We start from the raw sequence: 57671 nt of genomic DNA, 5'->3' as shown, positions 1-57671 counted from the left end.
TCACCGATCCACCAGAATCAGGGCCGTCGACTCGCGGCACCGCTGCAGGGCGCCTGCCAGTTCCGCAACGCCAGCCTGTGTGCGACGCCATCCGCCGCTCCTGGCACGGCAACGGGTGCCGGGTCGTCGTCCGGGTCCATCGTTCCCTCGATCCTGCCGACCTTCACTCGCCACAGGGTCGGCACGACCAACCGATGGGTCGTCGACCGCCACGGCGCCGAGCACTGGTGCACCATCAGCCAGGCGCCGAGATGTCTGCAACGATGCCGGCGGTGACGCCTCGTCGGCTAGGTCGGCGGCGCTCCACCGCGACAGCGACACCCCGCGGGTAGCGGGCAGTTCACAGGCGAGGGCTTTGACCTGGGCGGCTTGCACGGCGGTGAACCGGTGCGGCCGGCCCGACCGATCGGCGTCGGCCAGCGCCGCCAGGCGGCACCGCCAGAAACCGGACCCGCCACTTGCGTACCGTGTCCGCGTGCACGCGCTGCTGTTCGGCGATCTCTGCTGGTGGCACCATCGGCGGCAGCCGACACGATCCGCGCCCCCAGCACCATACGGGCCTGTGTGGTGGGTCGAGGCAACCTACGCGGCGTGTTCATCGTCGGCCAACTCGATCTGGTAGGGACTCGATGGGGGCACCGACATGTTCTGCCAGCACATCATCCAGGGCAGCGACGCGTCGGGGCGGATCAGGCACTATCGAAAGCTGTCCCCAGGCCACATGGGTCGGCCAAGACCAGCCTGCGGCAACGCCTGAGCCGCCACGCCTGAGCCGCCACGCCCAGCAGCGCTGGCCCGCCCTGGCTGCCGTCGAGGTGCGCTACCACGGCGTGCTCACACCTACATCGGCAGACAATGCACCGACGGCAGCATGCTGCCGCGCTATGCCGGCTACGCTACTGCGGCTCGGCCAACATCTGGGGCTTCGCGATCTACCTGGGCGGCCCCGACGCCTACAACGACGCCGTCCTGCCCAACGGACTACACGCCGGCAGCCCCGAAGACGCCCTTGACTGCGCCTGCGGCCTCTACCTCAACGACCCACAGCCTGGCTCCAACCCCCGACGAACTAACGACGAAGACCACTAAAGTGACCGCGTGGGTCTTCTCGTAGTCGGCGGCGGCCTTCTCGGCGTACGCCTGGACTGCGTCACCGCCGTGTCGGGGGCTGCCCACCTCACAGGCGGGTGTGGCCGCGGCGTTCGCGCCGACCAGCCGGCAGTTCGGCGCGGTACTCGGCATCGCGGTACTGGGCGCAGTCATCTCGCGGGCCTGTACGACCGGGCGATCGCGGAGAGGTTCACCGCGGCGAGCCGGCCGGCCTCGCGGATCGTCGTCGGGTGCGGCACCGCGGTGGCGCTCATCGGTACGCTCACGACCGGCCGGAAAGCCATGGAGCGCCGGAGCAAGGAACTCGGGACGGAACTGGTCGATGCCTGACACGCACACGGAGGCGGCAGCGCGAGCGTGGCGCGGGATGCGCGCCCTCGTGCTGGAGGAGCACGCCCGCAAGAAGAAGGAAGTCTGCGAGGCGCTCGACATGAGCTTTGTGCGGGTCCAGGCGCTGCGCCAGGTGGCCGAGGGACCGTTGACGATGCGCGAGCTGGCAGCCCGGCTGCAGACCGACGCGCCCTATACCACGCTGGTCGTGGACGACCTGGAGAAACGGGAGTTGGTGCGGCGCGAGCCGCACCCCGCCGACCGGCGCGCGAAGGTCGTCGTGGCGACGGCGGCGGGACGGGATGCATCGGCCCTGGCGGAGGGGATCCTGGACCAGCCGCCTCCGTCGCTACTGGCGCTCAGCTCGGAGGACCTGGCCACGTTGGCAGCCGTCATCGGTCGGCTGCGCCGCTGAGCTACGGCGCGAGCGCACGCTCGGGTCGCGAGCCCACTGGATGCGGTCAAGTGCTACCTCGGGGGAGTGCTGTCGATCGGCACGGGTGCCTTGACGCACCTGGTCAGGGAGCCGTTCGACGCCCTTTGCGCTGGTGATGCGCGGTCTTCATCGTCAACGGGCACGGCGGCAATGTCGATGTGCTCCGGCAGGTCTCGGACGTCTGCGAACACGAAGGCATGCCGATCTTCGTCCACCATCTGACGGTTCCGGGCGGAGCTGCCCATGCCGGCCCAACGGAGACCTCCCTCGTGCTTCCCTTCGATCCGGCCCGGGTGAGACGTCGATCGTCGACCTCATGCCGCGACTGGGTTCGGACGGCATTCGGGCCGTGAGCGGAAACGGTGTGCTCGGGAAACCCGGCTGGCGTGTCGGCCGAGCAGCGTGCCGAGCTGTTCGCCTATCTCGTCGCGCGGGTCGAGGCGGCCCTGACCGGCTTGCTGACCGCGGTCGGCGAGGGTTCGACTGGGTAGGCGGTCGTCTTATATTGCAAGATGTCATTCCGCATGCTTGACATGCCCTAGTGCCCTGGATAGCGTCCCATGGACGGCATTGCCGCACCAGTCCGGCCACTGAGTCAGGACGGTCCGGCGGCGTGGGATGTTCCCAAACCCCCTTGGGCTAGCGGCCGACAGCTACCCTCCCGCAAACGCGCCGGCCCGGTGCGGTTCGATGATCGGCTGTTACGAGGCGAGGACTGGAAGAGACATGCAGGTAGACACGCTGGTGACGGGCGGGCGAATCGTCAGCCCGAGCGGCATCGTCGACGCCGCGATCGCCATCGCGGACGGTCGCGTCGTGGCCATCGGTGACGAGCGGGCGCTGCCCGAGGCCGCCGAACGGATCGACTGCGACGGCAAGTACGTGATGCCAGGGATTGTCGATCCGCACGTTCATCTGGGCGGCGGCCGGCCGCTCGCCGAGATCTTTGCCTCGGAGACTGCCAGTGCGGCGCGCGGCGGCGTGACCACCGTGCTGCAGTACCGCCGTTCCGGCACGTCCTTCCTCGACACGTTCCCGCCCGAGCTGGAGCTGGCCCGGACTCGGATGCTCGTCGACACGCAGTTCCACTTCATCATCTCGACGATGGAGCAGGTGTACGAGATCCCGCGCTACGCCGAGCAGTTCGGCGTGACGAGCTTCAAGTTCTACATGGGCGGCTACGAGCCGGGGAACCCGATCGGGCTGGTCTCGGTCAACGACGCGGTGCTCTACGCGGCGATGGAGCGCATTCGCGAGCTCGGCCCGCATGCCTGGTGCATGGTCCACTGCGAGGACGACTCGCTGGTGTGCCACCTCACCGCCCAGGTGAAGGCCCGCGGTGGTAACGACCTGGCCGCCTACACCGAGACGCGCCCCGACTTCGTCGAGGAGCAGGATCTGCTCCGGGCGATCTGGCTGGCCGACCTCCAGGAGTGCCCGCTCTACGTGCCCCACACCACGGTGGGCATGGCCGTGGACGCCGCGGCCGAGTCGCGGCGCAAGGGCCGCACCGTCGTCCTCGAGACCTGCCCGCACTACCTCGCACTCACCGCCGACGATCCCCGGCTCTCCGCCCACGGCTCGGGGGTCGGCAAGGTGGCCCCGGCCCTGCGCAACGCGCAGCACCAGGCGGAACTCTGGCGCGGCCTGCGCGAGGGATGGATCGCCACCATCGGATCCGACCATGTACCGATCGCCAAGTCCGGCAAGGGATTCTGGGAGGAGGCCCCGGGTTTCGCGGGCCTGGCCACGATGCTTCCCGTCGTGCTGACCGAGGGCGTCCTCAAGGGCCGTATCACCTTGGAGAAGGTCGCCGAGACCATGGCGTACAACCCGGCTCGGTTGTTCGGCCTCTACCCGCGCAAGGGCACGCTACAGGTCGGCTCGGACGCCGACCTCGTCGTGGTCGACATGGACCACGAGGCCACGGTCGGGCCCGAGGTCACGCAGAGCGAGTTCCCCAGCGCGTTCGAAGGCGTGCCGTTGCGCGGCTGGCCGACGTTGACGATGCGCCGTGGCGAAGTCATCTTCCGCGACGGCAAGGTCCTGGCCGAACCCGGTAGCGGCCAGGTGATCACCAAACCCGAGCCGGACCTTGCGAAGGGAAGGAACTGGCATGCCGCTTAGTGTGAAGCTCGATCCGCGGGAGGTCGGGCTGCTGGTCGTCGATATGCAGAACGGCTTCTGCCACCCCGAGGGTTCGCGCGGGCAGGCGTTCGGCGCGAACGCCGTCCGCCGCCCGCGGGAGATCATTCCCAACGTGATCACGGCGATCGACCTGGCGCACCGCCTGGACATGCCGGTGTGGTTCACCCAGCAGGTGCACTACAACGACGACGTCACCCGCGCGCGCCGGCGGATCCCGTCACACCTGGAGCGGCGCGGCGTCAAGCTGGAGCTCTGCCGGCGCGGCACCTGGGACGCCGAGCTCCTGGACGAGATGAAGGCCGCCAGGCAGGAGCGCGACGAGATCGTCGTGAAGCACCGTTCGAGTGCGTTCTTCCAGACCACGCTCGAGTGCGAGCTGCGTATGCGCGCCGTTCAGGTGCTGATCGTGACCGGGACGACCACGAGCTTCTGTGTCGACTCGACGATCCGCGACGCGTACGCGCGGGACTTCGACGTCGTCGTTCCCGCCGAGTGTGTGGCCGACTCTGACGACGCAGCGCATGCCGCGACCCTGGCGAGCATCGAACGTTTCCACGGCGTCGTCACCGACCTGACCGGGTTGACGGAAGCGCTGGACAGCTGAGATGCCAACTCCCACCGGACTTCCGGGAGCGTCGGCGGGCGAGCCGGTACGAACGCTCACGGTCGACGGCGCGCGGGTGACGATCACGGGGCCGCCGCACGCGACCCTGCTGGACGAGCTGCGCGCCGCCGGCTTCACGGCGGCGAAGGCCTCCTGCCGGCGAGGCGAGTGCGGAGCCTGTACCGTTCTGGTCGGCGGCCGGGCGATCATGGCCTGCACGGCGTTGGCCGCGCTGGTGTCCGCGGATGTGACCACCGCTGCCGGGCTGGGAACGGCGTGCGACGACCTGCGCGCCGCGTTTGCCGATCACGCCGCGTTCCAGTGCGGATTCTGCACGCCGGGGCAGGTGGTGCGGGCCGAGGCCGTGCTTCGCGAGGACCCGCACCGAAGCCGGGACGAGATCACCCGCGCCATGGCGGGGAACGTCTGCCGGTGCACCGGGTACCGCCAGATCGTGGACGCCGTCTGCGCCGTGGCGCAGTCGCGCCGACTGGCCATGGAGGCCGGCGCATGACGGTCGTCGGTCGTTCCGTGCGTCCGATCGACTGGGACGAGAAGACGTCAGGCACGGCCCGGTACGCCGCGGACGCGCCACCCGCCGGTACGCTGGTGGCCCGGGTACTGCGTGCACCGACCCCGCACGCGCGGATCCGAAAGCTCGACGTCAGCGCCGCGCTGCGCGCGCCCGGGGTCCGTGCGATAGTCACCGCCGCCGACTTCGCGCCCGGGGTCATGTACGAGCACAGCGGCGAGCCGTACTCCGACCGCTCGCCGCTGGCCGTCGATCGCGTGCTCTACGTCGGGCACGAGGTCGCGGCGGTGGCCGCGGACACCGCCGAGGCCGCCGAGGAGGCAGTGCGACGGATCGTGGTCCGGTACCGCCGGCTGCCGGCCGTGCTGTCGGTGCCGGCCGCGCTCGATCGGCAGGCACCGCGCCTGCATGAGCGCCCGAGCGGAACGAATGTGGCCGTGGCAACGGCGGACCACTGGGGCGACCTGGAACTGGCCACCCGCAACGCCGTCACCTCGGTCGAGGGCACCTATCGGTATCCCCGGGTCAACCATGCCTGCATGGAGCCGAACACCACGATCGCCTGGTGGCACGACGAGCGGCTCGAACTGTGGACCTCGTCCCAGGCGCCGCACTTCGTCGTGCACGAGCTGGCGCGGGTGCTCGGGCTGCGGCTGGATCAGGTGGTCTGTCGCGACGTGTCGGTCGGTGGTGGCTTCGGATCGAAGTCGAAAGTCTCCGAGCACGAGGCGCTGGCCGCCGCGCTGTCGATGAAGTGCGGGCAGCCGGTACTGCTGGAGCTCTCGCGCGCCGAGGAGTTCGCGTTCACGAAGCCGCGGCACGCGTTCACCACGACGCTGACCGCGCACATCGACGCGGAGGACCGGATCTGCTTTCTGGACGCCACCGTCGACGTCGACAACGGGGCGTTCAACCACTACGGGCCCTCGGTGATGCGCGCCGGCATCAAGCAGTTCGGGTCGATGTACCGACCGGATGCGGTGCGCTGGGACGCTCGGCTGGTCGACACGAACCTGGTGCCCGGTGGGCAGTTTCGCGGGTACGGGCAACCCCAGACGGCGATCGCGCTCGAGTGCGCGGCCGACGAGCTCGCCGAGCGATGCGGCCGCGATCCGCTGGAGTTCCGTATCCACAATGCGAGCCGGCCCGACACTCAGGCCCTCGCCGGGGCGCTGATCGGGTCGAACCGGCTGGTCGAGTGCCTGCACAGCGTGCGTGAGCGGATCGGCTGGGACGAGAAGCGCCGCCCGGCGCGGCCCTGGCGCGGCGTGGGTGTCGCCGCCGGCATGCACGCGAGCGGCTCATACGCCTACCCGGGCGGGAACGTCAGCGCAGCCGGCGTCGAGGTGACCAGTACCGGTGACGTCGTGGTGCGTTTCGGCGGGGCGGACGCCGGCACGGGTCAGCGCACGATTCTGGGGCAGATCGCCGCTGAGGTGCTCGACGTTCCGTTCGAGCGGGTGCGGGTCATCATGGCCGACTGGGACGAGACCCCGCCGGAGATGGGAGCGTGGTCGTCACGCGGTACCCACATGGGCGGGCACGCGACACGCAAGACCGCCCAGGCACTCGCCGATCGCCTGCTGGAACTCGGCGCGGCCAAGCTGGGGACCTCGGAGGTGCGCCTGCGCGCGGGCCTGGTCGAGTCGGCCGACGCCGCCGTCGAGATCGGCGACCTGGTCGATCTGGCGCCGGAGTCGGCCAACGGCAGCCTGCGCATCGACCTGGAGTACCTCGAGGAACGGATGCAGCCCTACTGGACCGGCATCGCCCGCCCGAACATCTCGGCGAGCTACTCGTTCGCCGCGCACGCGGTCGAGGTTGAGGTCGACCCGGACACCGGGGTGATCACGGTCCTCGACTACGCCGCGGCCCACGACATCGGGCGGGCGATCAACCCGGGCCTGGTCACCGGCCAGATCATCGGCGGTGTCGTCCAGGGCCTCGGCGCGGCGCTGGGCGAACGGCTGATCTACGAGGGTGGCCGCGTGGTCAACCCGTCGTACCTGCACTACTCGTTGCCGCGTGCGACTGCGGTGCCGTCGATCGACGTGGAGCTGATCGAGGGACCGGAGCCGGCCGGGCCGTTCGACGCGAAGAGCGTCGGCGAGATCGCGATCATCCCTCCCGCGCCCGCGCTGCTCAACGCCGTGTACGCGGCGACCGGCATCCGGTTCCGCGAACTTCCGCTCACGCCGGATGTCGTGCTCACCGCGCTGCGGGAGCGCGACGGTACGCCGCCGCGCCGCCACCACCTGACGCGCCGCCCGTCACGCTGGCAGATCGAACTGTTCCGCAGGCTGTACCCGTTCGGCCTGCATCACCTGCTCGACCGGTTCGGCACACGGTGGGCGCGCCGCCCCGAGCCGCGGCCGGTCGAGGCGATCGACCTGCCGGCCACCGTGAGCGACGCCGTCGCAGCACTGGCCGCACCCGATGCGGTGGTCATGGGCGGCGGCACCGATCTCATCGTCCAGCGCGACCAGGCCCTGACGTATCCACGGGTGCTCGTCGGCACGTCCTCGATCGGCGCGATGCGCACGATCGACGAATTGCCAGACGGTGGTCTTCGGATCGGTGCGGCGGTGACCCTGAGCGAACTCGGGCGGTGGGCCGACGGACGGATGCCGTTGCTCGCCGAGGCCATTGACACGATCGCCTCGGCGCAGATCCGCGAGGTGGCGACGGTCGGCGGCAACCTCGGGCAGGAGAAGCGCTGCTGGTTCTTCCGCAACGGCTTCGACTGCTACAAGCGGGGTGGCGTAACGTGCCCCTGTTATGCCGTATCCGGTGATCACCGGCTGCACCACGCGGCGATCGGCGCCCATCGCTGTCAGGCCGTGACGCCGTCGGACCTCGCCACGGTGTTCGCCGCGCTGGATGCGCAGGTGCGGATCGCGGGGCCTTCGGCCGCGCGGACCACCTCCATCGCGGGGCTGTTCAAGGGTCCGGGGGAGCTGCGGCTGCGGCCGGCCGAGTTCATCGAGTCGGTTTCGATCGCCGCGACGGCACGCGGTCGCGCGGGCGCATTCGCCAAGCTGCAGCAGTGGGACGGCGATTTCGCCCTGGTGTCGCTTGCCGCCGCGGTCTCGATCGCGCCCGACGGCCGCTGGGACTCACCACGGTTCGTGTTCGGCGGGCTGGCGGCGACGCCGTGGAACCCGCGCCGGCTCTGCGCCGAACTGTCGGGCGCCCGCCCCACCCGGCAGACGGTGACCTCAGTGCTGAGCAAGGAGTTCGAGTGGCAGGCACATCCTTTACCGGGCACGCGGTGGAAGCTCGATGCCGCTGTCGGATTGGCGGGTCAGGTCACCGACCGCCTGCTCGCCGGCGGAGGCGGCCATGAGTGAGGCCGGGCCGAACGGGGCCGACCGTGCGCGGCGGATCGTCGAGCGGCTGCGTGCCGCAGGCGTGGAACTCGCCGCGTCCCTGCCGGACAGCTGGCTGAGCCCGCTCATCGATCGGGTCGCCGCGGACGAGCACATCAGGCACGTGCGGGTCAGTCGCGAGGACGACGCCGTGGCGATCGCCGGAGGCGCGGCGTTGCTGGGCAAGCGGTCGGTCGTGCTGTGCCAGAACGCCGGTGTGCTCCTGGCGACGAACGTGCTCGCCGCGTTCGCCTACCACCACCAGCTACCGCTGCTCGTCGTCGCCGCGGCGCGGGGCGGAGCGGAGGACGGTTTCTACTACCAGATGTACAAGGGCCAGGTGAGTACCGGTGTGGCCACGGCGGCCGGGTTGAGCGTCCACCATGTGACCGGGCCCCAGGACGACTGGCTGTTCGAGCGCGCCGTCGAGCAGGCGTGGCTGCAGCGCCGCCCGGTCGTGCTGATGTGCTCCCGCACCGCGCTGCTGGGTGCTGCCGCATGAGGCGCGCCGAACTGGCGGCGGCGATCGCGGCCGCCGCGCCGAACCACGTGATCATCACGAGCCTGGGGAGCGCCGGGCGCGCCTGGCGTGACCACGGCGGCCCGAACCCCACGTTCTTCGGATCCGACCCGATGGGCGCTGCGCCGGGCCTGGCGCTGGGTGCGGCGCTGGCCCGGCCGGACCTGCAGTTCCTGCTGCTCGAAGGCGACGGCGACCTCGTCATGAACCTCGGTGCGCTGCTCGCCATCGCCGACGCCGGGCCCGGGAACCTGCGCGTGGTGGTCTTCCACAACGGCCGGTACGAGACGGGTGGCGGACAGCCGCTGGCCGCGGCCGGACGGGCGGACCTCGGCGCCGTCGCGCTCGCGGCGGGATGGCCATGGGTGCGCACGCTCGAGCGTGCGGCATCGGGGGACACGCTGCGTGCCGGAGTCGAGGCTCTGCTCGCGGCTGGGGTGGCGCCGGCACTGCTGGTCGCCGAGGTCGACGCGGAGGAATCGCCGTACGGCGGCCCGGGCGAGCTGTCCGGGGTGGAGGCGCGCGTGCGCTTCCAGGAACAACTCCGCAACTGGGAATCGCGAAGGGAACACGCGGGATGACGGCGCTGATACTGCGCAACGGTAGGCTGCTGGATCTGCAGCACGGTGGCGAGACCGGTGACGTCGTCATCGTCGACGGTGTGATCACCGACGTCGGGACGGGCGCCGCGCAACGTCACGCCTCGGCCGCCACCGAGCCGGCCGAGGTTGTGGACCTGGCCGGGGACATCGTCATCCCAGGCCTGATCAACGCGCATACGCACTCCAACCAGACCATCGAGAAGGGGCTGTGCGACGCGCTGCCGCTCGATGCCTGGATGGTGCTGGCCAGCTACGGGGGCGCCGGCGCACGCCTCTCGCCGCGTGACCTCTACGTCTCGGCGATGGTCGGGGGCCTGGAGATGCTGCGCAGCGGCACTACCGCCGTACTGGACTGCGCGCGCTCGGACATCGAATGGGTCGACGACGGCATGGACGCCATCATGCAGGCCTACGTGGATCTCGGCATGCGCGCGAACGTGGCGATCCAGTACTCGGACCTGGACTTCTTCTCGTCCATCCCCATCGACCTGGTCCCCGGTGGCGCCGCCCTGCGCAAGCCACCGATCGCGCAGCCCGACCAGGTGCTCGCGGCGGCCGGCCGCTTCATCGACCGCTGGTCCGGCCGTTACGCCCGGGTTCAGCCGATCCTCGGGCCGTCCTCCCTTCCGCGCTGCTCGACCCCCCTGTTCGAGGCCAGCGTCGAGCTCGCACGGGGCCGCGGGGTCAGGCTGCAGACCCACCTGCTGTCCGCCGCGTCCCAGGTGACGATGGCGAAGGAGCGCTACGGCGTCAGCACCGTGGAGTTTCTCGCCGAGATGGGCGCGCTGGAGCCCTGGGCGTCGTTCGCACACGCGATCTGGCTCGACAGCCGCGAGGTGCAGATGTTCGCGCAGACTCCGGCGGTCGCCGTGCACAACCCGGCGAGCAACCTCAAGCTCGGCGCCGGAGTCGCGCCCGTTCCCGCGCTGCTGCGCGCCGGAGCCAGGGTGGCGCTCGGGTCCGACGGGGCGAGCAGCAACGACACCCAGAACATGTTCGAGACGCTCAAGCTCTCGACGATCGTCCATCGTATCCAAGGTCCGCAGCGCACCTGGCCCACCGCCACGAATGGCCTGACCATGTGCTGGACCAACGGCGCCGCGGCGATGGGCGCCGACATCGGCCGGCTGGCCGTCGGCGCCAAGGCGGACCTGACCGTGCTGGACATTGACTACGTGTGGCCGGCCCCGGCGGCACAGCTTCGGCAGCAGCTGGCCTACGGTGAGCTGGGCAGCGCAGTGCGCAGCGTCTATGTCGACGGGCGGGCGCTGCTGGCCGACCGGCGGATCACAACGGTGGACGAGTCGGCGATCCGTGCCGAGGCGCGCGAGATCGCGGCCAGGATCTGGAGCACACTCCCGGACCGGCTGGCACGCTTCGAGGAGTTCCGGCCGGTGCTCGAGCAGATCGAGGCAGCGGTCGGCGGCGGCGTCGGCGATCGTTGCCACTGACGTAGGGGCGGCAGCCGCATGAGCGGCGGACCGCCCGGCTCGAGTGAGCCGTTTCGGCCTGCACTCGTTCCGGGCGGTCCGACCCGATCGCGCATCGTTGGTGGCCGCAGCGACAAGCCGCTACCAGACGATGATGTTGCGGCCGAGCGCTTCCCGGTTGCGGATCCGGGCGAGGCCCGCGGTCGCGTCCCGCAGTGCGTATCGTCGATCGATCTGCGCTGTGAGGGCGCCCTGTTCCGCGAGTCGGACGGCGGTGTGCAGGTCGGCGAGCGAGCCGGCGAGCGAGCCGATGAGCCGGGTCTGCTTGAGCAGCATCGCGCGCGGGTCGAACCCCGCAAGATCTCCCGACGAGGTCAGGACGATCGCGGTCCCGTACCGGGCCAACGCGTCGATCCCGGCCTCCAGGCTCTCACGTGTACCGACGAGGTCGAAGTAGTGGTCGGCACCCCGGCCTCCGGTCAGCTCGCCGAGCTCGGCGATGACCGCCGCGCTCCCGCCCTGGCCCAGCACGACGACATCCGATGCTCCCGCCTGCCGGGCCGGCGCGCACTTCTCGGCCGCGTCGGCCACGGCGAGCACGGCCGCTCCGCAGGCGGCCGCGACCTGGATGAGCATGAGGCCGACGCCGCCCACACCGTTGACGACCGCGACGTCACCGGCGCCGAGACGGGCGAGCCGGACGGCGTGGACAGCGGTGAGGCCGGCGCAGCCGAGGAGCGCGCCGAGTTCGAACGAGACCGAGTCCGGCAGCACGACGAGGTTGCTCGCCGGTGCCGACCACTCGTCGGCGAACGTGCCGTCGATGCTGAACCCCAGCTGGCCGCGAGGATCGGCGCAGACCTCCTCCCGGCCGCGCGCGCACTCGCGGCAGCGACCGCACACCAGGGGGCTGTAGAGCACGACGCGGTCGCCGGGCCGCAGGCCGGTGACTCCGGAGGGTACCGAGGCGACGACGCCGGCACCCTCGTGTCCCAGGACGAACGGGTGGTCCGGGCGCGGCAGGAAGCCGTCGAGGAGGTGTACGTCCGTCGCGCAGATTCCTGCGACGGCGCTACGAACGACGACCCGGCCATCGTGTCCGGGGGACGGCTGCTCCCGTAGGGTGAGGCTCCCGACGGCTTCAGTGCTCAGCGCCTTCACCGGCGCGCCCGCCACGTCGATGCCGCGGCTGCGTCCCGGATCGTTCCCATCTCGACCTCGGCTCCTACTCGGGAAATTACCTCGGCCGCTGCGGGCCCATCGCCTGCAGCGGCCGAGACGTCTGTGGGGAGCGGCGCGAGGCCGGTCAGTCCTGGCTGCCGAGCAGCTTGACCGCGACCGCCTTCTCCCGGGTGAATTCGTACAGAGCCCGGTAGCCGTTGCCGGCGGAGAAGCCACTCGCCTTGTACATATTGAAGGGAAGCCCGATCACACCGGCGTCGGCGAACTGGTTCACCGACACCTGACCGGCCTGGATTTCCGCAGACATCCGAAGTGCCCGGGAGACGTCCTGGGTCCACACGCACGCGAGCAAGCCGAAGTCGGTCGAGTTCGCCGAGCGGATGGCGTCGGACTCGTCGGAAAACGTCTCGAGCGTCAGGACCGGGCCGAAGATTTCCTGGGCGATCACGGGTGCGCCGCGGTCCGCGACCTCCAGGACGGTGGGCTCGAGGAAGTTCCCCGCGTCGCGGCCCTGCGGACGTCCGCCACCGATGAGCAACTCGGCCCCGTCGCGCAGTGCGGCGTCGAGGATGCCGGACACCCGCTGATGCTGGACGGTGTTGATGAGCGGGCCCATGTCGAGGTCCTCGTCCCACGCGCCGAGCCGGATGCCGGTCATCTGCGCCAGCACGCGATCGCGGACCTCGCCGATGATGGACCGGTGCACCAGCAGCCGGGAGCCGGCGTTGCAGTTCTGGCCGGCGTTCTCCGTGATGGACCGAACGATCGTCGGGATCGCGACGTCGAGATCGGCGTCGGGAAACACGATGTTCGGTGACTTCCCGCCGAGTTCGAGCTTGATCGGCGTCAGATGCTGCGCGGCCCCCTGCATGACGAGACGACCGGTCGCCACGGACCCGACGAAGCTGACATGGTCGATGCCGGGGTGGCTCACCAGCGCTGCTCCGAGGTCGGCACCGACGCCGGTCAGCACGTTGAGCACGCCCGGGGGCAGGCCGGCGGCCTCGGCCAGCTCGACCAGGGCGTGCACTACGAGCGGCGCGACCTCGGAAGGCTTGAGCACCACGGTGTTGCCGGCGGCCAGGGCCGGCGCGAGGTTGGCCGCGCTGAGCAGCGCCGGGACGTTCCACGGCAGCACGATCGCGCATACCCCGTACGGCTCGCGCACGGTGTAGCCGAAGAATTCGGGCTGGCGGACGGGGAGCGTGGCGCCGGTCAGCTTGTCGGCCCCGCCGGCCGTGTACGCCATGATCGATCCGGCGATGATGATGTTCATCCGGGCGGCCGAGAGCGGCTTGCCGACGTTGCGGGCCTCGATCGCGGCGAGGCGTTCCTGGTTCTCGAAGATGAGTTGTGCCCAGCGGGACAACAGCGCGCCACGCTCGGAGGGCGAGGTCCTTGACCAGTTGCGCGACGCGGCGCGTGCAGCCGCGACCGCTCGGTCGACGTCACTGGTCGCGCTCGTGTGGATTCGCCCGTACTCCACGCCGGTCGCGGGATCGATTGTGGGCAGGACCTGGTCGCCACCCGTCCAGGTTCCATCGATAAGCGTGCCTGGCTGATCGATCACTGTGTCAATCGTGGTCACGTAGGGATCATCGGCGAGTGCATTCCACCAGTCAAGATGCTCTCTCGTAATGTGCAATCGCATCGCGCTTCACGGCGCGGATTCGTGCGCGCTGCCCGTCGGTGGGATCAGGCCTGGCAGGCGCCGGGATCGCTTGGTGTCAAAATCCTAGCAAATCAGGCGTAGGGAGCACGCATGGGGTGGATCGCCGAGCTCTGATGGCCTTCCGGGCATCTCGTATAGCAACGAACCGTATTGCATGACGGGATGGCCGGTGTTACGTTTCGCCAGCCCGAGACTCCAGTCGTCGGCGCTCGCACAGGACCGCATGCGACCTGGGCGTCAGCGTCGTCGAACTGGCCGCGACGCGTGACTGGCGCCTGGCGTACGACGACCTCGCCGAGGCGGACACCCCCGTACGAAGCCGGATACCCATACGAAAAGGAACGGGTGCATGATGCGAAATCACAGGTTGGCCGCGCTCTGCGCGTCTGCCGTGGTCCTGGCGCTCACGGTGACGGCCTGCGGTTTAAGTGGCGGCAAGAGCGGCGCCACATCCGGCTCGCCGAGCGTGTCGAGCGGCGCGCAGGGCGCAGACCCGTTCGCCGTGGCGAAGGGGCCGAGCGTCGGCAGCCCAGGCCCCGCGACGGCACCCGAATGGGAGGGCAAGACCTCCATCCCGGCCGGCCAGCCGGACATGAACAAGGACGGGAAGGTGTCGATCGGTGTCATCACGTCCGGCGACACGAACGACGGAACCTACTACCAGAGTGTCGCCGACGCGGCGCAGTACGCCGGGACGAAGTACGGCTGGAAGGTGTCGGTGCAGGGTCTCGTCCCCCTGACGCAGGCGCTGAGCGCCGCCGAGAACCTCTGCCGGCAGCGCGTCGACATGGTCATCATCGGCGACGCTCAGCTCGCCCAGGCGGTCAACGCCGCCAAGGAGCCGATCTGCAAGGACACGTTCTTCTACCTGCAGGGCGGATACGGCTCACCCAAGCAGGACGCGACCTTCACCCAGTCCTACGACGTCGGGCTGAGCTACGCCTACGTCGCCGGCGTGGCCACCGGCGTCTACATGAAGAACAAGAACATCAAGAAGGCCGGCTTCATCGCCGGTTTGGCGGCCCCGTTCAACACCACCATCGGCGCGGTCTTCAAGAAGGGTGTCCTGTCGCAGGTGCCCGACGCGACGGTGGTCGAGACGTACACCGGCGACCAGATCGACGTCGGCAAGGCCGTCGAGGCGTTCGCCGCGCAGCAGTCGCAGGGCATCGGTCTCGTGTACCCGTACTTCGGCGCGCCGACCGTCGCGATCGCCAAGAAAGCGAACGCCGCGAACATCCCGGTGATCGGGTCGCCGATCGACTTCTGCGGCTCGACCTCGGCGTCGTTCATCGCCTCCGTGATCTTTGCGCCCGGCTACTACCTGGCCCCGCTGCTCGACGATTTCGCGAACGGGAAGCTGCCGCTGGGTGGGACCCGGAACTGGCGCCTGGGCGTCGACCCTGTTCCGGCCGTGCACACGTGCTCGTCGGCAGGCAGTGACGGGGCCGCGATCGACGCCGCGATCAAGCAGGCCCAGAGCGAGATCAACAACGGAACGATCGATCCGTTGAAGCTGGCCACCGGCTGACCTGCCCATGACCATCACCAACCCGAACGGGTCCAGCGTGGTGACCGGCCATCCGATGCTTCGGATGGCCGGTGTCACCAAGTACTTCAACGGCCGCGCCGCCTGTGACGACGTCGACCTCAGCGTCGCTGCGGGAGAGATCCACGGCTTGCTCGGCCAGAACGGCGCAGGCAAGTCGACCTTGATGAACATTCTCCTCGGGCTGGTCCGGCCCGATCGCGGTGTCGTCGAGGTTGCCGGCCGGCCCGTGACGATCCGTGATCCGAACGACGCGCGAGCCCAGGGCATCGGGATGGTGCATCAGCACTACAGCCTTATCCCGACGCTTTCGGTCTGGGAGAACATCGCGATCACCGCGAAGGGCCGCGTCAGACCGGACCGGATCACGGCGCTGGTCGAGCAGACGAGTGCCCGGTACGGCCTGGAGGTGTCGGCGTCGAAGCGCGTCGGCGACCTCACGGTCGGCGAGCAGCAGCGTGTCGAGGTCGTCAAGTGCCTTATCGATCAGCCGAAACTGCTCGTCCTGGACGAGCCGACCGCCGTGCTCACCGAGCGCGAGTCGCATGCGCTGTTCTCGATGCTCGGCCAGGTCGTCGACGGAGGGGCCTGTTCGGTCATCCTCATCAGTCACAACCTCGCCGAGATCCGGTCGGTCGCGCACCGGACAACGATCATGCGCGACGGGCGGGTGGTGTCCCAGGTTGTGCCGTCGGAGACGTCCGTGGCCGCACTCGCGCGGCACATGATCGGACACGATCTGCGCAACGAGCCGGACGTCGCCACCGCCATCGGTGCCGACCTGCGGACCGACCCGGCGCCGGTCTCGGCAGCGGCGCCGGCCGGCACACCCGGACTCCCGCCCGCTCTGGAGATCGAGGAGGCGACGGCCTTCCTCCCCGGGGGGCGTCGCGCGTTGGACGCGCTCGGCCTGCACGTGCGCGGTGGCGAGGTGCTGGGCGTCGCGGGCGTGGAGGGCAACGGTCAGAAGTGGCTGGCCTCGCTCCTTTCCGGTGCGTTGTCGTTGCACAGCGGACGGGTGCGGGTGCGTGGCACGAACGTCCGGGTGAGCAAGCCGGGTGCGATGAGATCCGCGGGCGTCGCGGTGGTGCCCGAGGACCGGCGTGAGTCCGGTTGTGTCCTCGACATGTCGGTGGCGGACAACATCGCGTTCGCCGCGCTCGGCTCGCTCGCGCGGCGCGGTGTGGTGTCACGCCGCCGGGTGCTCGCGCTCGCCGAGAAACTGGTCGAGGAGTTCCAGATCTCCGTCGCCTCGCTGGACCAGCCGATGCGGTCGCTGTCCGGCGGGAACCAGCAGAAGGTGGTGCTCGCGCGCGAGCTCTCGACGGAGCCGGGCGTGCTCGTGTTGGCGCAACCGACGCGCGGCCTGGACGTCGGTGCGATCGCGTACATGCACGAGCGGATCCGTGCGGCTGCGGACGCCGGTGTCGCGGTCGTACTGATCTCGACGGATCTCAACGAGATCATGCAGTTGTCGGATCGCATTGCGGTTATGTACCGGGGAAAGGTCCGGGGCGAAACCACCCGTGCCGAAGCCGACCCCGAGAAGCTGGGGTTGCTGATGGGTGGTGTGCACGCGTGAGCGGACTCGATGTGCCGGAGAAGACGAAGGAATCGTCACCTGCCGATCGGTCCCGCGCCGTGGTTCGGCCGGGTGGCCTCGGCGCCGAGCTGGCCGCCGCGCTTCGCGCCAATGCCGGGTCCGCGGCGAGCCAGGTCGGTATGTTCGTCCTGTTCCTCGGCATCGGCTTGGCGGTCGGGCTGCTCCTGAGCTGGTCGACGGGGCATTCGCCGACGGTCGTCCTGGCCGACCTGCTCGACGGCAGCTTCGGCAACGCGATGTCGATCAGCTACACGCTCTCCTTCGCCGCTCCGCTGCTGCTCGTCGCCGCGGGCACGGTGATCTGCATGCAGGCGGGACAGTTCAACATCGGTCAGGAGGGGCAGGTCACACTCGGGGCGGTCGGTGCCGGGTTCGTCGTCTTCAACATCAGCGGCCCGGCGATCGTGGTCATCCCGCTGGCGTTCGCGGCGGCGGCGGTGGCAGGCGGGCTGTGGGCCGGGCTGGTCGCGCTGCTCAAGTTCACCCGGGGCGTCAACATCGTCGTGAGCTCGCTGCTGTTCGTCTTCCTCGCCGAGCAGCTCATGGTGTGGCTGATCAGTGGCTCCGGACCGTTGCACGACGACGGGGAAGGCGTTCTGGGGGCGGGCACAGCATCCCAGTCACCCACGGTGCCGGCCGGTGCGGAACTCCCCACACCGCACCTCTTCGGTCTCGACGTCCCCAGCGGCTTCCTGATCGCCGCCGTCGCGGCGATCGTCGTCGCCTGGGTGCTGCGCTCGACGCTGGTCGGCTACCGGCTGCGAATCCTGGGCCACAGCCCGGTCGTCGCACACACGATCGGCGTCAGCGAATCCCGCCTCGGCTCGCTGGCCGTCGCCGCGTCCGGCGCCTTCGCCGGCGCCGCGGGCGCGGTGATCCTGCTCGGCCAGAGTTATCAGCTCCACCCGGGTACCGCTAGCAGCATTGGATGGAACGGGTTGCTCATCGCATTGGCGGCGCGAACCAGGATCGGCGTCAGCGCCGTCCTCGCCATCGTCTTCGGCGCCATGATCGCAGGCGGCGGTCTCCTCGGCAGCGACAACGTGCCGGTCGACATCGTCAACGTCATGACCGCATCGATTGTGGTCGCGCTGCTCTGCCCGCCCGTGGTGCTCGTCGCGCTACGCCGGCGCCGGCAGCGTCGAGCCGCGCAGGTGAGCTCATGAGCGGTCCGGAGCGCAGCGGAGGGGCCGCTCATCGGTGGCTCAGTACAAGCTCATGTGCTCGGGGGAGCGAAGCGGAGGAGAGGACATGAGCGTCGCGGTTGACATCCAGACCATTCTGGCCGTGTCGGTGCCGCTCGCAGTGCCACTGCTGTTCGCGGGGCTCGGGGAGTACGTCGCCCAGCGTTCGGGAGCCTTCGACCTCTCCGTCGAGGGCATGATGCTCGCCGCGGCGTTCTTCGGCGCGTACGGCGCCTCGGCGTCCGGTTCGCCGTTGGTCGGCCTCCTGCTCGGCGTCCTGGCCGGAGCGGTGGTGGCGGTCATCCACGGCAACCTGAGCCATCGGCTGCAGCTCAACACCTACGTTGTCGGTCTGTCCCTCAACGTCCTGGTGCTGGGTGTGACGAACTATCTGCTGACGACGACGGCGTTCGACATCCCGAGGGCGACGAACCTGCGCATCCCCGGATTGTCGGACATCCCCGTCGTCGGCAAGCCGCTCTTCGACCAGCCGTGGGTCGTCTACGTCATTCCGCTGCTGATCATCGCGATCTGGGCCGTCGGGCGTACCCGGTGGGGCCTTGAGATCCGCGGGGCCGGCGACGATCCGATCGCGAGCGATCTGACGGGTATCAAGGTGAACGCCCGGCGGCGTCAGGCACTGTTGTTCTGCGGGTTGTGCGCGGGCACCGGCGGAGCCTTTCTGTCGGTGTTCCAGTCGAGTTCCTTCACGTCAGGCATGACGGCCGGGCGCGGGTACATCGTCATCGCCGTGGTGATCTTCGGCGGCTGGACGCTGCGGGGCGTGGTCGCGGCCAGTCTTCTCTTCGGCGTCGCCGAGGGTCTGCAGCTCGCGCTGCCTGCAATCGGCACCACGCCGTCACCGCAGTTGCTTGTCGCCGTGCCGTACCTGCTCGCAGTGGTGTCCCTGGCGCTGCTGGGCAGGCGGCTCCACCAACCCTTGGCTCTCGGGCAGCCCTTCGCCCCGTCCCGATAGCGAGACACGAAAGAGCGAGCGGGAGGCTCGACCATCGGGTCGCCTCCCGCTCGCTTCGGCGCTTCCACCACGGTGGCGGTCCCGCCGCGTGTGGTCATGTAAGGAGATCCGGTGCTTGATCAGCCGGATGGTCCTGGGATTGCATGAGTGTCCCGGCTCGTTCCGTGGGCGGCGACGAGTTGTGGTCTGAGGGGAAGCCTCATGTGCGTGATTGCCGCCGCTGGCCTGGCCACGGACGCCCGAGGCGGTCCGGCACCTGGCCGGCGTCGGACCGCCTCGGGCGGATGTTTGCCGGCTACTCGAACAGGATGACGCCGCGAAGGTTGACGCCGGCGTGCATGTCCTCGTAGCCCTGACCGATCTCGTCGAGCCGGTAGGTCCTGGTGACGATCTCGTCGAGGCGAAGCGCGCCCGCTCGGTACATGTCGAGCAGGTTCAGGATGTCCCACGTCGGGTTGCACTCGCCGAACAGCGAGCCCTGCAGCCGCTTCTGATACAGGGTGAGCTCGGCAAGGTTGACGGGAATCCCGCTGTCGGCGTTGTTGCCCAGGCCGGTGACCACGACCGTGCCGCCCTTACGGATGGCGGAGAAGGCCTGGCCGATGTGTTCGGCACGGACGACGCCCACCGTGACGATGGCCGAGTCCGCACCCTGACCGTTGCTGAACTGCCGGGCGAGCTGTCTGGCTTCGTCCATGGTCGCGAAGGCGTGGGTGGCGCCGAACTGCTTCGCCTGCTCGCGCTTGAACGCGATCGGGTCGACCGCGATGATCGTCGTCGCTCCCGCGTGGACCGCTCCCTGGACGGCGTTGATCCCGATGCCGCCGATCCCCATCACGATGACGACGTGGCCGGGACGAACCCGCGCGGAGTTGACCGAGGCACCCCAGCCTGTGGCCACCCCACACCCGACCAGGCACGCCTTGTCGAGCGGAATGTCCTTCGGGATCTTGACTGCGGACCGCGCGGAGATGGTCGTCGTCTCGGTGAACGCGGAGACACCGCACATCTGTCCGACCGGGGCGCCCGAATCGGCCATGCGCAGGCGTGGCGTGACGGGCGGCATCCACACCAGCGCGCCGTCGTCGCACAGGTTCTGCATGCCGGAGGCGCACCACCGGCAGCGTCCGCATGCCGGGAGGAAGGACAGGACGACGTTGTCGCCCTCGCTCAGACCGGTCGTGCCAGGGCCGACCTTGGTGACGACGCCGGCTCCCTCGTGGCCGACGGCGAAGGGGTAGATGGCAACCGGGGAGTCGCCGACGGCGATGTGGTCATCGGAGTGGCACAGGCCCGCCGCAACCATCCTGACCTGGATCTCTCCCTCGCGTGGATCCTCGACCTCGAGGTCGACGACCTCGTAGGGTCCGGGTGCATTGCGTATGATTGCGCCTTTGGTTCGCATTGTAGCCCTGTCCTCGTCCTCGGTTCCGTCGATGACGTCAGTCGGATGGTCGGTGGGTCACCTCGAGCGGCCCTGTGGACGTGGCTGCGCACGCGGTGCCGAGCAGACACTAAGGCAGCATCCTGCCTTTCGCAATGCGAGACATTGACTCGCCCAGTGAGACGTTGTTACGTTGCTCCCGCGATTTGAAATGGCGGCCATGCACACTGAGGACAGGTCATGCCAGCAGATGAGATGTTTGATCACCACTCGCCCGAATGTCGCGACGACATCGTCGGTTACTACGCGGCGTTCCGGGAGAAGTGCCCCGTCGGCAGATCCACGGCCCATGAGTCGGGCTACGTGTACCTCACCCGGTATGCCGACGTTTTCCAGGTAGCCCGGAACGACGGGCTGTTCTCGTCTACCCGCGCGGCAGGCAACCTCAGCGGAACCGCGATCGTGATCCCGAGCGGACCGTTCGGCGAGCACCTCCAGTACCCGCTCGAGATGGATCCGCCGGACACGCTGGAGTACCGTCGCCTCCTCGACCTGATCCTGTCGCCCGCCGCAGTGGACCAGCTTCGGCCGATGATCGCCCGGCACGCGACGCGCATCGTCGACGAGTTCATCGAGAAGGGCAGCGCGGATCTCGTCCGTGAGCTGACGAACCCGCTGCCGAGTGCCGTCACGCTCGACTGGCTCGGATTCCCGGAAGAGGACTGGGTCCGCATCGGCCGCCCGATCCACGATGTGTTCACGTCCGAGCCGGGCAGCGAGCGCGCCGCGAAGGCGATCGAGGGCGTCATCTACATGGAGCGGCGGATCGCCGAGCTCATCATCGAGCGCCGCGCGAACCCGCAGGACGATGCCATCAGCGTGCTGGTCCAGCAGCGCAAGCAGGACGGGTCCGAGTTCACCGACGCCGAACTGCTGTCCGTGATCGGCATCGCGGTCTCCGGCGGGGTCGACACGACGACCTCGCTGACCGGTTCGGTACTCGTCCACCTCGATGAGCACCGGGACATGCGCCAGCAGCTCATCGACGCTCCGGACCTGCTGATCGACGGGACGGACGAGTTCCTGCGCCGGTACGGTTCGGTGACCGCGATGGCCCGGACCATCACCGCGGACACCGAAATCGGCGGCTGCCCGGTCAAGGCCGGCGAGCGGCTCCTGGTGCCGTGGTTCGCGGCCAACCACGACCCGGCGGTGTTCACCAACCCGGAGCTGGTCCAGCTCGATCGGGACGCCAGCCGGCACCTGACCTTCGGTACCGGTACGCACCGGTGCCCGGGTGCGCACCTCGCGCGCGCGATGTTCCAGGAGATGATCCACCAGGTCCTCACCCGGCTGCCCGACTACCGGGTGGATCGCGAGGGTCTCGTCGGCTACCCGTCGCGCGGCAACCACATGGGTTGGGACGTCATCCCGGCGGTGTTCACCCCGGGTGCGCGGGTCGGCGCCGGGGTCGTCACGGTCTCGTCCGCCGTGCCGCGCCAGGCGGGGACGTTCGACGTAGTGCTCGACGCCGTGGAGAGCGTGGCCGACCGCGTGATCAAGGTGACGATGCGGTCTGTCGACGGCGCCGACCTGCCCGCCTGGCAGCCCGGTGCGCACCTTGAGGTCCGGCTGCCGTCCGGGCGGCTGCGGCAGTACTCGCTGTGCGGCGCTCCCGCGGACCGCCAGACGTATGAGATCGCGGTGCTGCGGGAGGAGGCCGGCCGGGGCGGCTCGGACGAGTTCCACGAGATCGCGACGCCGGGACGGACCCTGACGGTACGCGGGCCGCGTAACCACTTCCCGCTCGTCGAGGCCGACGGCTACCTCCTGCTCGCCGGGGGCATCGGCATCACCCCGATCCTCGCCATGACGCGCTCGTTGACGCAGCGCGGCAAGAACTTGAAGGTCGTGTACGGCGGGCGGACCGCCGGCTCCATGGCGTTCCGCGCGGAGCTGGAGGCGCTGCCCGAGGCCCAGCGTGCCCTGGTCGCTCAGGACGAGCACGGACTTCCCGACCTGCGCTCGGCGATCCAGGAATGCGCGCCGGGGATGGCGATCTACTGCTGCGGCCCCGGTGCGATGATCGCCGCGGTACAGCAACTGTGCGACGAACTCGGCGTGCGGGATCAGCTGCACATCGAACGGTTCGCCGCCAGCGACGAACAAGAGGCGAGGATCGCCTCCACCGAGGACAACACGCCGTTCCAGGTGGAGTTGGCCAAGTCGGGCGTCGTGCTCGACGTCCCCGTCGACAAGCGGCTGATCGATGTGGTGCGCGGTGCATTGCCCGGAATCGCCTACGACTGCGAGAAGGGCTTCTGCGGGTCCTGCGAGACCCGCGTACTGGCCGGCACGCCCGATCACCGGGACGAGGTGCTGACGAAGGCCGAGCGGGAGGCCGGCGCGACGATGATGATCTGCATCAGCCGCGCCCAGTCGCAGCGGCTCGTCCTCGACCTCTGACGTCACGCGGGCGGCGGCACCCGCCGTCGCCCGCGTGACGATGTCGTCGGCGTCAACCGCGAGCGGTGCCCGCGGGAACCTCGTGCTTGGCGCCGACGGATTCGAACCTCCGGGCAGACCGATTCCTCAGATCCCGCTCTTCGCGAGCGTCCCGGAGCTCATCGCGCGCATCTCGTGGTTCGCCGAGGTCGGCCCCGTCCGTGCGCTGGTCACCACTGTTCACGCGCCTCCGGTGCAGTCCGCGCGCCCACCATTCGGTATGCGCCGCGGGCGCACCGACGCGCCGGTTCCGCATATCCGTCTTTCGCAACGCAGGCCTGGGAGCACCTATGTCCGTCTCGACTCCGCCACAGTTCGATCTCGTTCTCTCCGGGGGCACCGTTCTCGATCCGGCGTCGGGTCGCAATGAGCGCTGCGACGTGGCGATCGCCGGTGAGCGGATAGCGGCCATCGGGAGCGGGCTGGCAGGGCAGGCGAAGCAGGTGATCGACACGTCCGGTTCGACCGTGGTACCCGGGCTGGTCGAGGGGCACAGCCACGTGTTCCAGGACGTGTCGAAGGTTGGCGCGCCGGCGGACGAGGCGCACCTGCGGCGCGGGGTGGTCGCGGTAGCCGACGCCGGTACCGCGGGCGCCTCGACGTTCGACGCGTTCCGCCAACTCGTCGTCGAGGGCAACGCGCTGCGGGTCGTGAACTTCCTCAACGTGTCCGTGCTCGGTCTCATCGACTTCCGGTTCGGTGAGCTGCTGAATCCGGACACGCTGGTGGTCGACGACGCGCTGGCCGTCGCGGAGCAGAACCCCGATGTCGTGCGAGGCTTCAAGATCCGCTTGTCGGAGGACGTCGTGGGGCCGCACGGGGAGTCGCTGCTGAAGCGGTCGATCGCGCTGGCCGAGCAGGCCGGGTTGCCGTTGATGGTGCACATCGGCGAGACGGAGGAGCCGCTTCCGGTCGTGCTCGAGCACCTGCGGCCGGGGGACATCGTGGCGCACTGCTACACCGGCAAGCCGCACGGGATTCTCGACGGCGACGCGGTGCTCGCCGAGGTGATGGCCGCTCGGGAGCGCGGGGTGCTGTTCGACTCGGCCCACGGCAAGAGCAACCTGAGCTTCGAGGTGGCGCGGCGGGCGATCGCGAACGGCTTCCTGCCCGACGTGCTCAGCTCCGACACCAGCGCCCGAAACTGGCGCGGCCCGGTGTTCGACCTGGTTACCAGCATCGCCAAGCTGGTTGCGCTCGGTGCGCCGCTGGCGGAGTGCATCCGGCGGGCGACGGTGGCGCCGGCCCGGGTGCTGGGCCTGGACCGCGAGGGCTACGGCCGGCTCACAGTGGGCGGTCGCGCCGACGTCACGGTGCTGACGGAGACCAGCGAGGTGGTCCTGCCCGACGCGGCCGGCAACGTCATCACCGCTGCGCGCCTCGAACCGACGACGGTGATCCACAATGGCGCTCTGGTGGAGACCGTTCCGTGGCGAGGCGGCGTTTCGGCGTAAGCCTGCAAACTGCCCGTGAGCGGCCCCTGGGCCGCCAAGCTCATCGAGGAGGAAGCCTGATGTCGCCACGCAATCCCGCCCTGTTCGGCAAGGTGATCAACTGGGCCGAGATACCGCAGCGGGAGATCCGGCCCGGCGTCCGGCGGCGCATCTTCGCCACCGACGAGGTCCTGATCGCGCACCACGAGCTGGAGGTCGGCATGGAGGTCAACCCCCACTCGCACGACGACTTCGACCAGCTCGTCTACATCGAGTCCGGCCGGTGTAACTACTACGTAGACGGCGTTGCGAACGACATGCGGGCCGGGTCGTTCCTGCTCGTGCCGCGCGGCGCTGAGCATTACGTGGAGCCCACCGAGGGGCCCTGCGTGAACATCGACTTCTTCGTTCCGCCGCGTGCCGATCTCCTTGCGAAGCTGGAGCTGGACGCGGTCCTGCGCGACGGCGACTGACCCGATCCGCGGCAAGGTCGCGATCGTTCGGTACCACCCTCGACAGCTGCCGGCCGGCGCGATCGCCGGACGGCAGCTGTCGACGCTTGTATGGCGCCGCTCAGCCGACGGTCCAGGTGTCGGTCCCGAGCAGCAGCCGCTGCAGCGCGTCGTCGTCGCCGGGTGCCTTCGCTGCCGCGGCCTCCAGCTGGGCGGCCATGGCCTCGTCGTAGGTGGGGCGTTCGACGGAGCGGAACACGCCCATCGGGGTGTAGCGGGAGTCGAGCGACAGCCGGGACAGGGCGAAGGCGAACGAGGGGTTGTCCGCATGGGCGTCGTGCACGACGACCCGCGGGTCGTCGGCGGCGAGGCCGTGCTCGATCGCGAGCGTGCCGTGCTCGTCACGGATAACACCCTTCTCGCCGTCCTTGCCGAAGCGCAGCGGCCGGCCGTGCTCCAGGCGGATGGTCCAGTCGTCGCGGGTCTCGGCGTCCTTGAGCAGGTCGAACGCGCCGTCGTTGAAGATATTGCAGTTCTGGTAGATCTCGACCAGTGCCGTGCCGGAGTGCTCGGCGGCGGCGCGCAACACCGACTGCAGGTGCTTGCGGTCGCTGTCGAGGGTGCGGGCGACGAACGTGGCCTCCGCACCGAGGGCGACCGAGACGGGATTGAACGGGTTGTCCAGCGACCCCATCGGCGTCGACTTGGTGATCTTGCCGATCTCGCTGGTGGGGGAGTACTGGCCCTTGGTCAGCCCGTAGATCCGGTTGTTGAACAGCAGGATCTTGAGGTTGACGTTGCGGCGCAGCGCGTGGATCAGGTGGTTGCCGCCGATCGACAGCGCGTCGCCGTCACCGGTGACGACCCACACCGACAGGTCGGTACGGGACGTGGACAGGCCGGTGGCGATCGCCGGCGCGCGCCCGTGGATGGAGTGCATGCCATAGGTGTTCATGTAGTACGGAAACCGGCTGGAGCAGCCGATGCCGGACACGAACACGATGTCCTCGCGCGGGATGCCGAGCTCGGGCATGAAGCCCTGCACGGCCGCGAGGATCGCGTAGTCACCGCAGCCGGGGCACCAGCGGACCTCCTGGTCGGTCTTGAAGTCCTTCGGCTTCAGACCAAGCGATGGGCCGCTGCGGCCCGAGCCGTGGGCTGTGTCAGCCATTCGAGATCACTTCCTGGAGCATGTCGGTGAGTTCGTCGGCCTTGAACGGCAGGCCACGGATCTGGGTGACGCTGATCGCGTCGACGAGGTAGCGCGCGCGGATGAGGGTGGCGAGCTGGCCCAGGTTCATCTCGGGGATCACGATCTTGTCGTAGTGGGCCAGGATCGCCCCGAGGTCGGCCGGGAACGGGTTGATGTGCCGCAGGTGGAGTTGCGCGACCGACAGGCCGCTCGCGCGGACCTGTCGGCAGGCCGCGCCGATCGGGCCGTAGGTGGAGCCCCACCCGAGCACCAGCACCCTGGCGTCGCCGGCCGGGTCGTCGACGACCAGCGGCGGCAGGCCGGCCGCGACCGCGTCGACCTTCGCCTGGCGGGTCCGGACCATGAAGTCGTGGTTGTCCGGGTCGTAGCTGATGTTGCCGGTCTTGTCGGCCTTCTCGATGCCGCCGACCCTGTGCTCCAGCCCCGGGGTGCCGGGCACCGCCCAGGGCCGGGCCAGCGTCTGCGGATCGCGCAGGTACGGCAGGAACGTGCCATCCGGACCGTTCGGCTCCCTGGCGAAGTCGACGGTCAGGTCCGGTAGCTCTGCCGGCGTGGGCACCCGCCACGGCTCGGAGCCGTTGGCGAGGTAACCGTCGGTGAGCAGGAACACTGGGGTGCGGTACGTCAGCGCGATCCGCGCCGCCTCGAACGCGGCGTAGAAGCAGTCCCCCGGCGACTGGGCGGCCACGATCGGGACCGGCGCCTCACCGTTGCGGCCGTACATCGCCTGCAGCAGGTCCGACTGCTCGGTCTTGGTCGGCAGGCCGGTGGACGGGCCGCCGCGCTGGACGTCGACGACCACCAGCGGCAGCTCCAGCGACACGGCCAGGCCGATGGTCTCGCCCTTGAGGGCGATGCCCGGCCCGGACGAGGTGGTGACCGCCAGCGCTCCGCCGAAGGAGGCGCCGAGCGCCGCGCCAATGCCGGCGATCTCGTCCTCGGCCTGGAAGGTGCGGATACCGAACCGCTTGTGCTTGCTCAGCTCGTGCAGGATGTCCGACGCCGGCGTGATCGGGTAGGCGCCCAGGTACATCGGCAGCCCGGCCCGCCGCGCCGCGGCGACCAGGCCGTACGACAGCGCCAGGTTGCCGGAGATGTTGCGGTACACCCCGGCCGGCAGCGTCGCGGGCTTGATCTCGTAGGCGACGGCGAACGTCTCGGTCGTCTCGCCGTAGTTCCACCCAGCCTTGAACGCGGTGATGTTCGCCTCGGCGATCGCCGGCTTGCTCGCGAACTTCTGCCGGATGAAGTTCAGCGTCCCCTCCGTGGGGCGGGAGTACATCCACGACAGCAACCCCAGGGCGAACATGTTCTTCGACCGGCCGGCGTCCTTGCGGGACAGCTCGTTGCCCTGGAGGGCGTCCAGGGTCAGCTGGGTCAGGTCGACCGCATGCACGGTGTAGCCGTCCAGCGTGCCGTCCTCCAGGGGGTTCGACGCCCATCCGATTCGGGCCAGCGCGCGCTGGGTGAAGTCGTGGGTATCGATGATCAGCCTGCCGCCCTGCGGCACGTCGGCCAGGTTCGCCTTGAGCGCTGCGGGGTTCATCGCGACGAGGACGTCCGGCCGGTCGCCCGGGGTGAGGATGTCGTGGTCGGCGAAGTGCAGCTGGAACGATGAGACGCCGGCCAGGGTGCCCTGCGGCGCGCGGATCTCCGCCGGGAAGTTCGGCAGCGTCGACAGGTCGTTGCCGAAGACCGCCGTCTCCTGGGTGAAGCGGTCGCCGGTGAGCTGCATCCCGTCGCCGGAGTCGCCGGCGATGCGGATGACCACGCGGTCAAGCTGCTGGGTGGGCTTCAGCGTCGAAGTCATTGGGCACCTCCGAGGACGGCGGCGAATACCGCCGGGCATGAGGACGTCACCGGATGTCAGGTCGTGGACGGACGCGCGGCACAGAACCATGAGCGCGGAGTCGATACCGGCGCGCAGCATGTCGAGGACGTTCTCCAGGGCGAGGACGTGTCGATGCCACCGCTGGGCGACCGCGGGACCGGGGGAGCACTCGTCCCGGCCCCGCCCGTCATCGCTCAACCGCGTGCTCGTCGCACGCCGCCGAGCCCTGGACCAGCATTGGTCCGAGTTTGTCGATGAGTTTGTCGAAAGGCTATTCGGGGTTGCCGAGCCGCTGGGACAGCGCGCGGGTCGTGGCAAGCAGCGCCTGTGCCTGAGGGGAGTCGATGTCGGTCGATATGCTCACGGTCGTGCCCACGATGGCCATGGCGGCGACGATCGACGAGCCTTCGAAGATCGGCGCGGCGATGGTCCGGACACCGTTGATGTCCGGCGAGTTCAGCGACAGCCCGTGCTTGCGGATTCCCTCGAACTCCTGCTCCAGCTCCGGGGTTCGACGCAGGAGCTTGACCAGACCGGGCACCTGATCCCGGGGCAGGAAGGTGCAGAACACCCGACCCTGGGCGGAGTTCGTCAGATCCAGCCGCGCGCCGGCCCGGACACCGATCCTGATGATGTGGTCGGTGTTGTCCGCCGAGCGCACGACGGTCGCGGTTTCTCCGTCCCACACGCTGAGCACGACGGTTTCGTCGACCGTCTTGACCAGTTGGTCCATGTACGGCTCGGCCGCGTCGACGATCGGTAGCCCGGCGCGGGCCGCCCCGGCGAGCGTCAATACCTGCGGCCCGAGTGAGTACAGCGCGGTGCGCTCGTCGTAGCGCAGGAGATTGGCCGCCCGCAGAGCCTTGGTGTAGCGGTGCGCCGTCGCCTTGCTCGCGCCCAGCTGGCTGGTGATCTCATTCAGGCTCAGATAGGGCTTGCTGACGGTGAAGGAGCCCAGAACTTTGGCCGCACGCTGCACCGTCTGAATTGTCGGTGCCGCAGTGGACTCCGAGGATTCCGACTCTGGTGTCGTTCTCGGGCTCATCGGTCCTCAATTCGGGCGTCAATCACCTGGCGATCGGCGTGCTGGAGTACTATATACACTTGCGTCATCTGGTGTGGTTCTCGCATGGGTTGGTTATGCGCCAGGCAGTTCCGCTCTAAGCGTCGCATCAGTGGTCTCAATGATGCGACGCCGTCGGCCGGTCGTCGACAGGCAATGTGACGCGACGGCCCGCGAGCACCCCGACGATTCGGGAGCGGGAGTTCGGCCCTACTCAGCGCGGTTTTGTGGTCGAAGTCTAGCAATCGCGCGTCGTGTGCCCACTGGGCGGCGCACGACGATCGTGCGTTGGTCAGCACGGCGTCACAGGTCCGAGGAGTGGCCGGGCGTGGCCGACGAACCCGGCCGGACAACGGTGGCGATGTGGTTGACCGCCAGCGCGGCCTCGCCGAAGCCGATGGAGATCAGCTTGATCTTGCCGTCGTAGTCGGCGACGTCGCCGGCCGCGAACACGCGGGAGAGGTTCGTGCGCATGGTGCGGTCGACGAGGATGTGCCGGCGCCGCAGTTGCAGCCCCCATCCCTCGATCGGCCCGAGGTCGGCGATGAATCCGAGTGCGGCCACGACCGCCTGCGCGGGCAGGTCCTGCCGATCGCCGGCGCGCGTCGTCACGACGACCCCTTCGACCGCGACCTCGCCACTGATCTTGTGTACCTCGTACGGCGTGAGCACGCGGACGGACGAGGCGTGCAACTGCTCGACGCTGCGCTCGTGCGCCCGAAACTGCGGCCGGCGGTGCACCAGCGTGACGCTGCGGGCGATCGGCTCCAGGCCGAGCGCCCAGTCCAGTGCCGAGTCGCCGCCGCCGACGACGACGACGTCCAGGCCGGCGAGTTCGTCGAGCCGTGGCACGAAGTACCGAAGCCCGCGACCGGCGTACTCCGAGCCGACGGGAAGTTTGCGGGGAGTGAAGTTGCCGATTCCGGCGGTGATCAGCAATGCCTTCGCGCGTATCACATCGCCGGTGTCGGTCGTCACGTCCACACCCTCGTGGTGTTCGTGCACCGAGACGGCACTGCGGCCGAGCAGCAGGAGCGGATCCGCCTGTGCCGCCTGGGCGTACAGCGCGTCGACCAGGTCCTGACCGCGCACGGCCGGGAAACCGGCCACGTCGTAGATCGCCTTCTCCGGGTACAGCGCCGCGATCTGCCCGCCCACCTCGGGCAGTGCGTCGAGCAGTGCGACTGTCAGCCCGCGAAATCCCGCGTAGTAGGTGCCGTACAGTCCCGTCGGCCCCGCGCCCACGATGAGCAGGTCGACCTCGTGTTCGCTCACGAATCCACGTCCGGGTGATCGGCTCCGGTCCGGCCGATCTTGCGTGCTCCGCCCGGCGACCCGAGCCCGGCGAAGAACTCCGAGTTGATCCGCTCGAACTGCCGGACCCCGTCGGGCAGGTCCTCGTGGTGGAAGATCGATACCTCCGGGCAGACCGGCTCACAGCGGCCGCACTCGACGCACTCGTCCGGCTGGATATACATCATCCGGTCGCCCTCGTAGATGCAGTCGACGGGGCACTCCTCGACGCAGGACTTGTCCATGACGTCGACGCAAGACGAGGTGATGACGTACGGCACGTCGGAGCCTCCGCTCTCGGTTGTCACATTACGAGATGCCGTTTTCCATTGTGAGACGACATGATGGCAAGCGGACCTGGTCCCGTCAACACCTCGGCCCAGTTGCGGGCTAGTCTTGACACCCCCCGCGGGCTGGGACAGTCTTAGCGCATTGTGAGATGGCATCTCATGATACATGATAAGCTGAACGAGCGAAGGAGCGGATCTCCATGCCGCAGGCGGGTCGCGACGGAGCGGGCATGCCGATGATCGTCGAGGACTGGGACCGGCTGACCTTCCGGGTGAACCGAGAGGCGTACCGCTCATCGGAGATCTTCGCCCGCGAACGGGATAATGTCTGGCTGCAGAACTGGCTGTACCTCGGGCACGAGACCGAGATCGCCAAGCCGAACGACTTCATTGTGCGAACGCTCGCCGGACGGCCGTTGATCTTCTGCCGGGACACGGACGGCGAGGTGCGCGCCTGGCTGAACTCGTGCCCGCACCGGGGCACCGTGCTCTGCCGCGAGACGGCGGGTTCCAGCAAGCTTTTCCAGTGCTTTTACCACGCGTGGACGTTCCGCAACAACGGCGACGTCGCCGCGATCCCGGACGACTCGGCGTACGAGGGCAGCGAGGGCCTGCGCGAGAGCATGAAGCTGCGCGCCGTGCCTCGCCTGGAGATTCACGAGGGCTACGTCTTCGTGTCCTTCAACCCGGACGTGCCGCCGCTGCTGGAGCATCTCGGCGACGCGGCCGACTACATGACCATGATCGAGCAGCAGCACGCCGATGGCATGACGACGCTTCCCGGCGTGCAGTTGTACAGCGTGCGGGGCAACTGGAAGCTCGCGGTGGAGAACGCGATGGACGGCTACCACTTCTCGCCCACGCACAACACGTTCGTCGGGTACCTGCGCGAGAACGGGTTCGCGGTCACCGACGACGACCAGTACGCCTACAACCTCGGTAACGGCCACTCGCTGCTCGTCCTGACCGGGCACGGCGGCCGGATCAGCATGATCTGGGAGCCGCGGTTCGGTGAGGACGAGCGCGCGCGCACCGATGCCCACCGCAAGGAGATGGCTGAGCGGCTCGGGGAGAAGCGCGCGCACTACGTGGCGGACGAGAGCCACATCCTGTTCGTCTTCCCCAACCTGCTCCTGTTCGACATCGAGGGACTCTCGATCCGCCAACTCGAGCCGGTCAGCGCCGGTCAGACCGACGTGCGTGCCTGGCAGCTCGTGCCCCGCGTCGAGGACCCGGCCTCCCGCGCCCTGCGGATGAAGACGGTCGTCAGCTTCGTCGGCCCCGGTGGCCTGGCGACGCCCGACGATATCGAGGCGTACGAAGCGGTGCAGCGTGGTATCGAGGCAACCGCCAAGGAACGGCGTAGCGAACTGGACTTCAGCGACATGTCGCGCGGCATGATCGACGAGGTGAAGGGCGTGCAGGGCAGATCGATCGACGAAGGCGCGATGCGCGGGTTCTGGCGGCACTGGGTCAGCGCCGTCGGCATCGACAACGGGCTGCAGGTCGCCGGCAAGCGGCCGGCGAGTTTCCTGGAAGGACGGGACGTGCGATGACAGCCGTAGGCGAATACGGCGTGGTGACCGTGGCCGGGCGCGCGCTGAGCCGGGCCCAGGTGGAGGACTTCCTCTACGAGGAGGCCGACATCCTGGACGCGTGGCGCTACGACGACTGGCTGGCGCTGTTCGCGGAGGGCGCTCGCTACGAGATCCCGACCACCGACTACGGCGGCTGGTCGTTGCACGAGTCCGGCTCGTTCGTCGACGACGACTACGATCTGCTGCGAGCCCGGGTCAAGCGGCTCAAGTCGCGCAAGGCGCACGCGGAGAACCCGCACTCGCGCACGCACCGGCTCGTCTCGAACGTGCGCGCCTTCGCACACGAGGACAAGCTCCGGGTGACCGCGTCGTTCGTGGTGCACCGCGCGCGCGATGGGCAGTTCGACACCTACGTCGGGCGCTACGAGCACCTCCTGCTGCCCACGGACGACGGCCTGCGCTTCTGGCTGCGCCGGTCCATCCTCACGCATGAGGCGCTGCCGCCCGGCGCGCGCCTGAGCTTCATTCTTTAGGGACGCCATGATCAGGCACACGCTTTCTTTCCGGTTCAAGGACGAGGTCCCCGCCGAGGTCCGTGCGTCGGTCCTCGCGACGCTCGCGACGTTTCCCGACCGCTACCCGGCGATGCGGAACTGGTCGATGGGCCAGAACATCAGCTCCCGGGACACGACCTTCACGCACACCATGTCCGTCGAGTTCGCCACCAACGACGACCTGCTCGGCTACCTGCAGAGCGAATCGCACGAGAGCTTCGTGCGCGAGAGGTGGCGACCGGTCATCGCTCAGCAGGCGATCACGGCTTACGAGTACACCGAACGGCCGGAGGCCAGCGCCAGGAGGGTGCAACAGATGACGAAGAGCGAGCGGCCGCGCGGGCCGTACGGCATGGAGTACGCCCGCATCGAGGTGCCCGACATGCAGGCGACCATCGACTTCCTCGAGTACCACGTCGGGCTGCAGCTCGAACAGCGCACCGACGAGTACGCATACCTGCGCGCCGACATCGAGCACCACTCGATCGAGCTGATCAACGCGCCGGAGCGTGAGAACGGCTGGACCGTGGCCGTGGGCTACAGCGTCGAGAACGAGGAGGTGCTCGAGCAGCTGCACAAGCGGGTGCTCGACGCCGGCCACCAGGTGCTGCCGCTGCAGGAACGCCAGCAGGCCCTGTGCGACAACGGCTTCGCCGTCAAGGACCCGGACGGTCTGATCATCGAGCTGTTCACGGAGTTCCAGGAGTACGCCGAGCCACCGCACCTCGAGATCCGCCCGCTCGACCTCGTGCACCCGTTCATCGCGACACCGCGATACGAGGAGAGCCTCGAGTTCTACACCAAGGTCCTGAACTTCCTGCCCTCCGACCAGATCGTCGGGTCCACCACGTTCCTGCGCTGCGAGGACCGCTACCACCACAGCCTCGCCCTGCAGAACAACACCAAGCACTACGTGGCGCACCTGTGCTTCGCCATGAAGAGCCTCGACCACGTCATGCGAATGCGGGCGCGGGCGCTGTACAAGGGCGCGCCGATCGCCTCGGACATCGTCAACCACTCCGCGTCGACGTCGATCGCCTTCTACATGCACGATCTGCGGTTCGGCCCGCGCTTCGAGCTGTGTGACCGGCACCGGGTCTTCACCCCCGAGGAACACGAGACCCACCGGGCCCGCAAGATGCCGGCCGACCCGCGCAACATCGACGTGTGGCGCCCGGCCTCGGACGACTGGGGTCGTTTCTGAGCGCCGCGATCCTCGACGTCCTGCGCGTGCTGGACGCGACGCCTGCTCCGCGCGGTCACGAACTCGCGGCCGCCGCGGCGCTGCGGGACTGGTGCGCCGCGCGGTGGCCGGACATCGCCTGGACGGTGCAGCGGTACTCGCCCGAAGGGGCGAACCTGGTGGCGTCCTGCGGGACGGGCCCGCTGCTGTACTCGCACCTGGACACCTCGCTGAACGGGGCGGAGTCCGACGCCGCGATCACCGGCCTGGTGGACGGCTCCGCTCCGCTGCAGGTGCGCGACGGCCGGGTCGAGGGGTTCGGGCTGGGCGTGGCGCGGGCGCCCGCGGCGGCCGCACTGGCCGGCTTCGTGGCCGCCCGGCGTGGCAGCCTTCTGCTCGCCGGCTCGGGGACGCACCGTCGCGGCGGTGCGTCCGCGGGCGTGCTGGCCTACCTGGCTGACCACCCGCGCCCGCTGGCCGCGATCGTGGCCAAGTGCGGCCCGGGCACGGTGCTGTGGGAGGAGCCCGGCGCGCTCTACCTGCGGGTGCAGGTCACCGGCGGGTACGGCGCAGCGCTGGCTCCCGATTCGGCGGTTCCGTCCGGGGGCATCGCGGCGCATGCGGGCCAGATCCTCGCCGCCGTCAGCGCCTGGCGCGAGCGTTACCTGGCCACTCGCCACCCGGTTGGGCAGATCGGCCCCCAGGCCGGGGTGGGCGCGATCCGCTCCGGATCGGCCGCCAAGCCCGATCTCCTGCCCGCGGAGGTACTGCTCGACCTCTATGTGGTCACCATGCCGGGGGAGGAACCGGTCCGCCTGGCCGCGGAGGTCGAGGCCCACCTGCGCGGCGCGCTGGCCGATACCGCACTCGGGGACTGCGTCGTCGGCGTCACGGCCGAGCCGATACACGCCGCGGCCGGCACGCCGCGAGACGCTCCGATCGTGACCGCTGCCCGGCGGCTGTGGGAGGCCGAGTTCGGCGGTGCGCCACCCCCGATCGCCGGATGGACCGGATCGACCGACGGTGTCGTGCTGCGCGCACACGGCATCGACACGGTGCGGCTCGGGCCGCAGAGCGGCCGCTCGCCCGCCGATCCCCGCCGGGAGACGCTCGCGGTCGATCAGCTGGTCGCATTCAGCCGCATCTACGCGGCCCTGCTGTCCGAGCCCGGCGTATGAACTCGCCGGATGCGGCTGCCCGGCGCCCTCTGGGCGTCGGGCTGGTGGGTGCCGGCCTGGCCGCGCAGTCGATCCACCTGCCGACCCTCGCGGGACTCGCCGACGAACTGCGCGTCGTGCACGTCATGGACGTCCTCGCCGACCAGGCCGACGCGGTCGCCGCGCGAGCCGGGGCGCGTGCCAGCACGACGATCGAGGAACTCCTCGACGATCCGGCCGTTGACGTCGTCGGCGTCTGCAGCCCGCACCAGTTCCATGCCGAGCACGTGATCGCCGCCTGCGCGGCCGGGAAGCGCGCCGTCCTCTGCGAGAAGCCGCTGACGCTCTCCGGTACCGCCGCCGCCGAGATCCAACTGGCGTCCGAGCGCTTCGGCGTGCCCGTCTTCGTCGGCACGATGAACCTCTGGGATCCCGCGGCTTCGGCAGCGCTCGCCGCCTGTGGTGCGCTGCGTACCGAGGCGTCGATGATCAGGTCCACGATCCTCATTCCGCCCAACGAGTCGCTCATCGATCTGGCGACCGACCGCATCGACCGTCCCATGTGGCTCCCGCCGGCCCCGGCCGACATGTCGCCGATCCAAGCGGCGCAGTACCGGCTCGGTCGCACGATCCTCGGCCTGGCGGTGCACGGACTGGCACTGGTACGCCACTTCATGCCGGTCGTGCACGACGTGACGTTCGCCCGCACCATCGAGCCGTGGGGGTACGTGTTGTCGCTCACCGACGGGCACCGTGTCGCCCGGCTGATGGGGATGCTCGGCGGTAGCTGGGATCCGGAATGGACGTTCACGGCGATCGGCCCACGAAGCGAACTGTGCATCGACTTCCCTCCGTCGTACGTGCTCGCCGGATCGGCGACCGCCGCGGTGCGCCAGGGTGCCGAGCAGCGGACCTGGAGATTCGGGCATGGCGGGTTTCACGTCCAATGGCGCCATCTCGCCGACGTGGTGCGGGGCCGCGTCGCGCCGCGCATCCCGGTGGCTGAGGCCGTGCAGGACGTGGTGTACGCGCTGGACGTCGTCGCCGCGGCACAGGAGCGGCTCGTCGACGAGGTGAGCTCCGAGTGAGCGCCGGCGCGGCACACCGGGCACCGCCGGGCCGGCCGTTGGATGTGACGAGCACCGGTGCGGACGCCGAGACGGAGCGCCAGGACGTCGTGCTCGCAAGCGTTCCAGCGTGTTTCCGGCGCGTGGCGCGTGCGGATGCTCCGGTGGTCCTCGTCCCGGCCGCGGCTGACGACTGGCTCGAACAGTGCCGAGCTGCGATCCGCGTGCCGACCACGGTCGCCGTCGTGCTCAGCCGGGCGGGGCTCGCCGAGCCCGCCCACGTGCGCGGGCTGCACCGGGACGCTCGCGACCGCGGCGTCGCGGTCGTGGTCAGCTCACCGTTCGCCACGCGGGCGCTGGCGCGCGTCGCCGACGACATTCGGCGCGACGTGCCGGCCGCCGCGGCGGTCGACATGCTGCTCAGGAGCGATGCCGGCCCCGGTGGGTGCGGCGCCGATCGGCTTCGCATCGCGCTGCTGCACGAACTGGCCGTGGCGCGGTACCTGACCGGGCGGCCGGGCAGCCTCACGGTCTGCCATCGGTCGGCGGGCAGCTACCTGGTGTCCGGGAGCGTCGGACGCACGCCAGTGCTGCTCTCCGGCGTGCTGTCCGACGCGGCGGGGCTACGGCTCGAGGTCGACGTCGTCGGTTCCCGAAGGCGCTGGCAGGTCCGCCGCGACAGTTCGGCACCGGCCGATCCGACCAGGGTCGCGATGCTGGACAACACCGGAAGGCACGTGGCGTCCAGCCATTACGAGGGCGGCGAGCGAGCGAGTTGGCTGCGATTGCACGAGACACTGACCGGCGGCCGGCGCGACGTGCAGGACCTAGACACCCTGGCCGACGACCTGCAGATCGTGGCCGACACGCTCGGAATTTAGCGCAAAGCAGTGCTCTGGGACCGTCACCCGGAGTCCTGCTGCGTCGTTTCGCCGCGATGCCGGCATACATTTGCGAAGCAGCGCAGCCGTGACTTGTCGCGGACGATGATGATCGGCTGCGTACCGATCGTGTCAGCCAGGTAGTCGCCCGGCTCGGTGAGCTGGGCGTTGTCCGCGACCAGCTGCCAGTTCTTGGCGAAGACATGTCGTTGTTCTGCATCGTAGAGCCACGCGTCGATGTACATGTGCGGTGGCAGGAATGTGGTCGGTGATGCGTCCGGAAAGTCTTCCGGTCGTACATCGAATTCGCGGATCGGGTACGAGTGGTTGACTGCGGAATCGGTCACCGCGTGTCCTTCGAAGAAGCGGACGGGCGCAGCTGGCACGATCGTTGAATCATGGGCCCCGTCGCGACCGGTTCGACTCCGGCAAGCGCGCCCGGTCGCTTTGCAAGACGGCGCTGGCCGAACCGGCATCTTGTATTGCAAGACGGAGGACTGTCAAGCGAGACTATGCAAGGTCGCCGATGTGGGTCCACCCGGCTGGGAGGCGGCGAGCGACCGGCTGGACCGACGCGGCGACGCGACACCCCCGTCGTCGATCGTATTGAGATGCGAGACGTTGTCCCGTCCGTTGACATGGGTCCGGGGCTCGGGCTAGTGTTCTCCGACACACCCCCATGATCTGTAACCAGTCCCCGGTGCTGGTGAATTCGTGTGGTGGCGCAGTCCAGTCCTCGCCCCCGACCTCCTCGACCGAGGAGTGCCCGCTGGACTGACTCGCCACGGAGGAAGGCCCATGGAAAGGGAACGGCAGGAGAACAAGCTCTCATCTGTGGCGTTCTCGGCGCTCGGAGTTGCCAGTCTCGTGCTGGTCTGGCAACTGCTCGGGTCGCTTCGCATCGTATCTGAAGCATCTCTGCCGAGCCCGTGGTCCGTGGCCCGGGCGCTCCCGACGGTTCTCGGTGACCACGAGTTCCTCGACGCGGCAGTTGACACGGCAACGAGCTGGGGTGTCTCCGTGCTCATCGGCTCTGCCGTCGCGATCTTCATCGGGCTGGTGGCGAGCAGCATCACGTTCCTGCAGCGGCCGACCGAGGTCGTCGTCAACACGTTCCGCTCTGTGCCGGCGACGGCCCTGATCCCGATCGGCATCCTGCTGTTCGGGTTGGGCATGCAGATGAAGGCGTCGATCGCTCTGTACGCGATCTTCTGGCCGATTCTGATCAACACGATCTACGGCGTCGCCACGACCGAACCCATGCGGCTCGATGCGGCGCGGTCCATGCGTTGGCCGTGGTGGCGGCGCCAGGTGTTCGTCACTCTGCCGAGCGCGGTCCCGTCCATTCTGACCGGCGTCCGGATCGCCGTGGGAATCTCGCTGATCGTGATCATCAGTACCGAGCTTCTGGGTGCCCGCTATGGCGTGGGAACCGTCCTCGTCCAGTACACCCAGGCGTTGCGACCGGATGTCGTGTACGCCGGGGTCCTGCTACTTGGTGTGATCGGAGCGCTGATGTTCTCCTTGCTGGTCAAGCTGGAGCGCCGCTTTGTGCGGTGGGTGCCCGTTGCTTAACCAAACTGGGCCGGAGTCGCATCCGGAAACGATGCCCGCGCGCTTGTCGGCCGGTGCGGCGGTGGTCGAGCCGGCGTCGAGCGCGGCGGCCGAACGGCCGGTGACAACCGGGCGCACCGTGGACCGCTCCGGTCACTTCGGGGCCGGGTTGCGCCGCTTCGGGAAATCGGTCGGCGCCGTGTGGCTCTTGGCCGTAGTCCTGGTCGGGTGGGAAATCTACGGCAGGCTCGGCGGTTCTGTGTTCTTCCCGCCGTTGAGCAAGGTGCTGCAGCACTTCGGCACCATGTGGCTCTCGTCGGACGCGTCCAACCTCTACCTGTCCGACCTGTTCTGGGATCAGGTGACCACCAGCCTTTCCCGGTTTGCGCGCGGCTGGTGTCTCGCCGTCGTGGTCGGCATCGGGGTGGGCGTGCTCCTGGGGCGCAGCCGTGTAGCCGCCAGGATGTACAACCCGGTCGTGCGGTTCTTCACGTCGATCCCGAACACCGTGCTCCTGCCGATCGCCGTCCAGATCTTCGGCGTCACGGACGGCATGAACATCTTCCTGATCTTCCTCGGCAGTGTCTGGGTCATTATGATCAACACGGCTGACGGCGTGGCTGGTGTCGACCCCATGTGGTTGCGCAGCGCGCGCAGCCTACGGCTTGGCAGAGGGACGTTGTACCGACGCGTCGTCATTCCCGCGGCCATGCCTCAGGTCATGGCGGGGCTGCGGGTCAGCCTCGGTATCGGCCTGATTCTGATGGTGATCTCCGAGATCTATGCGACGACCGCCGGCCTCGGGTACCAGATCGTCGTCGCCCAGTCCAGTTTCCAATATCTCAGTATGTGGTCGGCATTCGTGCTCATCGGCTTGATCGGCATCGTCCTCAACGCGGTCTTCAGCGTTGTGGAGCGGCGCGTGCTGCGCTGGCAGCGGCGCGCCGGCCTGGCCGGCCTCTGACGATGACAGTCCCTTGGAGTGGCGCAATGGACCTTCACGTAGAGGGCGTCCGGAAGACGTACGGCCGCGGTAGCGCCGCGCGCGAAGTCCTGACCGAAACGTCGGTCACGGTGCGCTCGCAACAGTTCGTCTCCATCGTCGGCCCGTCTGGATGCGGTAAGTCCACGTTGCTGATGATGATGGCCGGGCTGCTGCGCCCGAGCGGTGGCCAGATACGTCTCGGCGAGCGTGTCGTGGACGGGCCGCCGGTAGGCCTGTCGGTGGTGTTCCAGGACTACAGCCGCTCGCTCTTCCCCTGGATGACGGTGCGGCGCAATCTGGCGATGGCCGCGGCCGCGTACAAACTGCCAAAGGCCGAGCTGCGGCAGCGCGTGGAGCACGCGCTGGTGTCGGTCGGCCTGCCGGGCAGTGCCGACATGTACCCGTGGCAGATGTCGGGGGGCATGCAGCAGCGGGTTGCGATCGCGCGCGCGCTGGTCGTGGAGCCGACGGTCATGCTCATGGACGAGCCGTTCGCCGCGGTCGACGCGCAGACCCGCGCGGACCTCGAGGATCTCGTCCTGCGGGTTCGCCACGAGTACAAGATCACCGTCGCGTTCGTCACGCACGACATCGATGAGGCCGTGTACATGGGCGATCGGATCATCGTGATGGCGGCGGGTCCCGGACGTGTGCTCGCTGAACTGAACGTCGATCTCCCCAGGCCGCGCGACCAGGTCGAGACGAAGCTGGACCCGCAGTTTGCGGAATTGCGCAGTGAGGTATTCCGGTTGGTCATGCGACCAGGCGGAGTGAAATCCACTGTCGGGTGAGTTGGGCATTGCCCACCGCCCTCGACTTGTTGACGAGAACCGCAATGCCTAACGGGAATCACTACACCCATGCCTGAATGACCCCCGGAAAGGATTACCATGAATGCTCGTCCGAGAAGCTCGCAAGCGGGGCGACGGCTGTTTGCCGGCATTGCGTGCGGAGTCGCCGCATTACTGGCGGCGTCCGGTTGCGGCTCATCCAGCGACAGCAAGGACAGCGGGACCGGCGGCGGCAACAGCACCGTTAGGATCACCACGCTGGGACTGTGCAACGAGATTCCGGTCTTCTGGGCGCAGGAGAAGGGGATCTTCGCCAAGAACAACGTCACGGTCGAGCTCGTGAAGTCGACCGGCGGTGCCGCCGCCCTCACGGCGCTGCAGAGTGGTGACATCGACCTTGCCTTCACCAACCCGTTCTCGACCATGATCGCGATCTCGCAGGGCATCGACCTCAAGTGGATCGCCACTGCCTACGAGACCACGAACGACGAGGGCCAGGGCACGAACGCCATCGCCGTCGCGAAGGACTCGGGCATCACCGACGCCAAGAGCCTGAACGGCAAGACCGTCGGCGTGAACGAGATCGGCGGCATCAACCAGATCATCACCGTGCAGTGGATGACGATGAAGGGCGGCGACCCGTCGACCGTCAAGTTCGTCGCGCTGCCGTTCAACGAGCTGGCGTCCGCCGTCGCGAGCGGCAAGGTGGCCGCGGCGCAGGTCCCAGCGCAGAACGTCGACCCGAACCTCGGCCTGCACAGCCTCGGCGATCCGTACGTGGCGGTTGGCAACGGCAAGCCCCTGACGTTCGCCGGCTACGTCGCAGTCTCCAAGAAGTCGACGAGCTACGAGAAGCAGTTCAAGGCGTTCCAGCAGTCGCTGATCGAAGCGGACCAGCAGATCAACCTGCCGGAGAACAGCGACGCGAAGTTCGCCATGGAAGCCAAGAACTGCAAGCAGGACGTCAACGTCCTGAAGAAGCTTCACGAGAACATCTACGAGGCGAGGGTCGACACGGCGTCGCTGCAGCGCATGGGCGTCATTCTCAAGGACCAGTCGCGGGTGAAGGAGCCGGCGAAGCCGGCCGACTTCGTCCCGTCCTACGTGGTCACCAAGTAACGACTCGGCTGAGCTCCCTCGCCGTCGGGCCCGGCTGAGTTGCTCGAGACCGGTGTTGCGGTGACTGTGGCCGGTGTCTGTGACCGGCAAATGTGGCCAGTATCTGTCAGGCGCGCCGCGGCCGGAACCGGCCGCGGCGTCCGCCGAGGTGCCGTGGCACGGGCCAGGCGATTGTGGCGGAGGCGTGCGGTAGGCGATCGCCGGCCTCGATCATGCGTTGTTGCGGCGGCGTTTGAGCATGCCGGCCGCGGGCCGCCACTGACCACAATAGACGCTCATCGATTTCGATGAACGGTTGCGGCTCACGACTTGCCGGACCGGTCCATGATCGTGCACGCCGTCGGCCACCCTGTCAGAGGCTGATCTCGGCGAACGAGCACGCCCGAGGTGGGGTCGCGAAGACCTGCCTTGCGGGCGATCCGAACGCAATTGCGCAGCTCACGCGCCGGTTTCAAGCCCTGTGTGTGCCCTCCTGCCGCGGAACTCGGGCGGCACGGAGGGCTCATTTCGTGTGCCCTTCTCCGGCTCTTGCGTATCACTTGACACGATGCCATCTCGCATTGAAAGATGGCTCACGTGCAGGTGGTGTCTACTGTGTTCGGCGTCGGGTGTGTCGAGAACGACGAGATCGCCATTCTTGACACGCCGTTTCCACATGCGGGTGCGGTCATCGAAGCAACGGGATCGTTGGATGTACTGACCCGATGCTCGGTGCGTGAGCGCGTGGCGCTGCAGGGTGCGACGCTGCTCGCCCCCCTCGGCTCGCCCCGGGCGGTGTGGGGCGTGGGGCTCAACTACCAGTCAAAGGCCGCGCATACCGGCCGAGGACTGCCGAGTGAGCCGATCTTGTATCTGGGTGCGCCGTCGGCCGTGCTGGCACCGGACGCCGAAGTGGCCGTCCCGAGCGGGCGGACGGTCGAGATGGACTACGAGGGAGAGGTGGCGATCATCATCGGCCGTCGTCTCTACCGCGCCGATCCCGAGCAGGTGTGGCCGAGCATTGCCGGTATCACCGCCGCGAACGACATGACAGCGCGCGATGTCATGCGTGCCACGGCCACACCCACGCTGGCCAAGAGCTTCCCGGGCTTCAATCCGCTCGGTGCCTCGGTGTGCACAGTGGACGAGTTCGCCGACCGCGACTGCATCCCGGTCCGTACCTGGCTCAACGACGAGCTGCGTCAGGACGACACCAGCGCCGGCATGATCTTCAGCGTGCCCGACCTGCTGGCGCGCATCTCCTGGTTCGCCGCGCTCGAGCCGGGCGATGTGGTCCTGACCGGTACGCCCGCCGGCACTGGTCAGGACCGCGGCAGCTACCTCACTCCCGGCGACCGGATCCGGATCGAAGTCGGCCCCGTCCTGCCGCTCGTCACGACCGTTGCGGCGCCATCGCGCGATCACCCGAGTGCGGGCTGATCGCCAAGCCACACGCACTGATTCATTACCTGTCAGCCACAGCAACGTGCAAACTCTGTGAGGCCCCCAGTGTCAAATCCGATTCAGTCTACGTTCGATCTCGTCCTTGCCGGTGGCACCGTTTTAGATCCCGCCTCCGGTACCAACACGCGCTGCGACGTCGCAATCAGCGGCACCCAGATCGCAGCGATCGGTCCGGACCTGGCGACGAGGGGTGTACAGGTTCTGGACTGCACAGGTTCGACCGTGGTTCCGGGTCTGGTCGAGGGCCACAGCCACATCTTCCAGCACGTGTCGAAGGTCGGTGCGCCGGCTGAGGAAGCCCACCTGCGTCGCGGCGTCGTCGCGGTGGCCGACGCGGGCACCGCGGGGGCGTCGACGTTCGCCGCGTTCCGCAAACTGGTCGTCGAGCGCAATGACCTGCGCATCGTGAACTTCCTCAATGTGTCGGTGCTCGGCCTGATCGACTTCCGCTTCGGCGAGCTGATGAACCCGGACACGCTGGTGGCCGAGGATGCCCTGGCGACCGCGGCGGAGAACCCGGATGTGGTGCGCGGCTTCAAGATCCGCCTCTCCGAGGATGTCGTCGGGCCCAACTGGGAGGCGTTGCTCAAGAAGTCGATCGAGCTTGCCGAGCAGGCACGTCTGCCGCTGATGGTGCACATCGGTGAAACCGAGGCGCCGCTGCCTGTGGTCCTGGAGTACCTGCGTCCCGGCGACGTCGTCGCGCACTGCTACACCGGCAAGCCGCACGGCATCCTCGAGGGCGACGCCGTCCTGCCCGAGGTGATCGCGGCACGCGAGCGCGGCGTGCTGTTCGACTCGGCGCACGGCAAGAGCAACCTCAGCTTCGAGGTGGCCAGGCGCGCGATCAGCGCCGGCTTCCTGCCCGACATCCTCAGCTCGGACACCAGCGCCCGGAATTGGCGCGGCCCGGTCTTCGACCTGCTCACCAGCGTCTCCAAGCTGGTCGCGCTCGGCGCACCGTTCGAGGAGTGCATCCGACGCGCGACGGTCACGCCCGCGGCCCTGCTCGGCCTGGACGCTGAGGGTTACGGCCGGCTCGAAGTCGGTGGTCGGGCGGACGTCACGGTGCTGACCGAGACGAGTGAGGTCGAACTGCCCGATGCGGCCGGCAACTCCATCGTCGCGCCGCGCTTTGAGCCGACCATCGTCATCCGCAACGGCGCCAGGGTGCAGACCGTCCCGTGGCGGGGCGGCGCTGCAGCATGAGTTCGGTCCACGGGCGCAGGCGCGCCTTGAGGGCCGAACTGGCGGCCGGTCACCGCCTGGTCGGCACGTTCGTGAAGCTGGCCAACGCCGATGTCATCGAAATGGCGGCGGCCGCAGGCTTCGGCTTCGTCGTCGTCGACCTCGAACACTCGACGCTCGCCGAGGCGGACGCCATCGGCCTGGTCCGGCACGCGGACGTCTGTGGCATACCGGCGCTGGTCCGCGTCCCTGCCGTCGAGCCGCCGCTGATCGCGCGGCTCCTGGAGAACGGGGCGGTTGGCATCCAGCTGTCGATGCTGCGTACCGTCGAGCAGGCACGTCGCCTGGTGGCCGCGACACGCTTTGCCCCGTCCGGTGAGCGATCGGTCAGCCTCGCCAACCGGATGGCCGGTTTCGGCGCTACTTCGCTGCGGGCGTTCCTGCAGGCGGAGGCCGAGGCCCCGCCAATGCTGGTCGGTCAGATCGAAACCTCGATCGTCGAGCCGTGGCCAGACGTGCTCCACGGCATGGACGTGGCGTTCATCGGCACTACCGACCTTTCGGTGAACCTGGGGTTGCCGTCCAACGGCGAGCTGTCAGCGCAGGTGGAGCGGGTGGCATCGGGCGCGGGGGCGGCAGGGGTGGCGTTCGGCGGTTGGTCCGCGAGCGTGGACGCGGCCTCCGCACTGGGACTGGCGGGGGCCGGGTACTTGATCGTCGGGTCGGACCTGCAGATCCTCGCGGCGGGCCTGCGGGCCGCCATTTCGCCGGGGCACGGCAACTGACGACGGTCAGGGCTGCCTGGCCGCCGTTTGTCGCAGCAGCGGGCAGCACCGGCCGACCACGTCGCGTAGCACCGACGCTGCCCGACTCTGACACGTAAATAACGGTGACCACCGTGTTCGTGACGGAGCGTGAGCGCTGGTAGGCGCGACCGGTGATGATCGCTGTGGTGCGGTATTCGTTGGTGTGCCGGCTACGCAGGGATGTCGATCGGGCTGAGGGTTACGGCGAGACCGCCCGGCGCGGACCGCAGGTCGCGCAGGGCGTCGTGCAGCCCGTGCCGGTTGCGCAGGCCAGTGAGGTCGTCGGTGTCGAACATGTCCGTCAGCCGGCGCCACCACCAGGTGAACGCGGCGACCTGGAGCACTTCGACGATGGCGGCCAGTAAACCGCGACGGCGGCGTTGATCCGCGCCGCGACCGCGGCGAGAGCCTGCACGGCAGCGTCGTGCGCGGTGGCTGCCACGCGCCCTGGTCAGCGATAGGTACGGCTCCGGAACCAGGTCGGCTGCGGCCAGGTGACCGGTGCTGAGCTCGAGAGCGAAGTAGTCTTCTGCGTGTGCAGGTTCCGTGGTTGCAGGCCGCCGACGCGGAGGCGATCCTGCGGCCGGTCGTGCCGGGCTGCCGCGTGGCGGAGGTGGTGCCGCGGCCCGGCGGGGAGGTAGTCCGGGTCTTCGAGGTGCGGCTGGAAGGGCAGCTCCGCCCGCTCATCGTCAAGGTCTACGCGCAGCGGTGGCGGTGGAAGCTCGCCAAGGAGGTGTACGTCTACCGGCAGCTGGCCCGGCGCGGCGTCACCGGCATTCCCCGAGTGCTGCACGCGGAACCGGCCGGCGTCCCGGCGCTGCCGCTGCCGTTCGTCGTGCTGACCCTCCTCGACGGTGAGCCCCTGTCCGCGGTCGCCGGGCGGCTGTCCGAGGCTGCTATCGGCTGCGTCTACGAGCAGATGGGTGAGCTGCTGGCGGCCCTGCACCGGGTCCGGTGTGGCCGCTGGGGGTACATCGTGACCGGCATCTACGATCCGAAGCCGACGAATGTCGCCTACATGGAGGCCGAGTTCGCCGAGAAGCTGCAGCGTTTCGCCGACCTCGGTGGCGACCCCGCGCTGTGCGAGGCGGTCGCCGCGCACGCACTCCGGCACGCGGACGTGCTGGCGGCGTGCCGGACGCCGGTGCTGTGTCACAACGATTTCCACGAGGGCAACGTCCTCGTGGCCGGAGAGGGCGATCGGTGCACGCTCACCGGCTGCATCGACGTGGAGAACGCGGTCGCCGCGGACCCGCTGCTCGATATCGCCAAGACCGAGTACTACGCGATCCGCGGCGACGACAACCGTCGCGACGCGCTGCTGCGCGGCTATGGGCCGCTGCCGACCGGCTGGCCCGAGCGCGTCGCGGTGTACCGGGTACTGCACGCCGTCGACTTCTGGAACCACTGCGCGGCGGCGGGCCGTCGGGCCCAACTGCCGGCCGTGGCCGCTGACATCGAGACGATGCTGCGCGGCGAGCCCCTCGGTCCGTGGCGCTCCGGTTAGGCTCCGAGCGTACGCGTGAAGTCCGGCGGAATGACGAGGTCCTCGGGCCGTAGCTCGCCGATCGAGGCTCGGCCGAGGCCCATCAGGCCGGAGTCCAGGCCGCCGCGCAGGATGTCCAGGACGTTCTGCACGCCCTTCTGGCCGTTGGCGGCCAGGCCCCACAGGTAGGCCCGGCCGATCATCACCGCGCGAGCGCCGAGGGCCAGGGCCTTGACCACGTCGCTGCCGCGGCGGACGCCGCCGTCGAGCAGGATCTCGATCTGGTCACCGACGGCGGCGGCGATCGACGGCAGGACGCGGATCGGCGCCGGGGTGCCGTCGAGGTTGTTGCCGCCGTGGTTGGACACCGAGATCGCAGTGACGCCGGCGTCAACGGCGCGGCGGGCGTCGTCGACGCGGGTCACGCCCTTGAGCATGAACGGGCCGCCCCACTGCTCCCGCAGCCAGGCCACGTCCTCCCAGCTGGGCGGCGCGGACTGCATCCAGTCGAAGTACGCCCCGAAGAAGGTCGGCGGTTGCTTGCCCTCATCGGCCATGTTCGGCACGCGCAGGTCCGGGACGTGCCGGGCCTTGACGAACTTGGCGAGCCACCGGGGATGGGCCAGCGCCTCAGGGGCGAAGCGCAGGGCCTCGCGGAGGGTGAGCCGCTCGGGGATGTGCGGGCTGCCCCAGTCGCGGCCGTTGGAAAACGACCAGTCGAGCGTGGCGATGACGCCGACCGCGCCGGCCCGGCGGGCGCGATCCATCCGCGCGGCCATCTGCTCACGAGTGCCGACCCAGTACATCTGGAAGAACGTCTGTGGGTTGGCCTTGACGACCTCCTCGATCGGCTTGCTGGCGAACGAGCTGAGGCCCATCGCCGTGCCGCGGGCGGCGGCGGCGCGGGCCACGGCGACCTCGCCGTCGGGGTGCACGGCCTGGACTCCGGTGGGCGAGATGATCACCGGGAGGGAGATCGACTGTCCCATGACGGTGGTGGCGAGGTCGCGCTTGGCGGGCAGACCGGCCACGTGGGGTGCGAGGCCCAGCGCGTCGAACGCGGCCTGGTTGTCCTCCAGCGTCAGTCCCTTCTCGGAGCCGGCGACCAGGGCGCTGTACACCGACTTCGGCAGGCGCTTGCGGGCTCGGCGCTGAGCGACGGCCACCGTCTCGAACCATCCGCTGCTCATGTGCTACTCCGATCGAAAGGACGGCCGCCCGCGATAACGGGACGGACTGCGGAAAGCGTGCGGTGGCGAAGGGAGCCGAACCACACGCCACTGCCGTAGGCGATGTCGTCGGCGATCGACGCCGCGGTGAATCGGACCGGGTCCAGCCGGGGACGGTGCCGGCACCAGTCAGCCAGGCCGGGGCCGAGCAGCAGCGAGGCTGCGGCGAGCCGGCGGGTCCACGGGCGCCGCTCGTGCCGGACCGCGGGCGTGAGGACCGCGGCGAGCAGGAGCGGCGAGGCGAACTGGACGCTGTAGCGGCCGAGGTTCAGCCAGGTCCGGTAGGTGGCGCCGAGCATGGCGGGCACGGCAGCGCGGACTGGACCGCCGGGCACGCCAGCCCGGTGCAGCGTCCGCGCGGCTGAGGCGACCGCCGCGGTGAACCCGGCGGCGGCGGTCAGCGGCCGACCGGCGAGCAGGGCGGCGACGGTCACCGTCGGCAGCGCAGACACGACCAGCGGCGGCATCTCGGCCGGGTGCCGCTGGGCCAGCTGCGGGGCGGAGCTGCCGTACCGGAATCGCCGCGACAGCAGCGCCGGCCAGGTCCTTGGCTCGTCGTGCTGCACCTGTACCGCAGGGTCGTACCGGATCCGCCAGCCCGCGCGGTGCAGCCGCCAGATCAGGTCGACGTCCTCGCCGATGGCCATCGCCGGGTCGAACACGTCGCCGCCACGGGCCACGTCGAGCAGCGCGGCCCGCCGCACCACCAGCGCAGCCGTCGGGACGTAGGCCACGCGGGTCAGCGGCACGACCCGGGCCTCGCGGTCGCCGAGGTCCAGGCTGCCGCAGGCCTGGTTGTAGCGGCCCACGGCGGTCACCGGCGCGGTGGTGGCCAGCGGGACGATCCTTGGCGCGGCGACCGCGACCAGCGGGTCGGCCAGGTGCGCGGCGAGCCGCTCGATCCAGCCGGGCACGGGAACGCAGTCGCTGTCAACCATGACCACGATCTCGGTACCGGCGTGCCGCAGGCCGGTGTTGCGGGCGGCACCCGCGCCGCCATTGCGGGGCCGGTGCACGATCGTGGCGCCGTGCCGGGCGGCGACCGCGGCGACCGCGCGCGGGTCCCGGGAGCCGTCGTCGACGACGATTACCGGGTAGTCGCGGCCGAGCCCGGCGAGGCAACGGTCGAGCTGCGGTACCCGGTCGCGCACCGGGATGACCACGGTCGCGTCGGGCGGCTCGCGCAGCGCCGGTGGCCGCGGATGCAGCAGGCCGGCGTCGGTCAGCTTGCGGGCGAGGGCGCCACCGGCGGCAGTGGTGACCGAGCCGCGCCGCAGCTCGTTCAGCGCGCGGCGCCCGGCCGGCGCCAGCCGCAGGATCCGCGGTGGCGCACCGCCTGACAGCGTCGCAGCGTCAAGAAGCCGCGTGCCGGGATCGAAGGCCACCCCGAACCCGATCGTCAGTGGCGGCGGCTTCACAGTCCCAGGCCCCCGTCGACCGGGACGACCGCGCCGGTCATGCCGCTGCCGCCCGGGCCGGCGAGAAACGCCAGCACGGCGGCGACTTCGGCCGGGTCGAGCAGGCGGCGCATCGGCTGCTGCGCGGCGAAGGCCTTGGCGTCGGCGAGGCCGTAGATCCTGGCGCTCTCGTCGAGGATCGACGTCGCGGTGGAGCCGGGGCTCACCGCGTTGGCCGTAACCCCGGTGCTGCCCAGCTCGACGGCGAGCGCCCGGATCAGCCCGGTGACGCCAGCCTTCGCGGCGCAGTACGCGGCGAGCATCGGCAGGCCGCGGGTCGCGGCGGCCGAGGCGACCGCGAGGAACCGCCCGGACCGGGGCTCGGGCCGGCGCAGCAGTGCTGGCACGGCGGCGCGGGCCAGTGACACGACGCCACCGAGGTCGATGTCCAGGACCGCCTGCTGCCGGACCGCCGGCATCTGCCATAGCGGCGTGCCGCCGGCGATGACCCCGGCTACCGCGACGGCGGCGTCCAGGCCGCCCCAGATGTGTTCTGCCGCGAGTACCGCCGCATCCACTGCCGCCGGATCACGCACGTCCGCGACGAACGCGCGGACCCGGCCCGGGTCCCCGGCGTGCCGGTTGCCCTCCGCGACCACTGCCTCGAGCTCGTCGCGCGATCCCATTGCGTACGGCAGGTCGGGGTTGTCCTCGGCGACGTCCACCGCGAGCACCGACCACCCGTCGTCGACCAGCGCCAGCACCGTGGCCGCGCCGATCCCACGGGCGGCGCCGGTCACGAGCGCGACCCGGCCGTCCATGCCGCCACCTCCTCGATCAGCCGCCCAGCGAGCGCGTCGAGCAGCAGCGATCCCTCCGCCGCGGTCGAACCCGCCGGATCGCCGAGCACACCGGAAGGGCTGACCGACCGGAGGCCGCCGGCCCGCAGCAGCGGCATGAGCTCGCCAATCGGACGCAGGTCCCCGGTCACTGCGTCGGCCATCGACACACGTTCCGGTGTCAGGGAGAGCACCATGGCCGTCTCGGTCCGGCCGGCGTGCGGCTCGCCTTCCCAACGCGGCATGTGTACCCGCACGTCGCGCGACTCGGCACGCAGCCGCTCGACCGCGCGCGTCACCGCCTCGGCGTTGCCGCCATGGGCGGAGACGAGCAGGATCCGGCCGAACGTCTCGCAGGCGGAGCGGACGAGCCGGGTCACCAGACGTTCCAGCACGTTCTGGCCGATCGACAGCGTTCCGGCGAAACCGGCGTGCTCGTCGCTGGCGCCGTACGGCAATGGCGGGGCGATCAGGATGTCGTCGCGGGCGGCGGCGAGCCGGCGGCACAGCGCGACGGCGACGTCCGTGTCGGTGGACAGCGGCAGGTGCGGGCCGTGCTGCTCGGTCGAGCCGAGCGGGACGGCGAGGATCGCGCCGGCCGCGGCGCGCTCCCGCACGACCGGCCACGGCAGGTCGGCCACCCAGGCGGACACGGCAAACGCCTCCCTCACGGTGCGAACAGCGTCGACACGGCCGGTGCGACGTCAAAGCTGATGGGTGATGCGGCCGAGCCGCGGTCGTGCTTGCGCAGGCGTCGTCCCGCGTCAGGCCGGCGAGAGTCCGGTCAGGGGGTTCTCGTCGCAGGCGCGGTCGGGCCGCCGCCGGGTCAACGTGACCGGCACGAGACGGCCGCGGTGCGAATGATCGGTCGACGGTCGGGGTACCTCGCCAAGTGCGGCGGCGGCCAGGGCGGCCTGGCCGTGTCCCTTGACGCACTCCGGGTCCGGGCCGTCGAGTGGCAGCCCGGTGAAGAACTTGGCGGCCATGCAGCCGCCGCGGCAGGCGTCGTACGCCGAGCATGAGTGGCACGCGCCGCCGGTCTGCGGGCGGCGCAGGTCGGCGAAGAGGGCCGACTCGCGCCACACGCGCGTGAACCCGCCGTCGGTGCGAACGTTGCCGGCGAGGAAGTTCTCATGGATCGCGAACGGGCAGGCGTACACGTCGCCGACCGGGTCGATCAGGCAGACGACCCGGCCTGCCCCGCACAGGTTGAGCCCGGGCAGTGGCTCGCCGTACCCGGAAAGATGGAAGAACGAGTCGCCGGTGAGCACCCCTTCGCCCTTGGCGACCAGCCAGTCGTAGAGGACCCGCTGCTGTGCGGCAGTCGGATGTAGCTCATCCCAGACGTCGGCGCCGCGGCCGGACGGGCGCAGCCGGGTGATGCGCAGCTGGGCGTCGAAGCGATCGGCGATCGCCTTGAACGCGTCCAGCTGGCTGACATTGTGCCGGGACGTCACCACGGAGATCTTGAACCCGCGGAATCCGGCGTCGGCGAGGTGCCGCATGGCCTGCATCGCGGTGTCGTAGGAACCTGCGCCGCGCACCGCATCGTTGACCTCGGCGGTCGCCCCGTCCAGGGAGATCTGCACGTCGACGTAGTCGCTGGCGGCGAGGCGGCGGGCCACCTCAGGCGTGATCTTCACGCCGTTGGTGGAGAACTTCACGCCGACGTGGTGGGCGGTCGCGTAGTCGACCAGCTCCCAGAAGTCGGGACGGACGGTCGGCTCGCCGCCGCCGATGTTGACGTAGAAGACCTGCATCCGCTCCAGCTCGTCGATCACGGCCTTGCACTCGGCGGTGCTCAGCTCGCGCGGATCGCGCCGCCCCGAGCTGGACAGGCAGTGCACGCACGACAGATTGCAAGCGTAGGTCAGCTCCCAGGTCAGGCAGATCGGCGCGTCAAGCCCGTGCTGGAACTGCTCGACCAACGGCAGTGGGGTGCCACTCACGCGCCCTCGGTCCTCTCACAGATCATGTGTGACCCCGCGAGTGTCGCCAGAGCCCGGTGGTACGTGGGCAGCTCCTCCGAGCGCACGCCGGCCGACCGGCAGGCGTCGTCGGCCGTCTGGGCGTCCGCCAGGCCCTTGACCACCGTGAGCAGCGTCGGGCTCTTCAGGAACGACAGACGGCGGGTGCCGAAGTGGTAGAGCAGCGCGCCGAAGCGCTCGGGCCGGACCGAGACCTGCGGGTGCAGGCGCCATGCGGCCTGCGGATCGAAGCCGTCCGGCCTCGACTCAGTAGACACCGCACATGCCGTCGATCGACACCTCCTCGACGAGGAGGTCCTCCTCGACGAGGGTCTCGTTGACCATCGCGTGGCCCTCGACCACGACTGGCGCATTTTGCGGTTCGGTGACAATAATCGCCGACTCCAGGGGTGGATTCATCAGGTGCTCCTTGCGTTGACGGGGGTGCGCCGCTCCATATATTCGTCACTCGGTGATGAATATATGGACGGTAACCCGCAGGCGCGTCCTCCACAAGAGCTCGGCGGTGCCGGAGTGCACCGGTCGAGGCCGGTGCAGGAGACTGCATCCATGACCGAGTCTGTTCCGCGCCGTGGACGGCCCCCCGGCACGAGCCGGCGTCAGCTGGAGCGCATCGCGTTGCGGCTCTTCGCCGAGCACGGCTTCGATGAGACGACGGTCGATCAGATCGCCACCGAGGCGGGGATCAACAAGCGTTCGTTCTTCCGGTACTTCGACTCGAAGGCCGCCGTGCTGTGGGGATCCTTCGACGCGGAGGTCGACGCGTTACGCAGGGAGCTCGCCACGGTGCTGCCCGGGACTCCCGTCATGGAGGGTATCCGCAAGGCGGTGGTGGCCGTCAATCACTACCGGGCCGAAGACGTGCCCGAGCTGCGTGAACGGATGAAACTGATCGGGTCGATCCCCGGCCTCAACCTCGGCGCGGCGAAGCACTATGACGCCTGGGAGCGGGTGGTGAGCGAATACGTCGCCCAGCGGGTCGGCCAGCCAGCCGACTCGCTCTACCCGCTCGCGGTCGGGCGAGTCACGCTGGCGGCGTGCCGGGCCGCCTACGAGCGGTGGGTCGCCCGCGCCGACGCGAACCTCACTGTGTACCTCGACGCCGCGCTGATCGCGCTGGCCGCGGGCTTCGCCGAACACACCTTCACTGAGGAGCCGATGCCGCGCCGCCACAACGCGGCGTCGTGACTACTGGCGTATTTCCTTAGCCTGAATCCACCGGCTGGCCTTGGGTCGCGGCCGCCGTCCAGCGTTGCATCGATTGCTACTGATCGGATGTCGGTGGGGCGTGATGGGTCCGCCGGATGCTCCGGCGTGCTCCGTGGTGGTGGTCGGGCCCGAGGTGGGCGGTTGGTCTGGGTCAGGCTGTGGCGGGTGGTGCGTGGACACGGTCGAACAGGGCCTGCCGTGGCTGCTGCCAGGGCCAGTGGGCGGGCAGGTGCAGGACGAGGCGGCGGGCTCTGCGCGCCAGTCGGGCTGGGATGGTGATCAGCTGTCGGCGGATGGTGGCTGTTCGGGCGGTGGCGTAGCGGGGGCTGGTCAGGCAGCCGGCGGCGCGGAGCAGGTTGTGGGTCATGGCGGCCAGGGTCAGCCAGGCGGCGTTGGCGGCGAACCGGCCGGAGGGCAGGTGCGCGAGGGGCCCGTCGATGAGGTCGGCGAAGACCTGTTCGACGACGGCGTGGCCGCGGTGGGTCAGGTCAGCGTCCACTGTGGAGTCGGTGGTGTCGGTGAGGAAGGCGTGATACCGCCACAGCGGGAACAGTTCCTCCTGGCCTTCGGGGGCGGGGTTGCGTTCCTTGACGCGGCGCACGACGAGTCGGGCGGTGATCTTGTGGCGGGTGGACTCGAACGCGGTGTAGACCGTTTCGGCGACCTCGGCCTCGGAGATCCAGGCTCCGGTGTCTTCGTCGAGCACCGCGCCGGGGTAGCGCACCGGGGTCCACGCCTGTTCGTCGATACTGGCGATCGCCGTGCGGAGTTTGATGTTGGACTGCAGGGTGAGGGAGAAGTTCGCCCCGGTCTTGCGGCAGGCCGACGCCACGGCACCGGAGCCGAACGCTGAGTCGGCGCGGACCAGGACCCGGCCGGTGACACCGCAGGAGCGTGCGGTGCGGACGGCCTGCGTGACGAGGGATGCCGCGCCGCGGGCGGAGCCGGCGGTGCCGCCACGCAGCCGGGTCGCCGCGATCACGGGTGCGGCCGTGGTGGTGCTGATCGTGGCGACCAGCGGGGACAGGCCGCGCAGCCGCACGTTGTATCCGCCGACCTTGGCATGCCCGAACCCGGCGCCCTGCTTGGCGTGGCCGTAGACCCGCCGCAGCAGCGAGTCGACGTCGACGTACGCCTGTCTCGCCGCGCCGGGCAGCAGCGGCGTGGCCGTGGCGAGGGCGGCCAGCAGGTCCCGGGCAGCGGCCTCCAGTTGCAGGGCGTGGCCCCAGGTGAACAACCGCAGGAACGACCCCAGCGTCGAGGGTGTGTACACCCCGCCGAACAGTGTGGCCATCCCGCCGTGCCGCAGCACGTTGAGGTCGTCGATACCGTCCGCGCCCGCGCACATGCCGGCCACGACCGCTGCGGCCTTGCCGCCCGGGTTCGACCCCGTCGACAGGTCCGGCCGCACTCGCGCTGCGACCAGCCCGGCCAGACCGACCAGCTCGGCCAGACCCATCACCGGGACCAGCCCGGCACACGACACGAGATTCGCCTCGTCGAACACCGCGTCCACCGCACGGCGCGCATGCAACAATTGCACCTACGAGATGCCCTCTCGACCTGGGTGATGGAAGCTTAGCCTCGATCCGTGGATCGGGTCGGTCTTGATGGCGCCGGGGGACGGCGTGGAGAGCGTGAGAGTGCCCTTCGGGCTGCGATGATCGGGTTTCTCTAGGACCTGACCGGCGCGGAATAGAAGGACACTCTCGGTGCAAGGATCTCATGTCTGGCGCGCGGACAGCGCGGTGTTCGACGAGGGCAATCTCGTGTCGTACGCGGGGCTGGTACCGCTGCTGGAACTGGCCGGGCAGGCGGGATTGTCGCCGTTGCTGGACGAGCACGTGCGGTTCGCCGATGAGCGGGTCAAGTCCGGGGCTGCCAACGCGACACCGAAACTGACCTCGATCATCGCCGGGATGGCCGCCGGCGCGGACTGCATCGACGACCTCGACGTCATCCGCGCCGGCGGAACGAGCAAGCTGTTCAGCGGCGTCTACGCCGCCGCGACGCTGGGAATCCTGTTGCGGGAGTTCACCCACGGCCACGCTCGGCAGCTATCGGCGGTGCTGCGCCGGCACCTGCTCGCCCTCGCCGCACGTACCCCGCTGCTGGCCGGCATCGACGAGCGCGTCTTCATCGACATCGACTCGCTCCTGCGCCCGGTATGCGGCCGCGCCAAGCACGGTGCGTCGTTCGGCCACACGAAGATCGCGGGCAGGACCGTGCTACGCCGGGGCCCGTCCCCGCTCGCCGTCACCATCAGCACCCGCAAAGCGGCGCCGGTGCTGGCCGGGGTCCGGTTACGTGCCGGACGCGCCGGCTCCGGCAAGGGCGCGGCGAGCATGGTCACCGAAGCCCTCAACACCGCGGTGGCGGCCGGCGCGGACCCGGCGAACATCCTGGTCCGCGGCGACTCCGCGTACTGCTCCGGCAAGGTCGTCACCGCGGTCGTCACGGCAGGAGCGCAGTTCTCCCTCGCCATCACCCGCAACCGGGCCGTCGACGCCGCGATCGCCGCCATCGACGACGAGCAGTACACACCGGTGCGCTGCCCCGGCGCCATCATCGACCCGGACACCGGCGCGCTGATCTCCGACGCCCAGGTCGCTGAAGTGCCCTACACCGCGTTCGCCGGCACCCGCCACGAGACCACCGCCTGGCTCGTCGTGCGCCGCGTGCTCGACGCCAACACCCAGGACCCGCTGTTCCCAGTCTGGCGCTACCACCCCTTCTTCACCAACACCACCGAGCCGGTGACCGACGCCGATCTCACCCACCGCCGGCACGCCATCTGCGAAACCGTCTGGTCCGACCTCATCGACGGCCCCTGGGCACACCAACCCTCCGGCTCCTTCGGCGCCAATGCCGCCTGGACCATCCTCGCCGCGATCTGTCACAACCTGCTACGCGCCGCCGGCACGCTCACCGGCACCACCCGCTACGCCAAAGCTCGCGGCGCCACCCTGCGCACCCATCTGATCAACATCCCGGCCCGGCTCGCCCGCCCCCAACGCCGCCCGATCCTGCACCTGCCCGCACACTGGCCCCGCGCCCGAGCCTGGCACAACCTCTGGAACGCCGTCTTCACCACCTGAGGCGGGTCCAGCCTCTGCCGCGCGCACCACCACGCAACACCCACCCCGCACCGACCACATCAGGAACCGAGCACGCTGGATCGACGGCCAGCAGCACAGCCACGCCCTCAACCCAACAAGATCAATTCGGCCTCATCCAAAGACCAACGCCAGCGCCGATCCACGTTTTCGGAGCACTGCTGTGGATCTTCGCGTCCGTCTGGCTGCTGCTTCAGGTCGCCCTCATGGTGCTGACGGTGGCCGTGTCCGGCCATGCGCCGATCATGTTCGACGTGGTTTCGGCCGCAGTGGGTGTCCTGGTATTTCCGACGGTACTCGCGAGCGTTGTCCTTCTGATCTGGAGACAGCGCCTGGCCTGGGTACGGGTCTCGGCGGCCGGCTTGGAATTTGCCGCAACCCGTCGGCAGCCGGTGTTCCTGCCATGGTCGGCGGCCCAGACGGTGCGGCTGCGCTATCGCGGCCCGTTCACCGAACTACTCGTCATGCCTACCAGCCTTGACGCCGCTGCCGTGGCACCGATCTGGGCGTGGGCACCGCAGCTGCACCGCCGGTCGGATGCCCCCGCCTTCGTGGTCGACGTCGGCATGATGACGCCCGGGCCATCCGTCTTGCTGGACGAACTCGACCAGCGGCTGGCTGCCCGCGGTTGACGCACTCCGCGCACCGAACGGATCGTGGCTCACAGCGGCACCCGTCATCCTCCGTCAACTACGCCTGCACCACCCGACAGCCGGTAACCGGTAGCCGAAGCGTTACTCGGAATAGCTCAGTGTGGACTCCTCGATCGTGCGGGCGCACCAGCACGCGGCCGGAGCCCCGAAAAAGGGGGATCCCACGGGAGCCGGGCGTCGTGGGGGCCCGGCGGTGGGTGCGCAGATCGGTGAGGCGATCGGCCGGTCCCGCGGCGGGCTGAGCACCAAGATGAACCTGGCCGTCGACGGCCGGGGTCGGCCGCTATCGATTCTGCTCACCCTGGGTCAGGCTGGTGACAACCCGCAACTACTGGCGTTGCTGGACCACATCCGGATCAACCCGCCCGGGCCCGGCGCGCCACGCAAGCGTCCGGACATGCTGATCGCGGACAAGGGCTACGCCCATGACTCGACCCGCCGAGCGCTGCGGCAGCGGCGGATCCGCCACACCATCCCCGAGCGCAGCGACCAGGTCGCCCGCCGCGCCGCCAAGGGCAGCAACGGCGGGCGGCCACCGACCTTCGACCGGGTTCTGTACAAGCGTCGCAACGTCGTGGAACGGTGCTTCAACCGGTTCAAGCAATGGCGTGACCTGGCCACCCGCTACGCCAAACGCGCCGCCATCTACCACGCAAGCCTGCTACTCATCGCCGCCATCATGTGGCTTCCATGATCGGCAGGACAGACCCTAGCTAGGCGGCCGGTTGCCAGAGGTGGATGACGCCGTCGCCGTCGGCGGAGGCCAGTCGGTCTGTGC

Annotated in this window: 51 protein-coding genes and 2 pseudogenes; 34 read left to right on the top strand and 19 right to left on the bottom strand. The window is 69.4% G+C overall.

Going from position 1 to position 57671, the window contains the following annotated elements; all coding sequences use genetic code 11:
- Positions 1–981: 981 nt before the first annotated feature.
- Entirely contained in the window at positions 982–1242 is a 261-nt protein-coding gene (locus ABD352_RS57335) for a hypothetical protein (protein WP_344621138.1), read from the bottom strand.
- A 235-nt stretch (positions 1243–1477) separates the two neighbouring features.
- Between ABD352_RS57335 and ABD352_RS57330 the strand changes: the two genes are divergently transcribed.
- From ABD352_RS57330 to ABD352_RS57295, 9 genes are all read left to right on the top strand, one after another.
- Positions 1478–1855: a MarR family winged helix-turn-helix transcriptional regulator gene (locus tag ABD352_RS57330; protein WP_344621137.1), complete on the top strand. Its 378-nt coding sequence runs from the start codon at positions 1478–1480 to the stop codon at positions 1853–1855.
- Between the two features lie 149 nt (positions 1856–2004).
- Complete coding sequence (locus tag ABD352_RS58010) at positions 2005–2229, top strand: creatininase family protein (protein ID WP_425554023.1); 225 nt, start codon at positions 2005–2007, stop codon at positions 2227–2229.
- A gap of 373 nt (positions 2230–2602) precedes the next feature.
- Positions 2603–4003, top strand: coding sequence for a dihydroorotase (locus ABD352_RS57325; protein WP_344621136.1), 1401 nt, complete (start codon positions 2603–2605; stop codon positions 4001–4003).
- A complete protein-coding gene (locus ABD352_RS57320) occupies positions 3993–4628 on the top strand; it encodes a cysteine hydrolase family protein (protein WP_344621135.1) in 636 nt (211 codons plus the stop codon). Before ABD352_RS57325 ends, ABD352_RS57320 begins: the two co-directional genes overlap by 11 nt.
- Position 4629: 1 nt before the next feature.
- Positions 4630–5142: a (2Fe-2S)-binding protein gene (locus ABD352_RS57315; RefSeq protein ID WP_344621134.1), complete on the top strand. Its 513-nt coding sequence runs from the start codon at positions 4630–4632 to the stop codon at positions 5140–5142.
- Entirely contained in the window at positions 5139–8510 is a 3372-nt protein-coding gene (locus tag ABD352_RS57310; RefSeq protein ID WP_344621133.1) for a molybdopterin cofactor-binding domain-containing protein, read from the top strand. The genes ABD352_RS57315 and ABD352_RS57310 overlap by 4 nt, the downstream gene beginning before the upstream one ends.
- A complete protein-coding gene (locus ABD352_RS57305; RefSeq protein WP_344621132.1) occupies positions 8503–9030 on the top strand; it encodes a thiamine pyrophosphate-binding protein in 528 nt (175 codons plus the stop codon). Before ABD352_RS57310 ends, ABD352_RS57305 begins: the two co-directional genes overlap by 8 nt.
- Positions 9027–9629 (top strand): thiamine pyrophosphate-dependent enzyme, encoded by a 603-nt coding sequence (locus ABD352_RS57300; RefSeq protein ID WP_344621131.1) that lies wholly within the window; start codon positions 9027–9029, stop codon positions 9627–9629. The genes ABD352_RS57305 and ABD352_RS57300 overlap by 4 nt, the downstream gene beginning before the upstream one ends.
- The gene (locus ABD352_RS57295) at positions 9626–11101 is read left to right on the top strand and encodes an amidohydrolase family protein (RefSeq protein ID WP_344621130.1); all 1476 of its coding nucleotides are present in this window, start codon (positions 9626–9628) and stop codon (positions 11099–11101) included. Before ABD352_RS57300 ends, ABD352_RS57295 begins: the two co-directional genes overlap by 4 nt.
- Before the next feature lie 120 nt (positions 11102–11221).
- On the opposite strand, the gene ABD352_RS57290 is transcribed toward ABD352_RS57295, so the two are convergent.
- Together ABD352_RS57290 and ABD352_RS57285 are read right to left on the bottom strand one after the other, a co-directional pair.
- Entirely contained in the window at positions 11222–12241 is a 1020-nt protein-coding gene (locus ABD352_RS57290; protein WP_344621129.1) for a zinc-dependent alcohol dehydrogenase, read from the bottom strand.
- A 145-nt stretch (positions 12242–12386) separates the two neighbouring features.
- On the bottom strand, positions 12387–13832 hold the full coding sequence (locus ABD352_RS57285; RefSeq protein ID WP_344621128.1) for an aldehyde dehydrogenase family protein: 1446 nt from the start codon (positions 13830–13832) through the stop codon (positions 12387–12389).
- A gap of 451 nt (positions 13833–14283) precedes the next feature.
- Here ABD352_RS57285 and ABD352_RS57280 point away from each other — a divergent pair, with 451 nt between their 5' ends.
- From ABD352_RS57280 to ABD352_RS57265, 4 genes are read left to right on the top strand one after another with little or no spacing between them, the layout of a single operon-like run.
- Positions 14284–15465, top strand: a complete 1182-nt coding sequence (locus tag ABD352_RS57280) for a BMP family ABC transporter substrate-binding protein (protein WP_344621127.1) — start codon at positions 14284–14286, stop codon at positions 15463–15465.
- Between the two features lie 7 nt (positions 15466–15472).
- Positions 15473–17065, top strand: a complete 1593-nt coding sequence (locus ABD352_RS57275; RefSeq protein ID WP_344621126.1) for an ABC transporter ATP-binding protein — start codon at positions 15473–15475, stop codon at positions 17063–17065.
- A complete protein-coding gene (locus ABD352_RS57270) occupies positions 17062–18252 on the top strand; it encodes an ABC transporter permease (RefSeq protein WP_344621125.1) in 1191 nt (396 codons plus the stop codon). The genes ABD352_RS57275 and ABD352_RS57270 overlap by 4 nt, the downstream gene beginning before the upstream one ends.
- Before the next feature lie 52 nt (positions 18253–18304).
- The gene (locus tag ABD352_RS57265) at positions 18305–19246 is read left to right on the top strand and encodes an ABC transporter permease (RefSeq protein ID WP_344621124.1); all 942 of its coding nucleotides are present in this window, start codon (positions 18305–18307) and stop codon (positions 19244–19246) included.
- Positions 19247–19541: 295 nt separating this feature from the next.
- Here the strand turns inward: ABD352_RS57265 and ABD352_RS57260 are convergent, their stop codons facing one another.
- Positions 19542–20651, bottom strand: coding sequence for an NDMA-dependent alcohol dehydrogenase (locus ABD352_RS57260; protein ID WP_344621123.1), 1110 nt, complete (start codon positions 20649–20651; stop codon positions 19542–19544).
- Between the two features lie 219 nt (positions 20652–20870).
- Between ABD352_RS57260 and ABD352_RS57255 the strand changes: the two genes are divergently transcribed.
- From ABD352_RS57255 to ABD352_RS57245, 3 genes are all read left to right on the top strand, one after another.
- Positions 20871–23096: a cytochrome P450/oxidoreductase gene (locus ABD352_RS57255; protein ID WP_344621122.1), complete on the top strand. Its 2226-nt coding sequence runs from the start codon at positions 20871–20873 to the stop codon at positions 23094–23096.
- Positions 23097–23296: 200 nt separating this feature from the next.
- Positions 23297–24589, top strand: a complete 1293-nt coding sequence (locus ABD352_RS57250) for an amidohydrolase family protein (protein ID WP_344621121.1) — start codon at positions 23297–23299, stop codon at positions 24587–24589.
- A gap of 59 nt (positions 24590–24648) precedes the next feature.
- Positions 24649–25041 (top strand): cupin domain-containing protein, encoded by a 393-nt coding sequence (locus tag ABD352_RS57245; RefSeq protein WP_344621120.1) that lies wholly within the window; start codon positions 24649–24651, stop codon positions 25039–25041.
- 393 nt (positions 25042–25434) lie between these two features.
- Here the strand turns inward: ABD352_RS57245 and ABD352_RS57240 are convergent.
- From ABD352_RS57240 to fdxA, 5 genes and pseudogenes are all read right to left on the bottom strand, one after another.
- Positions 25435–26191: pseudogene (locus ABD352_RS57240) on the bottom strand (2-oxoacid:ferredoxin oxidoreductase subunit beta); the annotation flags it as partial.
- Positions 26184–28043 carry a 2-oxoacid:acceptor oxidoreductase subunit alpha gene (locus ABD352_RS57235; protein ID WP_344621118.1) on the bottom strand — a complete coding sequence of 620 codons (1860 nt, stop codon included), beginning with the start codon at positions 28041–28043 and terminating at the stop codon, positions 26184–26186. The pseudogene ABD352_RS57240 and the gene ABD352_RS57235, both read right to left, overlap by 8 nt.
- Positions 28044–28335: 292 nt before the next feature.
- A complete protein-coding gene (locus tag ABD352_RS57230; RefSeq protein ID WP_344621117.1) occupies positions 28336–29043 on the bottom strand; it encodes an IclR family transcriptional regulator in 708 nt (235 codons plus the stop codon).
- A gap of 387 nt (positions 29044–29430) precedes the next feature.
- Positions 29431–30402 (bottom strand): NAD(P)/FAD-dependent oxidoreductase, encoded by a 972-nt coding sequence (locus tag ABD352_RS57225; protein ID WP_344621116.1) that lies wholly within the window; start codon positions 30400–30402, stop codon positions 29431–29433.
- Entirely contained in the window at positions 30399–30701 is a 303-nt protein-coding gene (fdxA, locus tag ABD352_RS57220) for a ferredoxin (RefSeq protein WP_344621115.1), read from the bottom strand. The genes ABD352_RS57225 and fdxA overlap by 4 nt, the downstream gene beginning before the upstream one ends.
- 239 nt (positions 30702–30940) lie before the next feature.
- Between fdxA and ABD352_RS57215 the strand changes: the two genes are divergently transcribed.
- The 6 genes from ABD352_RS57215 to ABD352_RS57190 all read left to right on the top strand — a co-directional run bounded on the left by ABD352_RS57215 (position 30941) and on the right by ABD352_RS57190 (position 37090).
- Positions 30941–32266, top strand: coding sequence for an aromatic ring-hydroxylating oxygenase subunit alpha (locus ABD352_RS57215; protein ID WP_344621114.1), 1326 nt, complete (start codon positions 30941–30943; stop codon positions 32264–32266).
- Positions 32263–32781 (top strand): aromatic-ring-hydroxylating dioxygenase subunit beta, encoded by a 519-nt coding sequence (locus ABD352_RS57210; protein ID WP_344621113.1) that lies wholly within the window; start codon positions 32263–32265, stop codon positions 32779–32781. The genes ABD352_RS57215 and ABD352_RS57210 overlap by 4 nt, the downstream gene beginning before the upstream one ends.
- A 7-nt stretch (positions 32782–32788) precedes the next feature.
- Positions 32789–34006 carry a VOC family protein gene (locus ABD352_RS57205; protein ID WP_344621112.1) on the top strand — a complete coding sequence of 406 codons (1218 nt, stop codon included), beginning with the start codon at positions 32789–32791 and terminating at the stop codon, positions 34004–34006.
- Positions 33970–35163: a hypothetical protein gene (locus ABD352_RS57200; protein ID WP_344621111.1), complete on the top strand. Its 1194-nt coding sequence runs from the start codon at positions 33970–33972 to the stop codon at positions 35161–35163. The genes ABD352_RS57205 and ABD352_RS57200 overlap by 37 nt, the downstream gene beginning before the upstream one ends.
- A complete protein-coding gene (locus ABD352_RS57195) occupies positions 35160–36230 on the top strand; it encodes a Gfo/Idh/MocA family protein (RefSeq protein ID WP_344621110.1) in 1071 nt (356 codons plus the stop codon). The genes ABD352_RS57200 and ABD352_RS57195 overlap by 4 nt, the downstream gene beginning before the upstream one ends.
- A 143-nt stretch (positions 36231–36373) precedes the next feature.
- A complete protein-coding gene (locus tag ABD352_RS57190; protein WP_344621109.1) occupies positions 36374–37090 on the top strand; it encodes a hypothetical protein in 717 nt (238 codons plus the stop codon).
- A gap of 23 nt (positions 37091–37113) precedes the next feature.
- Here the strand turns inward: ABD352_RS57190 and ABD352_RS57185 are convergent, their stop codons facing one another.
- Positions 37114–37437 carry a Rieske 2Fe-2S domain-containing protein gene (locus ABD352_RS57185; protein WP_344621108.1) on the bottom strand — a complete coding sequence of 108 codons (324 nt, stop codon included), beginning with the start codon at positions 37435–37437 and terminating at the stop codon, positions 37114–37116.
- A gap of 451 nt (positions 37438–37888) precedes the next feature.
- Here ABD352_RS57185 and ABD352_RS57180 point away from each other — a divergent pair, with 451 nt between their 5' ends.
- From ABD352_RS57180 to ABD352_RS57150, 7 genes are all read left to right on the top strand, one after another.
- Positions 37889–38665 (top strand): ABC transporter permease, encoded by a 777-nt coding sequence (locus ABD352_RS57180; protein ID WP_344621107.1) that lies wholly within the window; start codon positions 37889–37891, stop codon positions 38663–38665.
- A 31-nt stretch (positions 38666–38696) separates the two neighbouring features.
- Entirely contained in the window at positions 38697–39608 is a 912-nt protein-coding gene (locus ABD352_RS57175; RefSeq protein ID WP_344621106.1) for an ABC transporter permease, read from the top strand.
- Between the two features lie 26 nt (positions 39609–39634).
- A complete protein-coding gene (locus ABD352_RS57170) occupies positions 39635–40420 on the top strand; it encodes an ABC transporter ATP-binding protein (protein ID WP_344621105.1) in 786 nt (261 codons plus the stop codon).
- Positions 40421–40519: 99 nt separating this feature from the next.
- Positions 40520–41539, top strand: a complete 1020-nt coding sequence (locus ABD352_RS57165; RefSeq protein ID WP_344621104.1) for an ABC transporter substrate-binding protein — start codon at positions 40520–40522, stop codon at positions 41537–41539.
- A gap of 576 nt (positions 41540–42115) precedes the next feature.
- Positions 42116–42958, top strand: coding sequence for a fumarylacetoacetate hydrolase family protein (locus ABD352_RS57160; protein WP_344621103.1), 843 nt, complete (start codon positions 42116–42118; stop codon positions 42956–42958).
- A 69-nt stretch (positions 42959–43027) separates the two neighbouring features.
- Positions 43028–44191: an amidohydrolase family protein gene (locus ABD352_RS57155; RefSeq protein WP_344621102.1), complete on the top strand. Its 1164-nt coding sequence runs from the start codon at positions 43028–43030 to the stop codon at positions 44189–44191.
- 26 nt (positions 44192–44217) lie between these two features.
- A complete protein-coding gene (locus ABD352_RS57150; protein ID WP_344621101.1) occupies positions 44218–44955 on the top strand; it encodes an aldolase/citrate lyase family protein in 738 nt (245 codons plus the stop codon).
- A 191-nt stretch (positions 44956–45146) separates the two neighbouring features.
- Here the strand turns inward: ABD352_RS57150 and ABD352_RS57145 are convergent, their stop codons facing one another.
- Positions 45147–45320 carry a hypothetical protein gene (locus tag ABD352_RS57145; protein WP_344621100.1) on the bottom strand — a complete coding sequence of 58 codons (174 nt, stop codon included), beginning with the start codon at positions 45318–45320 and terminating at the stop codon, positions 45147–45149.
- 191 nt (positions 45321–45511) lie between these two features.
- On the opposite strand from ABD352_RS57145, the gene ABD352_RS57140 reads away from it, so the two are divergent.
- Complete coding sequence (locus ABD352_RS57140) at positions 45512–46483, top strand: phosphotransferase family protein (RefSeq protein WP_344621099.1); 972 nt, start codon at positions 45512–45514, stop codon at positions 46481–46483.
- On the opposite strand, the gene mftD is transcribed toward ABD352_RS57140, so the two are convergent.
- The 7 genes from mftD to mftA form a co-directional block, all read right to left on the bottom strand.
- Complete coding sequence (mftD, locus tag ABD352_RS57135; RefSeq protein ID WP_344621098.1) at positions 46480–47652, bottom strand: pre-mycofactocin synthase MftD; 1173 nt, start codon at positions 47650–47652, stop codon at positions 46480–46482. The genes ABD352_RS57140 and mftD overlap by 4 nt on opposite strands.
- Positions 47649–49109 carry a mycofactocin biosynthesis glycosyltransferase MftF gene (gene mftF / locus ABD352_RS57130; protein ID WP_344621097.1) on the bottom strand — a complete coding sequence of 487 codons (1461 nt, stop codon included), beginning with the start codon at positions 49107–49109 and terminating at the stop codon, positions 47649–47651. Before mftF ends, mftD begins: the two co-directional genes overlap by 4 nt.
- Complete coding sequence (locus ABD352_RS57125) at positions 49106–49909, bottom strand: mycofactocin-coupled SDR family oxidoreductase (protein WP_344621096.1); 804 nt, start codon at positions 49907–49909, stop codon at positions 49106–49108. Before ABD352_RS57125 ends, mftF begins: the two co-directional genes overlap by 4 nt.
- Complete coding sequence (gene mftE / locus ABD352_RS57120; protein ID WP_344621095.1) at positions 49885–50580, bottom strand: mycofactocin biosynthesis peptidyl-dipeptidase MftE; 696 nt, start codon at positions 50578–50580, stop codon at positions 49885–49887. The genes ABD352_RS57125 and mftE overlap by 25 nt, the downstream gene beginning before the upstream one ends.
- A gap of 111 nt (positions 50581–50691) precedes the next feature.
- Entirely contained in the window at positions 50692–51876 is a 1185-nt protein-coding gene (mftC, locus tag ABD352_RS57115; protein WP_344621094.1) for a mycofactocin radical SAM maturase, read from the bottom strand.
- Positions 51873–52172, bottom strand: a complete 300-nt coding sequence (mftB, locus tag ABD352_RS57110; protein ID WP_344621093.1) for a mycofactocin biosynthesis chaperone MftB — start codon at positions 52170–52172, stop codon at positions 51873–51875. Before mftB ends, mftC begins: the two co-directional genes overlap by 4 nt.
- On the bottom strand, positions 52162–52314 hold the full coding sequence (gene mftA, locus ABD352_RS57105; RefSeq protein ID WP_344621092.1) for a mycofactocin precursor MftA: 153 nt from the start codon (positions 52312–52314) through the stop codon (positions 52162–52164). The genes mftB and mftA overlap by 11 nt, the downstream gene beginning before the upstream one ends.
- A gap of 3 nt (positions 52315–52317) precedes the next feature.
- Here mftA and mftR point away from each other — a divergent pair, with 3 nt between their 5' ends.
- On the top strand, positions 52318–53103 hold the full coding sequence (mftR, locus tag ABD352_RS57100; RefSeq protein ID WP_344621091.1) for a mycofactocin system transcriptional regulator: 786 nt from the start codon (positions 52318–52320) through the stop codon (positions 53101–53103).
- A 172-nt stretch (positions 53104–53275) separates the two neighbouring features.
- Here the strand turns inward: mftR and ABD352_RS57095 are convergent, their stop codons facing one another.
- Positions 53276–54667, bottom strand: coding sequence for an IS1380 family transposase (locus ABD352_RS57095; protein ID WP_344621090.1), 1392 nt, complete (start codon positions 54665–54667; stop codon positions 53276–53278).
- A 169-nt stretch (positions 54668–54836) separates the two neighbouring features.
- On the opposite strand from ABD352_RS57095, the gene ABD352_RS57090 reads away from it, so the two are divergent.
- The 3 genes and pseudogenes from ABD352_RS57090 to ABD352_RS57080 form a co-directional block, all read left to right on the top strand.
- On the top strand, positions 54837–56222 hold the full coding sequence (locus ABD352_RS57090) for an IS1380 family transposase (RefSeq protein ID WP_344621089.1): 1386 nt from the start codon (positions 54837–54839) through the stop codon (positions 56220–56222).
- 224 nt (positions 56223–56446) lie between these two features.
- Entirely contained in the window at positions 56447–56872 is a 426-nt protein-coding gene (locus ABD352_RS57085; RefSeq protein WP_344621088.1) for a hypothetical protein, read from the top strand.
- Positions 56873–56987: 115 nt separating this feature from the next.
- Positions 56988–57587 (top strand): annotated as a pseudogene (locus ABD352_RS57080) (IS5 family transposase); the annotation flags it as partial.
- Between the last annotated feature and the right edge of the window lie 84 nt (positions 57588–57671).

Origin of the sequence: Dactylosporangium salmoneum (assembly GCF_039532525.1) — a bacterium.
GTDB lineage: Bacteria > Actinomycetota > Actinomycetes > Mycobacteriales > Micromonosporaceae > Dactylosporangium > Dactylosporangium salmoneum.
This window is presented reverse-complemented; position numbering and strand designations above follow the sequence as displayed.

Coding starts and splice junctions, on each gene's coding strand:
- ABD352_RS57335 (WP_344621138.1), bottom strand. CDS start 1,242: ATGCCGAGTACCGCGCCGAACTGCCGGCTGGTCGGCGCGAACGCCGCG.
- ABD352_RS57330 (WP_344621137.1), top strand. CDS start 1,478: ATGCGCGCCCTCGTGCTGGAGGAGCACGCCCGCAAGAAGAAGGAAGTC.
- ABD352_RS57325 (WP_344621136.1), top strand. CDS start 2,603: ATGCAGGTAGACACGCTGGTGACGGGCGGGCGAATCGTCAGCCCGAGC.
- ABD352_RS57320 (WP_344621135.1), top strand. CDS start 3,993: ATGCCGCTTAGTGTGAAGCTCGATCCGCGGGAGGTCGGGCTGCTGGTC.
- ABD352_RS57315 (WP_344621134.1), top strand. CDS start 4,630: ATGCCAACTCCCACCGGACTTCCGGGAGCGTCGGCGGGCGAGCCGGTA.
- ABD352_RS57310 (WP_344621133.1), top strand. CDS start 5,139: ATGACGGTCGTCGGTCGTTCCGTGCGTCCGATCGACTGGGACGAGAAG.
- ABD352_RS57305 (WP_344621132.1), top strand. CDS start 8,503: ATGAGTGAGGCCGGGCCGAACGGGGCCGACCGTGCGCGGCGGATCGTC.
- ABD352_RS57300 (WP_344621131.1), top strand. CDS start 9,027: ATGAGGCGCGCCGAACTGGCGGCGGCGATCGCGGCCGCCGCGCCGAAC.
- ABD352_RS57295 (WP_344621130.1), top strand. CDS start 9,626: ATGACGGCGCTGATACTGCGCAACGGTAGGCTGCTGGATCTGCAGCAC.
- ABD352_RS57280 (WP_344621127.1), top strand. CDS start 14,284: ATGATGCGAAATCACAGGTTGGCCGCGCTCTGCGCGTCTGCCGTGGTC.
- ABD352_RS57275 (WP_344621126.1), top strand. CDS start 15,473: ATGACCATCACCAACCCGAACGGGTCCAGCGTGGTGACCGGCCATCCG.
- ABD352_RS57265 (WP_344621124.1), top strand. CDS start 18,305: ATGTGCTCGGGGGAGCGAAGCGGAGGAGAGGACATGAGCGTCGCGGTT.
- ABD352_RS57260 (WP_344621123.1), bottom strand. CDS start 20,651: ATGCGAACCAAAGGCGCAATCATACGCAATGCACCCGGACCCTACGAG.
- ABD352_RS57255 (WP_344621122.1), top strand. CDS start 20,871: ATGCCAGCAGATGAGATGTTTGATCACCACTCGCCCGAATGTCGCGAC.
- ABD352_RS57245 (WP_344621120.1), top strand. CDS start 24,649: ATGTCGCCACGCAATCCCGCCCTGTTCGGCAAGGTGATCAACTGGGCC.
- ABD352_RS57235 (WP_344621118.1), bottom strand. CDS start 28,043: ATGACTTCGACGCTGAAGCCCACCCAGCAGCTTGACCGCGTGGTCATC.
- ABD352_RS57215 (WP_344621114.1), top strand. CDS start 30,941: ATGCCGATGATCGTCGAGGACTGGGACCGGCTGACCTTCCGGGTGAAC.
- ABD352_RS57210 (WP_344621113.1), top strand. CDS start 32,263: ATGACAGCCGTAGGCGAATACGGCGTGGTGACCGTGGCCGGGCGCGCG.
- ABD352_RS57205 (WP_344621112.1), top strand. CDS start 32,789: ATGATCAGGCACACGCTTTCTTTCCGGTTCAAGGACGAGGTCCCCGCC.
- ABD352_RS57195 (WP_344621110.1), top strand. CDS start 35,160: ATGAACTCGCCGGATGCGGCTGCCCGGCGCCCTCTGGGCGTCGGGCTG.
- ABD352_RS57180 (WP_344621107.1), top strand. CDS start 37,889: ATGGAAAGGGAACGGCAGGAGAACAAGCTCTCATCTGTGGCGTTCTCG.
- ABD352_RS57175 (WP_344621106.1), top strand. CDS start 38,697: ATGCCCGCGCGCTTGTCGGCCGGTGCGGCGGTGGTCGAGCCGGCGTCG.
- ABD352_RS57170 (WP_344621105.1), top strand. CDS start 39,635: ATGGACCTTCACGTAGAGGGCGTCCGGAAGACGTACGGCCGCGGTAGC.
- ABD352_RS57165 (WP_344621104.1), top strand. CDS start 40,520: ATGAATGCTCGTCCGAGAAGCTCGCAAGCGGGGCGACGGCTGTTTGCC.
- mftD (WP_344621098.1), bottom strand. CDS start 47,652: ATGAGCAGCGGATGGTTCGAGACGGTGGCCGTCGCTCAGCGCCGAGCC.
- ABD352_RS57125 (WP_344621096.1), bottom strand. CDS start 49,909: ATGGACGGCCGGGTCGCGCTCGTGACCGGCGCCGCCCGTGGGATCGGC.
- mftA (WP_344621092.1), bottom strand. CDS start 52,314: ATGAATCCACCCCTGGAGTCGGCGATTATTGTCACCGAACCGCAAAAT.
- ABD352_RS57085 (WP_344621088.1), top strand. CDS start 56,447: ATGGTGCTGACGGTGGCCGTGTCCGGCCATGCGCCGATCATGTTCGAC.